The sequence below is a fragment of the Corynebacterium uberis genome (assembly GCF_020616335.1).
GTDB lineage: Bacteria > Actinomycetota > Actinomycetes > Mycobacteriales > Mycobacteriaceae > Corynebacterium > Corynebacterium uberis.
Window position 1 is genome coordinate 2,241,992 of record NZ_CP085051.1, and the last position, 56,869, is coordinate 2,298,860.

General features: G+C 65.5%; 53 protein-coding genes (2 of these 53 cut by a window edge). 20 read left to right on the forward strand and 33 right to left on the reverse strand.

Going from position 1 to position 56,869, the window contains the following annotated elements:
* Nucleotides 1-268, reverse strand: partial view of a LytR C-terminal domain-containing protein gene (locus LH390_RS10245; protein WP_227288219.1) — the 5' portion only. 614 nt of this gene lie to the left of the window's left edge; the window shows 268 of its 882 coding nt (coding positions 1-268); its start codon is at nt 266-268; its stop codon lies off the left edge, out of view.
* A 17-nt stretch (nt 269-285) separates the two neighbouring features.
* Nucleotides 286-531, reverse strand: coding sequence for a DUF3263 domain-containing protein (locus LH390_RS10250; protein WP_227281419.1), 246 nt, complete (start codon nt 529-531; stop codon nt 286-288).
* Nucleotides 532-547: 16 nt separating this feature from the next.
* Between LH390_RS10250 and LH390_RS10255 the strand changes: the two genes are divergently transcribed.
* The 4 genes from LH390_RS10255 to cls are packed head-to-tail and all read left to right on the forward strand — an operon-like array spanning nt 548 to nt 4,615.
* Nucleotides 548-1,210, forward strand: coding sequence for a peptide deformylase (locus LH390_RS10255; RefSeq protein ID WP_399524820.1), 663 nt, complete (start codon nt 548-550; stop codon nt 1,208-1,210).
* 7 nt (nt 1,211-1,217) lie between these two features.
* Nucleotides 1,218-2,267 (forward strand): N-acetylglutamate synthase, CG3035 family, encoded by a 1,050-nt coding sequence (locus tag LH390_RS10260; protein WP_227281418.1) that lies wholly within the window; start codon nt 1,218-1,220, stop codon nt 2,265-2,267.
* A gap of 19 nt (nt 2,268-2,286) precedes the next feature.
* Complete coding sequence (locus LH390_RS10265; protein ID WP_227281417.1) at nt 2,287-3,111, forward strand: exodeoxyribonuclease III; 825 nt, start codon at nt 2,287-2,289, stop codon at nt 3,109-3,111.
* A 4-nt stretch (nt 3,112-3,115) separates the two neighbouring features.
* Complete coding sequence (gene cls, locus LH390_RS10270) at nt 3,116-4,615, forward strand: cardiolipin synthase (protein ID WP_227281416.1); 1,500 nt, start codon at nt 3,116-3,118, stop codon at nt 4,613-4,615.
* On the opposite strand, the gene LH390_RS10275 is transcribed toward cls, so the two are convergent.
* Nucleotides 4,587-5,798 carry a multidrug effflux MFS transporter gene (locus tag LH390_RS10275; protein WP_227281415.1) on the reverse strand — a complete coding sequence of 404 codons (1,212 nt, stop codon included), beginning with the start codon at nt 5,796-5,798 and terminating at the stop codon, nt 4,587-4,589. The two genes, cls and LH390_RS10275, sit on opposite strands and share 29 nt — an antisense overlap.
* A gap of 301 nt (nt 5,799-6,099) precedes the next feature.
* Between LH390_RS10275 and LH390_RS10280 the strand changes: the two genes are divergently transcribed.
* Complete coding sequence (locus LH390_RS10280) at nt 6,100-7,392, forward strand: Na/Pi symporter (protein ID WP_227281414.1); 1,293 nt, start codon at nt 6,100-6,102, stop codon at nt 7,390-7,392.
* Here LH390_RS10280 and LH390_RS10285 read toward each other — a convergent pair.
* From LH390_RS10285 to LH390_RS10295, 3 genes are all read right to left on the reverse strand, one after another.
* Nucleotides 7,389-8,198 carry a hypothetical protein gene (locus LH390_RS10285; protein ID WP_227281413.1) on the reverse strand — a complete coding sequence of 270 codons (810 nt, stop codon included), beginning with the start codon at nt 8,196-8,198 and terminating at the stop codon, nt 7,389-7,391. The genes LH390_RS10280 and LH390_RS10285 overlap by 4 nt on opposite strands.
* Nucleotides 8,195-9,130: an ATP-binding cassette domain-containing protein gene (locus LH390_RS10290; RefSeq protein ID WP_227281412.1), complete on the reverse strand. Its 936-nt coding sequence runs from the start codon at nt 9,128-9,130 to the stop codon at nt 8,195-8,197. Before LH390_RS10290 ends, LH390_RS10285 begins: the two co-directional genes overlap by 4 nt.
* Nucleotides 9,131-9,203: 73 nt before the next feature.
* A complete protein-coding gene (locus LH390_RS10295) occupies nt 9,204-9,710 on the reverse strand; it encodes an NUDIX domain-containing protein (protein WP_227281411.1) in 507 nt (168 codons plus the stop codon).
* A gap of 159 nt (nt 9,711-9,869) precedes the next feature.
* Between LH390_RS10295 and LH390_RS10300 the strand changes: the two genes are divergently transcribed.
* Genes LH390_RS10300 through LH390_RS10310 form a run of 3 tightly spaced genes read left to right on the forward strand, consistent with a single transcriptional unit; the run spans nt 9,870 to nt 14,990 of the window.
* Nucleotides 9,870-11,423, forward strand: coding sequence for a hypothetical protein (locus tag LH390_RS10300; RefSeq protein WP_227281410.1), 1,554 nt, complete (start codon nt 9,870-9,872; stop codon nt 11,421-11,423).
* Complete coding sequence (locus LH390_RS10305) at nt 11,423-12,607, forward strand: glutamate ABC transporter substrate-binding protein (RefSeq protein ID WP_227281409.1); 1,185 nt, start codon at nt 11,423-11,425, stop codon at nt 12,605-12,607. The genes LH390_RS10300 and LH390_RS10305 overlap by 1 nt, the downstream gene beginning before the upstream one ends.
* On the forward strand, nt 12,597-14,990 hold the full coding sequence (locus tag LH390_RS10310) for a serine/threonine protein kinase (protein ID WP_227281408.1): 2,394 nt from the start codon (nt 12,597-12,599) through the stop codon (nt 14,988-14,990). The genes LH390_RS10305 and LH390_RS10310 overlap by 11 nt, the downstream gene beginning before the upstream one ends.
* Here the strand turns inward: LH390_RS10310 and LH390_RS10315 are convergent.
* Nucleotides 14,987-15,133 carry a hypothetical protein gene (locus LH390_RS10315; RefSeq protein WP_227281407.1) on the reverse strand — a complete coding sequence of 49 codons (147 nt, stop codon included), beginning with the start codon at nt 15,131-15,133 and terminating at the stop codon, nt 14,987-14,989. The two genes, LH390_RS10310 and LH390_RS10315, sit on opposite strands and share 4 nt — an antisense overlap.
* A gap of 158 nt (nt 15,134-15,291) precedes the next feature.
* Here LH390_RS10315 and LH390_RS10320 point away from each other — a divergent pair, with 158 nt between their 5' ends.
* From LH390_RS10320 to LH390_RS10330, 3 genes are read left to right on the forward strand one after another with little or no spacing between them, the layout of a single operon-like run.
* The gene (locus LH390_RS10320) at nt 15,292-15,915 is read left to right on the forward strand and encodes an MptD family putative ECF transporter S component (RefSeq protein WP_227281406.1); all 624 of its coding nucleotides are present in this window, start codon (nt 15,292-15,294) and stop codon (nt 15,913-15,915) included.
* Nucleotides 15,912-16,637 (forward strand): energy-coupling factor transporter transmembrane component T, encoded by a 726-nt coding sequence (locus tag LH390_RS10325; RefSeq protein ID WP_227281405.1) that lies wholly within the window; start codon nt 15,912-15,914, stop codon nt 16,635-16,637. The genes LH390_RS10320 and LH390_RS10325 overlap by 4 nt, the downstream gene beginning before the upstream one ends.
* Nucleotides 16,624-18,039 (forward strand): ABC transporter ATP-binding protein, encoded by a 1,416-nt coding sequence (locus LH390_RS10330; RefSeq protein WP_227281404.1) that lies wholly within the window; start codon nt 16,624-16,626, stop codon nt 18,037-18,039. The genes LH390_RS10325 and LH390_RS10330 overlap by 14 nt, the downstream gene beginning before the upstream one ends.
* On the opposite strand, the gene LH390_RS10335 is transcribed toward LH390_RS10330, so the two are convergent.
* From LH390_RS10335 to pta, 5 genes are all read right to left on the reverse strand, one after another.
* Nucleotides 17,966-18,985: a S41 family peptidase gene (locus LH390_RS10335; protein WP_227281403.1), complete on the reverse strand. Its 1,020-nt coding sequence runs from the start codon at nt 18,983-18,985 to the stop codon at nt 17,966-17,968. The two genes, LH390_RS10330 and LH390_RS10335, sit on opposite strands and share 74 nt — an antisense overlap.
* A gap of 105 nt (nt 18,986-19,090) precedes the next feature.
* Nucleotides 19,091-19,735: an ABC transporter ATP-binding protein gene (locus LH390_RS10340; RefSeq protein WP_227281402.1), complete on the reverse strand. Its 645-nt coding sequence runs from the start codon at nt 19,733-19,735 to the stop codon at nt 19,091-19,093.
* Nucleotides 19,732-21,702, reverse strand: a complete 1,971-nt coding sequence (locus LH390_RS10345) for a hypothetical protein (protein WP_227281401.1) — start codon at nt 21,700-21,702, stop codon at nt 19,732-19,734. The genes LH390_RS10340 and LH390_RS10345 overlap by 4 nt, the downstream gene beginning before the upstream one ends.
* A 129-nt stretch (nt 21,703-21,831) precedes the next feature.
* Nucleotides 21,832-23,028, reverse strand: coding sequence for an acetate kinase (locus tag LH390_RS10350; protein WP_227281400.1), 1,197 nt, complete (start codon nt 23,026-23,028; stop codon nt 21,832-21,834).
* A complete protein-coding gene (pta, locus tag LH390_RS10355; RefSeq protein ID WP_227324298.1) occupies nt 23,029-24,402 on the reverse strand; it encodes a phosphate acetyltransferase in 1,374 nt (457 codons plus the stop codon).
* Between the two features lie 336 nt (nt 24,403-24,738).
* On the opposite strand from pta, the gene LH390_RS10360 reads away from it, so the two are divergent.
* Nucleotides 24,739-26,121: an FAD-dependent oxidoreductase gene (locus tag LH390_RS10360; RefSeq protein WP_227281398.1), complete on the forward strand. Its 1,383-nt coding sequence runs from the start codon at nt 24,739-24,741 to the stop codon at nt 26,119-26,121.
* A 12-nt stretch (nt 26,122-26,133) separates the two neighbouring features.
* Here LH390_RS10360 and LH390_RS10365 read toward each other — a convergent pair whose 3' ends face one another.
* Nucleotides 26,134-28,059 (reverse strand): fructose-specific PTS transporter subunit EIIC, encoded by a 1,926-nt coding sequence (locus LH390_RS10365; protein WP_227281397.1) that lies wholly within the window; start codon nt 28,057-28,059, stop codon nt 26,134-26,136.
* Between the two features lie 58 nt (nt 28,060-28,117).
* Here LH390_RS10365 and LH390_RS10370 point away from each other — a divergent pair, with 58 nt between their 5' ends.
* Nucleotides 28,118-28,579, forward strand: coding sequence for a GNAT family N-acetyltransferase (locus tag LH390_RS10370; protein WP_227281396.1), 462 nt, complete (start codon nt 28,118-28,120; stop codon nt 28,577-28,579).
* Here the strand turns inward: LH390_RS10370 and purT are convergent.
* From purT to LH390_RS10400, 6 genes are all read right to left on the reverse strand, one after another.
* The gene (purT, locus tag LH390_RS10375; RefSeq protein ID WP_227281395.1) at nt 28,576-29,787 is read right to left on the reverse strand and encodes a formate-dependent phosphoribosylglycinamide formyltransferase; all 1,212 of its coding nucleotides are present in this window, start codon (nt 29,785-29,787) and stop codon (nt 28,576-28,578) included. The genes LH390_RS10370 and purT overlap by 4 nt on opposite strands.
* Nucleotides 29,788-29,822: 35 nt before the next feature.
* Nucleotides 29,823-30,719: a GDSL-type esterase/lipase family protein gene (locus LH390_RS10380; RefSeq protein ID WP_227281394.1), complete on the reverse strand. Its 897-nt coding sequence runs from the start codon at nt 30,717-30,719 to the stop codon at nt 29,823-29,825.
* Between the two features lie 572 nt (nt 30,720-31,291).
* Nucleotides 31,292-32,170 (reverse strand): SGNH/GDSL hydrolase family protein, encoded by an 879-nt coding sequence (locus LH390_RS10385; RefSeq protein ID WP_227281393.1) that lies wholly within the window; start codon nt 32,168-32,170, stop codon nt 31,292-31,294.
* Nucleotides 32,171-32,325: 155 nt separating this feature from the next.
* Entirely contained in the window at nt 32,326-33,918 is a 1,593-nt protein-coding gene (locus tag LH390_RS10390) for an alpha/beta fold hydrolase (RefSeq protein ID WP_227281392.1), read from the reverse strand.
* 51 nt (nt 33,919-33,969) lie between these two features.
* Complete coding sequence (locus LH390_RS10395) at nt 33,970-34,500, reverse strand: GNAT family N-acetyltransferase (RefSeq protein ID WP_227281391.1); 531 nt, start codon at nt 34,498-34,500, stop codon at nt 33,970-33,972.
* Entirely contained in the window at nt 34,475-35,773 is a 1,299-nt protein-coding gene (locus LH390_RS10400; RefSeq protein WP_227281390.1) for an adenylosuccinate synthase, read from the reverse strand. Before LH390_RS10400 ends, LH390_RS10395 begins: the two co-directional genes overlap by 26 nt.
* A 470-nt stretch (nt 35,774-36,243) precedes the next feature.
* Between LH390_RS10400 and LH390_RS10405 the strand changes: the two genes are divergently transcribed.
* Nucleotides 36,244-37,110, forward strand: coding sequence for a hypothetical protein (locus LH390_RS10405; RefSeq protein ID WP_227281389.1), 867 nt, complete (start codon nt 36,244-36,246; stop codon nt 37,108-37,110).
* Nucleotides 37,111-37,277: 167 nt separating this feature from the next.
* Here LH390_RS10405 and LH390_RS10410 read toward each other — a convergent pair whose 3' ends face one another.
* Nucleotides 37,278-37,622, reverse strand: a complete 345-nt coding sequence (locus tag LH390_RS10410) for a hypothetical protein (protein WP_227281388.1) — start codon at nt 37,620-37,622, stop codon at nt 37,278-37,280.
* A gap of 163 nt (nt 37,623-37,785) precedes the next feature.
* On the opposite strand from LH390_RS10410, the gene LH390_RS10415 reads away from it, so the two are divergent.
* Nucleotides 37,786-38,118, forward strand: coding sequence for a hypothetical protein (locus LH390_RS10415; RefSeq protein WP_227281387.1), 333 nt, complete (start codon nt 37,786-37,788; stop codon nt 38,116-38,118).
* Nucleotides 38,119-38,131: 13 nt separating this feature from the next.
* Here the strand turns inward: LH390_RS10415 and LH390_RS10420 are convergent, their stop codons facing one another.
* Both LH390_RS10420 and fbaA read right to left on the reverse strand, forming a co-directional pair.
* A complete protein-coding gene (locus LH390_RS10420; RefSeq protein ID WP_227281386.1) occupies nt 38,132-39,319 on the reverse strand; it encodes an FUSC family protein in 1,188 nt (395 codons plus the stop codon).
* A 45-nt stretch (nt 39,320-39,364) separates the two neighbouring features.
* On the reverse strand, nt 39,365-40,399 hold the full coding sequence (gene fbaA / locus LH390_RS10425) for a class II fructose-bisphosphate aldolase (RefSeq protein ID WP_227281385.1): 1,035 nt from the start codon (nt 40,397-40,399) through the stop codon (nt 39,365-39,367).
* Nucleotides 40,400-40,683: 284 nt separating this feature from the next.
* Here fbaA and LH390_RS10430 point away from each other — a divergent pair, with 284 nt between their 5' ends.
* Both LH390_RS10430 and LH390_RS10435 read left to right on the forward strand, forming a co-directional pair.
* On the forward strand, nt 40,684-41,343 hold the full coding sequence (locus tag LH390_RS10430) for a DedA family protein (RefSeq protein ID WP_227281384.1): 660 nt from the start codon (nt 40,684-40,686) through the stop codon (nt 41,341-41,343).
* Nucleotides 41,344-41,470: 127 nt separating this feature from the next.
* Nucleotides 41,471-42,346: a GDSL-type esterase/lipase family protein gene (locus LH390_RS10435; protein WP_227281383.1), complete on the forward strand. Its 876-nt coding sequence runs from the start codon at nt 41,471-41,473 to the stop codon at nt 42,344-42,346.
* Here LH390_RS10435 and LH390_RS10440 read toward each other — a convergent pair.
* The gene (locus LH390_RS10440) at nt 42,343-43,419 is read right to left on the reverse strand and encodes a Fic family protein (RefSeq protein WP_227281382.1); all 1,077 of its coding nucleotides are present in this window, start codon (nt 43,417-43,419) and stop codon (nt 42,343-42,345) included. The two genes, LH390_RS10435 and LH390_RS10440, sit on opposite strands and share 4 nt — an antisense overlap.
* A 239-nt stretch (nt 43,420-43,658) precedes the next feature.
* A complete protein-coding gene (locus tag LH390_RS10445) occupies nt 43,659-44,849 on the reverse strand; it encodes a glycoside hydrolase family 76 protein (protein WP_227281381.1) in 1,191 nt (396 codons plus the stop codon).
* Nucleotides 44,850-44,926: 77 nt separating this feature from the next.
* On the opposite strand from LH390_RS10445, the gene LH390_RS10450 reads away from it, so the two are divergent.
* Nucleotides 44,927-45,991: an NAD(P)-binding domain-containing protein gene (locus tag LH390_RS10450; protein ID WP_227281380.1), complete on the forward strand. Its 1,065-nt coding sequence runs from the start codon at nt 44,927-44,929 to the stop codon at nt 45,989-45,991.
* Here the strand turns inward: LH390_RS10450 and LH390_RS10455 are convergent.
* The 7 genes from LH390_RS10455 to LH390_RS10485 form a co-directional block, all read right to left on the reverse strand.
* Nucleotides 45,975-46,685 carry a TrmH family RNA methyltransferase gene (locus tag LH390_RS10455; RefSeq protein WP_227281379.1) on the reverse strand — a complete coding sequence of 237 codons (711 nt, stop codon included), beginning with the start codon at nt 46,683-46,685 and terminating at the stop codon, nt 45,975-45,977. The genes LH390_RS10450 and LH390_RS10455 overlap by 17 nt on opposite strands.
* Nucleotides 46,630-47,184, reverse strand: coding sequence for an orotate phosphoribosyltransferase (gene pyrE, locus LH390_RS10460; protein ID WP_227281378.1), 555 nt, complete (start codon nt 47,182-47,184; stop codon nt 46,630-46,632). Before pyrE ends, LH390_RS10455 begins: the two co-directional genes overlap by 56 nt.
* An 11-nt stretch (nt 47,185-47,195) precedes the next feature.
* Nucleotides 47,196-48,455, reverse strand: a complete 1,260-nt coding sequence (locus tag LH390_RS10465) for a type III secretion system chaperone family protein (RefSeq protein ID WP_227326819.1) — start codon at nt 48,453-48,455, stop codon at nt 47,196-47,198.
* A 45-nt stretch (nt 48,456-48,500) separates the two neighbouring features.
* Entirely contained in the window at nt 48,501-49,331 is an 831-nt protein-coding gene (locus LH390_RS10470) for a sulfurtransferase (protein ID WP_227281376.1), read from the reverse strand.
* Between the two features lie 71 nt (nt 49,332-49,402).
* Nucleotides 49,403-49,867 carry a hypothetical protein gene (locus LH390_RS10475; protein ID WP_227281375.1) on the reverse strand — a complete coding sequence of 155 codons (465 nt, stop codon included), beginning with the start codon at nt 49,865-49,867 and terminating at the stop codon, nt 49,403-49,405.
* Nucleotides 49,868-50,029: 162 nt separating this feature from the next.
* The gene (gene clpB / locus LH390_RS10480) at nt 50,030-52,591 is read right to left on the reverse strand and encodes an ATP-dependent chaperone ClpB (RefSeq protein ID WP_227281374.1); all 2,562 of its coding nucleotides are present in this window, start codon (nt 52,589-52,591) and stop codon (nt 50,030-50,032) included.
* A gap of 132 nt (nt 52,592-52,723) precedes the next feature.
* The gene (locus tag LH390_RS10485; protein WP_227281373.1) at nt 52,724-53,356 is read right to left on the reverse strand and encodes an NAD(P)-dependent oxidoreductase; all 633 of its coding nucleotides are present in this window, start codon (nt 53,354-53,356) and stop codon (nt 52,724-52,726) included.
* Nucleotides 53,357-53,458: 102 nt separating this feature from the next.
* Between LH390_RS10485 and LH390_RS10490 the strand changes: the two genes are divergently transcribed.
* On the forward strand, nt 53,459-53,803 hold the full coding sequence (locus LH390_RS10490; protein WP_227281372.1) for a winged helix-turn-helix transcriptional regulator: 345 nt from the start codon (nt 53,459-53,461) through the stop codon (nt 53,801-53,803).
* Here LH390_RS10490 and LH390_RS10495 read toward each other — a convergent pair.
* Nucleotides 53,775-55,133: a sodium/glutamate symporter gene (locus tag LH390_RS10495; RefSeq protein ID WP_227281371.1), complete on the reverse strand. Its 1,359-nt coding sequence runs from the start codon at nt 55,131-55,133 to the stop codon at nt 53,775-53,777. The two genes, LH390_RS10490 and LH390_RS10495, sit on opposite strands and share 29 nt — an antisense overlap.
* Before the next feature lie 185 nt (nt 55,134-55,318).
* Here LH390_RS10495 and LH390_RS10500 point away from each other — a divergent pair, with 185 nt between their 5' ends.
* Nucleotides 55,319-56,458 (forward strand): hypothetical protein, encoded by a 1,140-nt coding sequence (locus LH390_RS10500; RefSeq protein WP_227281370.1) that lies wholly within the window; start codon nt 55,319-55,321, stop codon nt 56,456-56,458.
* 16 nt (nt 56,459-56,474) lie between these two features.
* On the opposite strand, the gene LH390_RS10505 is transcribed toward LH390_RS10500, so the two are convergent.
* A protein-coding gene (locus LH390_RS10505; protein ID WP_227281369.1) for a nitrilase-related carbon-nitrogen hydrolase crosses the window boundary here: on the reverse strand, nt 56,475-56,869 show its 3' portion. Its footprint extends 391 nt past the window's final position; only the last 395 of its 786 coding nucleotides appear in the window; the start codon falls outside the window, past its right edge — the gene reads right to left on this strand; the stop codon is at nt 56,475-56,477.

Sequence of the window (56,869 nt, forward strand, 5' to 3'; positions counted from 1 at the left end):
CGAGCTCGGCGGCGGCGTCCTCGTCATAGTCGGCGTCGGCGTAGTCAGAGGCAGCGTAGGCCGAGGCGGATCCGGCGGCTCCGGCGTAGCCGGCGTCCTCGTAGCCCTCCTGCGCGTAGCTGTCATCCGCGTAGTCGTCGTAGTCGTCGTAGCCTTCATAACCCTCGTAGGCAGGCTCGTCGCTGTAGTGGTGATCATCGGAGTAATCATCGCGGCCACCGTCACGGTGGCGGCGGGAACGGCCGTAGTTTTCGTTCACATCAGACACAGCGTTCACTCTAATGGTTAATCGGCGCGTGGGTCTTCATTTCTTTCTCGGGCGCGGCGATCCCTGATGCGTGCGAGCCTGCTCATGAGCAACGGGTGCGCGGCGTGGGCCTCGGGGGCGTCGATAAGCACATTGAGGCGCTGATAGTAGCGCACGGGGCTGACCCCGAGCTGGGCGCGGATGGCTTCCTCGCGGGCGCCGAGGGCACGCGGGGCGCGCTCAGCGAAGTCCAGTAGCCGGGCGTCGAAGTCGGTGAGGGTCATGCCTAAACTGTATGGCATGACTGTGCGCCCCATCGTCATCTATGGCGACCCCGTCCTCCACCAGCCCACGGCGCTCGTGGAGGAACCCTTCGACCGCTACCGCGAGCTCATCGATGACATGTTTGAGACCATGGAAATCGCCCACGGGGTGGGACTAGCCGCCAACCAGGTCGGCGTGGGCCTGCGGCTTTTTGTGTACAACTGCCCCGACGATGACGGCCACTGGCACTGCGGATACTTTATTAACCCCACCCTGGAGACCTCAGAGATTCCGGTGACCATGCCCGTCGACGACGGCTCGGAAGACGAAGGCTGCCTGTCCCTGCCCGGCGAGGGCTTCCCCACCGGACGGGCCTCCTGGGCAAAGGTCACCGGCTACGACCTCGACGGCAACCACATGGCCGCGGAAGGCACCGGCTTTTTCGCCCGCTGCCTCCAACACGAGGTAGGCCACCTCGACGGCTTCGTCTACACCGACACCCTCATCGGGCGGTTCAAGCGCGCCGCAAAGAAGGCGATTAAGGCCAACGGCTGGCCCGGCAACCCCGGAAACACCTGGCTGCCCGGCAAGGAAGACGATCCCTTCGGCCACGACTCCTCCGGCTCGCCCGACCGCATCCTCACCGCCGACACCTCCCTGGCCAAGGGAGACGCCTCCCCGCAGCGCATCGAACCCTAAACGTCCCGTGGCCCGATTCTTCCGCTCCCAGCGCCCCCACATCGGCGACCGCATTGTGGTGCGCCGCCGCCTGCCCGGCACCGACGGCGAAACCAGCGACGTCATCGGGCATGTGCTCAGCCTCGACCCGCTGACGGTGCGCCCCCAGCGCGTCGGCGGGCTGCCCTCCCGCGCCCCCGCGCTGACCATCCCCGACGAGCTCATTGCCATCGTGCGCATCATGTCCCCGCGCACCGTGCGCAACTCCCAAATCCGCGCCATCGAATCCGCCACCGCCGCCGCGTTCCCCGGCCTGGAGCACCGCTGGAGCGCGGACGGACAATGGCTCCTGCGCCTCGGCGACGGCATCACCGAACGCTCCAACTCCGCCACCCCACTCGGGCGCACCGCAGGACTTGAGCCCGTGCCGCTAGAAGAAATCACCGACTTCTACCACTCCCACGACATGCCGGTGACCCTGCACATCCCCGAGCGCATAGCCAAGGGCGCAGAAACCCTGGTCCAGGGCCCCGGCTGGCTACTCGGCCCGGAGATCCTGGTCATGGCCCGCGACCTGGACAACCTGCCCCACCCCACGGCCAGCCTGACCGGGCCCGCCGCCGAGCTGACCCTGCGGATCGACGACCAACCCGACGACGACTGGCTGGCCCTCTACCACTTCCGCGGCCAAGCCTTACCCGCCGATGCGCTCGACCTGCTGCGCCGCACCATCGACGGCACCATGGGCTTCGCCCGGCTTATCGACGCCGCCGGGGCCACCGTAGCCATCACCCGCGCCACCATCACCGCCGCCCCCGACGGCGCGCACTGGCTGGGCTACTCCGCCGTGGAAGTCGCCCCCGCCTGGCGCCGCCACGGCCTGGCCACCCGGCTCGGCGCCGAAGTCCTGGCCTGGGGTGCCGCCCACGGCGCCCAGGGCGCCTACCTCCAGGCCATCTCCACCAACACCGCCGGCATTGGGCTCTACCACAAGCTCGGGTTCCTTGAACACCACCGGCACCGCTACGCCACCGAGGACTTCTCCCGCGCCCCGCGCCCCGGCGGGTCGCCCACGTGAAAGCGCTATTGTCTTAGGCATGCGCATTGCCACCTGGAACGTCAACTCCGCGCGCACGCGGGCTGACCGCATCGCCGCATTCCTGCACCGCCACGACGTCGACGTCGCCGCCCTGCAGGAAACCAAGTGCACCGACGCCCAATTCCCCGCCGAGCTGTTTGAAGACGCAGGCTACAGCGTCGCCCACACCGGGTTGAACCAATGGAACGGCGTGGCCATCCTGTCCCGGGTGGGCCTGGAGGACGTGGAGACCAGCTTTCCCGGCCAGCCCGGCTTTGCCAAAGACCCGCACAAGCCCCAAAACATTGAGGCCCGGGCGCTGGGCGCCACCTGCGGCGGGGTGCGCGTCTGGAGCTTGTATGTGCCCAACGGCCGGGAGATCGCCGACCCCCACTATGACTACAAGCTGCGTTGGCTGTGGGCCCTGCGCGATGCCGTGACCGCCCAGCTGGATGCTGACCCCGGCATGGCCCTGGCGCTCATGGGCGACTTCAACATCGCCCCGTGCGATGAGGACGTCTGGGACATGGACTACTTCCAGGGGCGCACCCACATCACCGAGCCGGAACGCGCCGCCTTCCAAGGGCTCCTCGAATCCGGCCTCACCGAGGTCACCCGGGCACGCACCCTGGATACCCGCTACACCTACTGGGACTACACCCAAGGCAGGTTCGGAAAAAACGAAGGCATGCGCATCGATTTCCAGCTGGCTTCCGATGCCCTGGCCCGTACCGTCACCGGTGCCTTCATCGACGTAGAAGAACGCGCCGGAAAGGGCGCCTCCGATCACGCGCCCGTGGTGGTGGACTACCACTTAAGCGCCGACTTTGACAGCGTGCGTTAACACCGTGTTTCCGTTCCCCACCTTCAACTTTGCCACCCTAGATACCTGGCAGGCGCTCGGACTAGTCCTGGACTACTCCATCAAGGCGGTGGCCATCGGCTACGTGCCGGAGGGCCGGCGCCCCAGCTCGTCCACGGCGTGGCTGCTGGCCATCCTGCTGCTCCCCGTGGTCGGCCTACCCCTGTTCTTGCTCATGGGCAGCCCCTACATCAACCGGCGGCGCCACCGCATCCAGCAAGAAGCCAACGTCATGATCGAAGACGTCCAGGCCGACACCCCCGACTACCCCGACGACGCCCACCTAAGCCCCGAGATCACCTCCATGGTGGCGCTCAACCGGCGGCTGACGAACCTGCCCGCGGTCGCCGCCACCAACCGGGGGCTGCTGGCCGACTATGACAACACCATCGCGCGCATGGCCGCCGCGATCGACACCGCTCGCGAGACCGTCCACGTGCAGATCTACATCATGGCCTGGGACGACACCACCGACGTGTTCTTCCGCTCGCTGGAGCGCGCCGTGGCCCGCGGGGTGACCGTGCGGCTCATGTTCGACCACATCGGCTCCCTGAAATACCCCAAGTACCGCACGCTCGGCCGCCGCCTGACCAGCATCGGGGTGGACTGGCACCTCATGCTGCCCCTCCAGCCCTGGCGCGGGCGCTTCCGCCGCCCGGACCTGCGCAACCACCGCAAGCTCCTCATCATCGACGGCAAAGTCGGGTTCGTGGGCTCCCAAAACATGATCGACCGCAGCTATCTCATGCGCGCCAACAAGAAAGCCGGGCGCCAGTGGATAGACATCATGGTCGAGCTCGAAGGGCCCATCGTCGACTCGCTAGAAACCATCTTTGCCGTGGACTGGTACACCGAATCGGGCGAACCACTAGCCCTGGGCAACGCCGCCCCACCCGGCGAAGCGGTCTCCGACGAAAGCGGCGCCACCAACGTCGTCCAGGTAGTGCCCTCCGGGCCCGGCTACACCACCGAGCCCAACCTGCGGATGTTTACCTCCATCGTCCACCACGCCAAGCACCGGCTCATCCTGTGCAGCCCCTACTTCATCCCGGACGAATCCCTCCTCGAGGCCGTCACCACCGCCTGCTACCGGGGCGTGCAGGTTGACCTACTCGTCTCCGAAAAGGCCGACCAGTTCACCGTCCACCACGCCCAATCCAGCTACTACCAAACATTGCTGGAAGCCGGGATGCGCATCTACCAATTCCCCGAACCCTACGTGCTGCACACCAAGTTCCTGCTGGCCGACCCGGACGGCGACCCGGTGGCCGTGCTCGGCTCCTCCAACATGGACATGCGCAGCTTCGGGCTCAACTATGAGGTCTCCCTGATGATCACCCGCGGCAACCTCATCACCCAACTGGCCGACCTCACCGAGGCCTACACCGCCGTGGCCAAGGAACTGACCCTGGCCCAGTGGAAACGCCGCGGCATCGGCCGCCGCTACGTGGACAACGTTATGCGGCTGACCTCGGCGCTTCAGTAGCGCCCGCACCCGCACGCCCCGCCCACCACAGGCCGAGCGCGCACGCCACCATCGAGGCCACCATGCCCACCGCCATGGTCACCGCCGGGGAGGAACCCACAGCCATGAACGGCCCGACCACGCCCGCCAGCCCGAACTGGGCAAAGCCCATCACCGCCGAGGCCGAGCCCGCATTCTTGCGCACCGCCCCCGTGCCCAACGCCGTGGCATTACCCAACACGATGCTCAGCGCGCTGATGCCAAAGAACAGCAGCGGCAACAGCACCCACGGAGACGTCGTGACGAGCGCGGCGAGGAGCAGGGCGGCGTCGATAAGCAGCATGAACAGCACCGTAACCCCCGTGATCCGGTGCGGATCCGCGCGATCGATGAGCTTGGTGTTGACCATATTTCCCAGCACCAAACCCACCGCGTTGACCGCAAAAGCCAGGGAATACGACTGCGCAGACCACCCCATCTGCCCCTGCAGCACGAAAGGCGAGGCGCTGATGTAACAGAACATCGCCACAAAAGCGAAGGTAAACGCCACGGTGTAGCCCTGGAATTGCCGGTTGCGGCACACCGCCGCAAAGCCGCGCAGGACCGCCGACGCCGTCGCCGGGGAACGCCGCTGCGGCGGCAACGACTCCGGCACCCACACCACAGAGACCACCAACTGCACCACGCAGATCGCCGTCAAAATCCACATCAGACCCCGCCACCCCAGCGGGTCCGCCAGCACGCCGCCCACCACCGGCGCGGCCACCGGGGCGATCCCCTGAATGGTCATCACCAGCGCAAACGCCTTGGCCGCGGCCTTGCCACTGGCTATGTCCGGAACCACCGCGCGCGCCAACACAATGCACGCACCCGACCCCAAACCGGCCGCCGCACGCGCACCAATGACCACCGCAACATTCGGCGCCACCGCCGCGGCCACCGAACCCACCGCCGCCAACAGCGCCCCCGCCAACAGGAACGGCTTGCGGCCCAAAGCATCAGACACCGGGCCCACCAGCAGCTGGCCCACCGCCATGCCCACCATGAAGGTAGACAGCGTGAGCTGCCCCGCCGCCGGGGAGGTTGCCAAATCCGCCACCATGGCGGGCAGCGCGGGCAAATACATGTCCGTGGCAAAAGGCGCCGACGCAGACAACAGCGCCAACGCAAGGAGCAGAGACAAAGCTAAACGATCCGACTTCATGGAGAAGTCACCGGCCTTTCTTCACGCCGCGCCGGCTCAGACGCCCGAGACCAGACGCCCGTAACACCCGCGGCGGTGAGGTTGATGGTAAAGCACGCTTGGGAACCCTCAACGTCACTGCCTCATGCGGTCACTGCGCCCGGGGTTAAGACGGCCACCCATGGCATTGTAATGACCTTTCACCCGCAGGGGGACAACGAGTACCCCGCCGCGGTGGATGGCTGATAAATTTCAGGATGGTAAACGGCAGGCAAATTGCCGTGCCTTCCCAATACTCATCAATCCATCGGAGGCGTGGCGCGTGACACTAGGGGGCCCGGCCAGCGGCTCGGCATCGCCCATGGGGCGGCGCCCGGCCTGGACCGACGCACACCTGGGCCGCTTTTCCCCGCTGGGCACCCAGCACTTTATGAACCCCAAGGTCATCGCCGCCGCCGACGATGAGGTCTCCTACAGCTGGGCGGGCAAGGCGGTGCGCTGGGTCGGGGTGGCCGGATGCATCGCCGCGCTGCTCGTCGGCCTCTACCTGGTTGTCGATGGCCTCGGCGGCCTGGGCTCCGGCTACGCCTCGCGCATCTTCGCCGCCGCCTCCCACCCCATCACCGGCCTGCTGCTGGGAATCCTGGCCACCGCCGCGCTGCAATCCTCAACCACCACCACGGCGGTGACCATCGCCGCGGTCGGCTCCGGGGTCCTCAACGTGGCGGTCGCCGTGCCCATCATCCTCGGCGCCAACGTGGGCACCACCGTCACCGCCATGATGGCCGCGTTTAGCTACACCGGCGACCGCGGCGCGTTTCGCCGCGCCCAATCCACCGCGTCCCTCCACGCCTGGTTCAACGTGGGGCTGGTGGGCATTGCCCTGCCCCTGGAGCTGGTGGCACACCCCCTAGAAAAGCTCAGCGGCGCCATCACCAGCGCACTGTCGCTTGCCGACGCCCCCGGCCCCCACATCGACTCCTCCCACACCATCGCCGGGATCCTCGACCCCGTCATCGCCACCCTCGGCACCCGCGGCCTCGCCGGCGCACTGCTGCCCAGCCCCCGTGCCGCCGCCGTGGCCTGCGCACTCGCCGGCATCGCCTGCGGCCTGGCCGCACTGCGCGCCATGCGGCTGCTGCTGCGCGACCTCTTCCGCGCCACCACGGCCACCGCCCTAGAACGCATCTTTGGGGCCTCCCCGGCAGCCGGGCTGATCACCGGCGCGCTCGGCACCGCGCTTATCCAATCCTCCACCGTGACCATCACCTCGCTGCTGCCCTTCGCCGCCTCCCACACGCTGCGCCGGCGAGAATGCCTGGCCGTGATCCTCGGCGCCAACGTGGGCACCACCTTTACCGCGCTGATCATGCCGCTAGCGCTGCCCGGCACCCTGGGCAACGTGGCCGCCCAGGTGGCCCTGGTGCACGTGCTACTCAACGTCCTGGGCGCCGCCCTGGTCGTGGCACTGCCCCCCGTGCGCCGCGGGCTCATCGCCCTGGCCAAACTGACAGCCCGGACCTGCGACCGCGGCTACGGGGCAGCACTCGGTTCCCTCATCGGGTGCTACTTCCTGCTGCCCGCCGCAGGCCTCCTAGTCGCGGGACTCAGCTAGGCATCCCGGCGCCGCAGCACCACCATTCCCAGCACAAAAATGGCCACCGCCCAGACGGCAAAATAGGCGCCGTGAAGCCACAGCGGCCACGTCGAGGTATCGGTCCAGCTCAGCGTGGCCGCCGCATCCTGCGCGTCTGCCATGCCTTGGGTGCCCGTCAGGAACGAACTCAAGTGATGGAAAGGCGAATACTCCGCAATCCGCGGCCCCACCCGCGGCACCAGGCGCACCACATTTTCAATGGCCAGCGGCCACAGCAGCGCCAACGCCACCGCACCGGCCGTGTTGCGCAACAGCCACGCCAACCCCTGACCCATGATGACCAACAAGACCGTGCTCACGGGAAACGCCCACAAGAAGCGCACCGCATCCGGGCCCGACAACGAATACGTGGTGATGTTGTCCCCCGTGGCAAGCAGCCCCACGGACAGCACCACAACAACGGCGATCTCCGTGAGAATCACCGCAAAGAGCGCCACGGTGAGCAGCTTGCCCACCGCCACCGTCACCCGGCGCGGCAACGCCAGGAAGGTAGGCGACTGGGTGGAATAGCGATACTCCCCGGTCACGGTGATCACCGAATGAACCAGCAGGACATACACGCCGATCATCGCCAGCGGTATCACCATGTCTATCGGCGAGATCACCATGGGGTGTTCCGCGGAGGCAAAGCTGGTCATCGCGAGCATCGCGGCACCGCTCATGCCAATGCCAATCAACAAATACAGCGCAGAGAGCCAATACACGGCCGGCGTGGAGCGCAGCTTGATGGCCTCCGCGCTCATCGCATGGAACACGTTTTTCACTTCGCGGACTCCTCCTCGCCAGTGGCGTGATACTCCACCGCATGACCAGTGGTTTGCATGAACACATCCTCCAACGAGGCCTGCTGCACCGCCAGCTCCGTCAACGGAATCGCATTGTCATAGGCCACCATGCCCACCTCATCAGTGGTGGTGTTATCCGCCACCAACACGGGCCGACCCTGCGCGTCAGTAGTAGCGGTGACGGAAATGCCCGCGGTGGTGAGGGCGGCGTCGAGAAGCTCCATCGCCGCACTGCGCACCACCACCTTCGCCTCAGAATGCGCGGACACGAACTCCGCGGTCGTGGTATCGGCGATGAGCGCCCCGCGGCCAATGACCACCAGGCGCTCCGCCGTCTGCGCCATCTCCGAGAGCAGGTGCGAGCTGACCAGTACCGCCCGGCCCTCGCTAGCAAGCCGGCGCAGCAACAACCGCACCCAGCGAATACCCTCCGGATCCAGACCATTAACCGGCTCATCGAGCACCAACGCCGCAGGATCCCCCAGCAGCGCCGCCGCCAAACCCAACCGCTGGCGCATGCCCAAGGAAAAGCCCCCGACACGCTTGGAGGCCACATCCTCCAAACCGACCAGACCTAAAACCTCATCAACCCGCGACCGCGAAATGCCACCGGCTGCAGCAATCCAGCGCAAATGCGAACGGGCGCTACGCCGCGGATGCAACGCAGAAGCATCCAACAGCGCGCCCACCTCCCGCAACGGCTGCTCAAGGCGACGGTACGGCTTGCCATTAATCGTCGCGGTGCCCGCCGAAGGATTGTCCAACCCCACGATCATCCGCATAGTGGTGGACTTGCCGGCCCCATTCGGGCCCAGGAAGCCGGTGACCACCCCCGGTTGAACGTCAAAGGTCAACTCATCAACGGCACGCACCGACCCATACGTCTTGGACAGTGCCTGAACTTCAATCACGCCCACCAGAGTGCCATAACTTTGCCATCCCTGACCGCACATGCACACGCCACTACCCCCGCCGCCCGCCGTGCTACACCAAAGCACGCACCCGCCGCTCCACCCGATCCAAAGAACGGGCGAAGGCCGGCAACAAGTCCAACTGGCGCACCCGATCCAAAGGAACCCACCGCAACTCCAGGGACTCCTCATTGGCCCGGGTGGGCAACTCCCCGCCGCCCACCGTCGTGGCCAGCACCGTGGTATACGTCCACTGCCCCGCCAGATGCGGGCGCGCCGGATCCGCGGCAAAAGGACCGGCAGTGACTAGCTCATCGCGCACCCGCACCGCGGCGCAATCAATCGCCGTCTCCTCGCGCGCCTCCCGCAACGCCGCCTGCGCGGCGCTTTCCTGCGAATCCCGCGCACCCCCGGGCAACGCCCACGTACCACCCGACGCCGTCCACAGGGCCCGATGCTGCATGAGCACCCGCGGCGTTGGGCCTGCGGCAGCGATAAGGAACAACCCCGCAGCGCCGAACCTGCCCCACAGCTGACTCTCCCCCGGGCCTGCCGCCCAACCATTACCATCGCCGCGCATACCCCCGATTATGCCCCCGACATTGCCCAGGCGCCTCCCCACAGGTTCCCCCCAAGCCCCTCGAGACACCTTTATGCACCCACGGGCCCACACTCCGCTCGCCCCGAACGGGTGCCCAGCATAGTGGTCACCTGAGTGTTCGGCGGTTACCCTTGAGGAATGAGCGGCGAGGAACACCCCAGCGACTCCGGCACCCCGGCCGTGGTCTACCGCCGCAAGCGGCTGGGAAAACCCAGAAACCCCGTCTCCCGGGGCGCCCGGCGCATCCGCCTCGACGCCTCCGAGATCCCCGGCGACACCACCGACGAATGGCTCGACGCCACCACCGATAACCCCGCCACCGCGCGGCGCGGCCCGCGGGCCTGGCTGCACGACACCTACGCCGCACCCGCTGCGCGCATGCGCCGCGCGTGGAGCTTCGTGGCCACCACCCCCGGAAAGATGGTCGCCCTGGTAGTCATCCTGGCCGCCGCCATCTTTGCCGCCGGCTACTCCATGTCCGTCTCCTCTGCGGACCGCCAAGACAACCTGACCACGCTGCTGCGCACCGCCGAGCCCACCAGCTCCGCCGCCCACAACCTCTACGCCTCCCTGTCCCTGGCAGACACCATCGCCACCACCAACACGGTGCAACACGGCCTGCACAATGACACCGCCAACACCGCCGCCTATTGGCGGGCCCTCGACCGGGCTTCAGCCGCGGCCTCCCAGATCTCCGCCGGGCTGCCGCCCGAAGACCGCACCTCCGCCGAGCTGATTGCCGCCATTCAACGCCAACTGCCCGTCTACTCCGGACTGGTCGAGGCCGCCAGGGCGAATAATCGCCAGTCCAATCCCGTCAACGTGTCCTACACGGCACAGGCCTCCGAGCTCATGCGCGGGGAAATCCTCACCGCCGCAGCCGCCCTCTTTGACCGCACCACCGGGGAAGTCTCCCGCCAACAGCACCAACTCACCCGGCCCCAATGGGTGCCCCTGTCTGGGCTGGTGGCCGCCGTGATTTTCCTGGCCTTGGCCCAGTGGTGGCTGTGGAAGATCACGCGCCGCCGACTCAACCGCGGTTTCCTGGCCGCCACGGCGCTCATGCTGGTGGCCATCGTGTGGGTCAGCGCCTCCAACTTTGTTACCTGGCAGGCCGGCACGCAGGGCTTTGAGCAGGCCTCCACCCCCTGGCAGGCGCTCACGGCCTCGCGGATCACCGCCCAGCAGGCCCGCACCTCGGAGACTTTGGCCACGGTGCGCCGCCAAACCATTGAAAACACTAACTCCAACTTTGACCAGACCACCCTGGCGCTCGCGGGGGCGCTCGACGCCTACGAGTCCGCCGATGACGCGGCGGCGCAGGCTGGCCGACCCCGCAACGAGCATTCGCGGGCCGCGGTCGCCCAGGCCCGCACCGCGCTGGAGGATTGGCGCGACGCCCACGACGCATTGGTGGACGCGCTGGGCACGGGTAACTTCACGGTGGCGTTGGCGCTGACCACGGAGGACTCCTACGGCTCCCCGGCGCGCCCCACCACTGTCGCCGCCTTCGACTCCCTAGATGATGCCCTGTCCACGCTCATTGCGGATTCGCGCCAGACCATGCGCACCTTTGTGGCCCAGGGGCTCGCGGCGACGGCGCTGGTCTCCTGGGCGGTGTTGGTGGCCTCCGTGCTGGCGGTGGCGTCAGTGATACTGGGTATTCGGCGGCGTTTACAGGAGTATCTGTGATGAAATTGAAAGCTGCGAAGGCACGAAAGGCACTGCCCGTGCGCAGTGCGATCCCGCGGGGTGGCGTGCTCCACGGCGCTGCCCTGCGGCGGCTCGCGCTGCTGGGCACGGGAACCTGCCTGGCGCTGAGCGGGTGTGGCCCGGTACCGCATTCGCTGGTGCCCACGCGCAGCGGCGTGGAGGTCAGCGCCCCCGAGTGGGCCGCGGGCGTGGCCGATTCTGGCGACCCGGAGTTCGGCCCGCCGCTTCCTGCCGGGGCCGTGGTGGAGGCCGCGGGGGCGAAGCCTGCGGCGGAGGTGGATACGCGGCAGGTGGAGGGCTCGTTGCGCCCGGACTCTGCCACTCCCGCCCAGCGGGTCCCGGAGGTGATTGCCCGGGGGCATGTGATCGTAGGGGTTGATCAGTCGTTGAATTTGATCAGCTACCGGGATGCGGTTAGCGGGCAGTTGCGGGGCTGGGAGGTGGACCTGGCCCGCGAGATTGCCAGGGATATTTTTGGTGATCCGGACAAGGTGGAGTTCCGTTTTGTGCAGTCTGCTAGCCAGTTGTCTGCGGTGCGCGATGGGGATGTGGATATGGTGATTCGCACCATGACGATTACCCGGCAGCGCCAGCAGGAGGTGGCGTTTTCTACGCCCTACCTGACCACGGATACGCGGATGCTGGTGGCGCGGGGTTCGGGGTTGGAGCGGCCGGCTGATTTGGCGGGCCGTACCGCCTGCGTGGCGGAGCAGTCTACGGGTTTGCAGACGTTGCGCCGCCAATCGCCCGGCGCGCGGATTATTAAGACCCGCAGTTGGGCGGATTGTTTGGTGGCGTTGCAGCAGCACCACGCGGAGGCGATTATTGCCGATGACCCGATGCTGTCCGGCATCGCCGCCCAGGACCAGTTCACGCAGATTGTGGGGCCAAGCCTGTCGGTGGAGTCCTATGGGGTGGCCATGACGCGCCCGGAAGATGGGGGGAATCCGGGGTTGATTCGCCAGGTCAATGCCACGTTGGAGCGGATCCGGGCGGATGGCACCTGGTGGCGGTTGTTTAAGCAGTGGTTCTCTGGTTACTTGTCCACCCCTGGCCCGCCGCCGGCGCATTATCGGGCGGAGGGTGACGCGGCTGCGGAGGATGCTGCTGCTGATACTGCGAGCCGGCACGATGGCCCTCAGGAGGCGCCCCATGAGCGATAGTACGTCCCATTCCCCGGCGCAAGCTGACACCGAGGGGGTGGCCACCAGCCCTCCCACTGAGGCGGTGGTTGCCAGCCCCGGCACGGAGGCCGTGCCCTTTGACCCGTTTGCTGATGATGAGTCCACCGATTCCGCTCCGGTGGCTGAGGAGCTTGGCGATATCGCCGCCCTCATCGAGGACATGGGCTCCTTGCGTGACGACGCCGCCGCGCGTCGCCGCCTCGACGCCGCCGAGCGGGCCCACAGGGAGGCGCTGAGCACCTTCCGCAGCCGGCGCACGTCCCGGCGCCATGACCGCATGGTCGCCGACGGCATGGTCTCCCTGCCTTTCGTTGAGCTCACCCCGCCGGAGGAGGCGCTGCGCGATCCCGACGAGGCCGCCGGCCCGAATACTTCCCCGCCGGACCTGCACCCGGGCGACATCGTTGCGGAGCAATATGAGGTGCTGGGCACTATCGCCCACGGCGGCATGGGCTGGATCTACCTGGCAGAAGACCGCAACGTCTCCGAGCGCCTGGTGGTGCTCAAGGGCATGCAGGCACAGGCCAAGGAGCATGACGCGGTGGCGGCGGCCGCCGAGCGCGAGTTCTTGGCGGACATCACCCACCCGGGGATAGTCAAGATTTTCAACTTCATCGATGACCCGCGCGTGCCCGGCGGGTTCATTGTCATGGAGTACGTGGGCGGGCCGTCGCTACGCCAGCGCATGCGCCACTCCCCCGGCGGGCACCTGCCTATCGACGTCGCCATCGCCTACATCCTCGAGGTCCTTCCCGCGCTGGAGTACCTGCACTCCCGCGGGGTGGTGTACAACGACCTCAAGCCGGAGAACATCATCGCCACCGAGGATCAGGTCAAGCTCATTGACCTTGGCGCGGTCTCCGGGGTGGGCGCCTACGGCTACATTTACGGCACCAAGGGCTACCAGGCGCCGGACGTGCTCACCGCGGGGCCGTCCGTGGCCAGTGATGTCTACACCATCGGGCGCACCCTGGCTGCCTTGACCATTGACATGCCCGCCACCGATGGCGTGCTCGACCCGGGTATCCCCTCGCCCAGCGACCAGCCGCTGCTGCGCCGCTACTTAAGCTTCTACCGGCTGCTCATCCGGGCCACCAACCCGGACCCGGCGCACCGCTTCCCGGATTTGGGCTCCCTGCGCAGCCAGCTCTACGGGGTGCTGCGCGAGGTGCTGGCACTGCGCGACGGGCGCCAGTTCCCCGCCCAGCATTCGCGCTTTTCCCCGCAGCGTTCCACGTTTGGCACCAAGCACCTGGTCTACCGCACTGATCAGCTTATCGACGGCATCGAGCGCACCGTCCGCATCACCCCCGGGGAGGTTGTCTCCGCGCTGCCCGTTCCGCTGGTTGACCGCACCGACGTCGGCGCGGCGATGCTCTCCGGTTTCTCCTACACCGAACCCGAAGAGGCCCTGGAAACCCTCCACCAGGCCATGAGTACCCCGGAGTATGAGCACTCCGCCGAAATCCCCTTGGGCGTGGTGCGCGCCATGCTTGACCTGGGGTTTACCGGCCGGGCGCGGGCATGGTTGGAATCCTTAAGCGACCGGCTTGGCGATGACTGGCGCTACCAGTGGTACCTGGCAGTCACCCACCTGCTGCTGGAAAACTACCCCACCGCGCAAAAGCACTTCTACCGCGTGCTGAGCATCCTGCCCGGAGAATCCGCACCCAAGCTGGCGCTCGCGGCCGTCGATGAGCTCATCCTCCAGCAACTCGGCTACGCAGACACCTCCCTGCTGCCCCCCGAACAAGCCCGCCGCGTCGTCGAGCCCTCTGGAACCATCGGCTCCCTGGACTCCTCCTTCCTGGAGCGTATCGACGCCGACTGGTCCGACCTCACCCAAGACCCCCTGCTCCTGCGCTTCCACGCCCTGCGCATCTACGCCCTGGTGTGGGCCACCAACCCCACCACCGTGTCCTCTGCCTTTGGGCTGGCCCGCCAGCTCATGGCCGAAAACCAGCTGGAGTTGGCCTGCCGCGCCCTCGACCGCGTCCCCCAAGCCTCCCGCCACTCCCGCATGGCGCAGCTGACCACCATCGTCCAACTCATCTCCGGACCGCCTACAGAATCCCGCATCCGCCGCGCCGCCCGCCGACTCGAAGAGATCCCCACCAACGAGCCCCGCTTCCTGCAGATCAAAACAGCCGTCCTCTCCGCGGGACTGAACTTCCTGCGCAACGCCGACGTGGAGGCCGCCGCCTCCCCGAACTTCCTCTTCGAATACCCCTTCACCCAGCGCGGCCTGCGCCTGGGGCTGTCCAACGCGCTGCGCCGCCAGGCCCGCAACACCCCGTTTTCCCGGCACCGCTATGACCTGGTTGACATGGCCAACCAGGTCCGGCCAGTGACCTGGTTTTAGCGACGCGTGGCCACGGCGCCAAGAGCAATCACCGCCGCGGCAAGGGGCAGCGCCCACCACCACCCCGAGCCGACCATCACCTGGGGGAAAACCAGCGGGTTTCCCCGCTGCGCGGCGAGGAAGCCCGTGATGTTGCCCACCACGCACCCGCACCTCTCCAGGGCCGTAACGGGCACCATCCCTACCCCACCCCTGCGACTGTCTGCCACGTCACAGCCCATTGACTAGCCCCAGTAGCAAGAGAAGGTTAGGCTCATGTTTATCATTACCTAATCCACTTCAGATACCTGGGGAGACCACCATGCCTGGCACAACCAGCGCGCCCACCACACCCAAACCCTTCGCGTTTACTACCCGCGAGCTGATCAACGTCGGAGTGTTCTCGGCGCTGTACTTTGTCATCATCTTCGGGCTCGGCATGATCGGGTTCGTCGCCCCGGTGGCCATGTTCTTCGGGTGGGGTATTGCCATCATCGTTGACGGCATCGTCATGGCGCTCTACGTCTCCCGCACGCCGCGCTTCGGCGCGGTGACCCTCCTGGGGCTCATCGTCGGGCTGCTCATGGTGGTCACGGGCCACTGGTGGGCCACAGCACTACTGGCGGTGGCGTTGGGCCTGATCAGCGATGCGATCATCTACCGGGGCGGGTCCGCCGAACACACGATGCGCCGCTTCCCGCTGGGCTATGCGGTGATGACCGTGTGGTTCATTGCCCCGCTGTTGCCCATCCTGATCAACGCCGACGCCTACTTTGCGGACATGGCCGGCCAGATGAGTGCCGAATACGTCGAGGACATGCGGGCGCTCTTCCAGCCGTGGGTGCTGGGCGTGTGGACGATCTGCCTGGTCATCCTGGGGCTTATTGGTGGTGTGGTGGGCGTGCGCGTGGGGGCTCGGCACTTCCGCCGCGCGGGCCTGGCATGAGCACTGCCCTGGCGCTCGCACAGGCTGGACGGCCCGCCCCGCTGCGCGTGGATCCCCGCGTGGCGCTGCTGACCCTCGTGGTCCTCAACGCGTTGGCGATGGGGCGCTCCGCACTCTGGTTGGTCCTTGTCTGCGCGCTGCTCGTCGCGGCGTTGTTGGCAGCATCATGCCGGTGGCGGGCGGCGGGAACTACCGCGGCACTGGCCTTGGGCTTTTATGGCGTGGCGGTGGGCCTGCCCCGGCTGATAGACGGCGCCTGGGTGGCGCTCGTGGGGGCGGCGGCCTACTGGCTGTGCCGTTTTACTGTCACGGTGGGCGTGGCGTGGTGGCTGATGGTCACGGTTCGGCCCGGCCAGTTGGTGGCGGCGTTGCAGTCCTGGCACGCGCCCCGGTGGTTGGTCATTCCGTTAGCGGTCATCGTGCGCATGGTGCCGGTGATCGTGGAGTCTTCCCACGCGGTGGCGGACGCGATGGTGCTGCGGGGATTGCGCCCTACCCCCGTGGGGGTGGTGGCGCATCCGGTGCGCAGTGCGGAGATCACCATGATCCCCCTGCTCTCCACGATCGTGCGCACCACGGATGAGTTGGCGGCGTCGGCAATGCTGCGGGGATTGGGCGGGCCGTGGCGGGCGACGTCGCTCAGCGTCCTGCGGTTGCGCTGGGTGGACGCAGCCCTGGCCGCGGTGCTGGTGGGATTGGTGGTGTGCCGTGTCTGTTGTTGAGGTATCGGATGTGAGCTTTAGCTACGCGCATTCTTCCACCGGGATCGAGGGGGTGAGCCTCCATGTGGATCCCGGCGAGGTTGTGCTGCTGTGCGGAGCGTCCGGCTCCGGCAAAACCACCGCGCTGCGCACCCTGAACGCCCTGGTGCCGCAGTTCCACGAGGGCACGCTTTCCGGCACCGTGCAAGTAACCGGTCAGGAAGTCAGCGTGCTGCCGTTGCGCGATGCCGGGACGCTGGCAGCGACGGTGTTCCAGAATCCGCGCACGCAGTTCTTTGCCAGCACCGTAGCGGAGGAAATCGCCCTGTTTGGGGAAAACCACGGCCTCGACCCCGCGGAGATCCGCCGCCGCGTGGATGCCGCCGCCGCGCAGGTCGGCGTATCGGATCTGCTCGACCGTGAGCTCGCGAGCCTCTCCGGCGGGCAGGCGCAAGCGGTAGCCTGCGCCAGTGCCATCGCCGCCGCCACTCCGGTGGTGCTTCTCGACGAACCCAGCTCCAACCTCTCCACACAATCCATCGATGTGCTCGCCCACACGATCGCCCAGCTCAAAGCTGCGGGAAAGGCTGTGGTCATCGCCGAGCATCGCCTCTTCTTCCTGCGCGGGCTGGTGGACCGGGCCTACCACTTCTCCCAGGGGCGTATCGACGCCGCGCTCAGCGGCACCGAGCTTTTCACCTTAAGCGACGCCGACCGCGCCGAGCTGGGGCTGCGCACACTCCAGGCACCACACCGACCCGCGCCCGCACCCTGGGCCGCGGGACGCACCGGGGTGATAGTAGAAAACCTCCGCGTTAGCTTCGGCGGCACACAGGTGCTCGACATCCCACGCATGGAATTCCCGCGCGGCGCAGTCACGGCGCTGACCGGCCCCAACGGCGCGGGCAAGTCAACCCTGGCGCGCGTCCTGTGCGGCCTGCAACGCCCCGCACGCGGCGCACGCATCACCGTGCCCGCCACCCGCGCCCTGGTCATGCAGGACACCTCCCGCCAGCTCTTCGCAGAAACGGTCGCCGAGGAAGTCACCCTGGGCCTGCCGCGCAGCGTCCAAGAGCGTATCGACGTCCCCGCCATCCTCGCCGAGCTCGACCTCACCGCCTACGCCGACGCCCACCCCCAGGCCCTGTCCGGAGGACAACGCCAACGGCTGGTCATTGCTAACGCCCTGGCCCAGGACGCCGAGCTGGTGATCCTCGATGAGCCCACCTCCGGGGTAGGCCGCGAGCACCTGCTGGTGGTGGCAGACCTTCTGCGCCGCCTGGCCGCACGCGGCGCCGTGGTCATAGTGATCACCCACGACGACGAACTCATCGAAGCGTGCGCGGACCTTAACCTTGAGCTCCTCCCCTGCACCCCCGGTGGGACAACCACTGCTGGGCGGCCTGCTCCGGGTGATCAGTGACCTCGTCAGGCTCCACCGGTTCTCCCTGGTAGACCCTTCCTGTGCGGTCGCGCTCGAAGGAAGTGGTCACGGCGAACTCGGCGCCATCGGGGAGCCGGTAGGCCATGTTCGCGGTGGTATAGCCGGCCGTCGGCTGGCCAAAGGTTCGCGCATCCAGGCCCTTAAACGCCAGCATGGTCGCCTCCCCGGAGCTGGCCGTCTGCCCATCAACCAGCACCGCCACCGGGACGTGGGCCTTGCCCTGTGCCGTTGTGGTCGTTGGGGTGCCACCGCCGCGCACCCCATTGCCGCTGATGGTCACGGGCGTGGAATGCAGGCTGCGCCCAATCCACTCCAAAGCGGTTCCGTCAGGCAGCAGTGGAGACAACCCTGCAAGCATGGGCCCCATGTCGCCACCCCCATTGCCCCGCAGGTCAACAACGGCACCGCACACCGCGTCCGCGGCGCCAGGAGATACTGGCAAGGCCGCTACCAAGCCCTGCGCCAGCGTGTCTGCGTACGCCTGCCCGTCCGCATTCCAGCTAATCGACGGCACCTTTGCTGTCACCACCGCACCCCGCCGGACCACCGTCGGGGCAGGGTTGTCCTTCTCGGTGCTGCTGCGCACGTCCTCCGGTGGGGTGAAAAAGGAATGCTTGCCCCCGGCGGCGTCGAGAAGCGAATCCAGATCCCCATAGAGTTCCGCCGGCGCTTTCGCATGGCGAGCATGCTCCATGAGACGCCCATAGGCCTCATCAAACTCCGCCGACTCGCCGTGAATACCCTGGTACTGCGCCGGGAAAGCCACAGCCTGCGCGTACCGCTTCGGGGTGACATGACCCAGGAACACCGGATGGCCCAGGATCAACGTGCCGTAGGTGGTGCCGAAGGCGTAGACCACGCCCGCGGTGGCGCACCCCAGCACCGCGAGCACCGCAACAACGATGAGGCAGATTCTTTTCAACACGCCCCACACACTACCGACGCACCCCCGCCTGCGGCCTCCACCCCAGGGATGATTTTCCCACGTCAGCGCCCCTAAGGGTAAACCCCGAAGCGTGTGCGGGGGCGGTCAGCGGGTACTGCTTGGAGCACTGGTTTCCCCCAGTGTGAGCTGTGCATCACACCGCTGCACAATCTCCCGGTCGTGCGTGGCAATCACCACGCACGCACCTTCGCGGGCCATCGCCCACAAATGATCTAACACCATCTGAGCGTTGGCCGGATCCAGCGCGCCCGTCGGCTCATCCGCCAGTACTACCTGCGGCTTACGGACAAGAAGACGCGCCACCGCGACCCGCTGCTGCTGCCCACCTGAAAGCTGATGAACTACGTCCCTCCCGCGGCCCTCCAAACCGACTTGCTTCAGCAGGTCATCGTAAAACGACCGAGGCCGTGCGCCACGCGCAGCCAACCGCAGGTTGTTGTACACCGACTCATTGTCCACCAGGGCATAGTCCTGGAACAGGTAGCCAATGTAATGCGCGCGGGCTTTGCGCCGAAGCCGCTCCGAGGCCCGGCCCAGCTCTACCCCGTCAATGCTCAAGGTTCCAGAATCGGGCCTATCCAAACAACCAAGGCAGTTCAACAATGTTGATTTTCCGGCACCGGATGGCCCGGTGAGTGCAGTCACACTACCTGCGGGAAAATCCACACTCATGTCCGACCAAAAGGTTCGGCCAGCGATCTTCTTTGAAGAGTTGTGAAGAATAATCATGGTTGCGTCACCGTCCGAGGGGTAATCATGCGCGGCAAGACCGCCATTCCTATACACACAGCCAACAGGTTCACAGCACAGATGATTACGAGGGACAGCGGTGTCAGCGCAAGTTCGCCGAATAGATCTGGATCAACGAACTGATTTTTAGCCAGTTGGCTCAACCGCCATTGCCGCCACAATATCCAACCACCGCTTGTCAACACCATAGCCACCACGATGGGAAGGAATAGTGCCAACCGGGACCTGAGACTGTGTCCCAATAGATACTGCACGACGAGCCGTTGGTGGAACGCCACCATCACCGTGACAACTCCTGCGAGCAGAACCCCGACATACACCAGCACCGCAAGTACCGCCGAGAGGCCATCTGAGATGAGCTGTTGTCTCAGTCTAAGACCTTCCGCATGCCAGCGCTCATACGCGCTCCTGCGCTCCGCGACTAGGCCGCGCAGCTGGGGGTCAGACATAAATTTTTCAACATCGCGGTCCTGTGAGAACAGGATTTCTTGCTGGGTCAGCGCAGCGAGATTGTCCCCCGGCCCGCGTTGCACAGACTCTCCATCTGGGATAACCAACACCAGTCCCGGCTTTTGTACCAATGAAGATCCCAACGCCCCGCCAGACATGCCATAGGTAAATAGCTCGGTGCTCAGGTCCGGAAGAGTTCGGCAGCCTTGCTGGTCTATGTAGTGGGAAATCTCCTGGAAATTATGCACGTCAGCACGCCCAATAAGCACACAGTCATCCGGCCGAAGATGCATGTCCTGGCCATGTATCAAGGCAGTCCTCGCCGCAGAGTAATTCACCGTATAGGCAGTTTGGGAGTTAACCGCGGATCCGGAATCTAGATCGTTGTATGATTTCCGCATCGTCATCACACCGCCCGTGCGTGCCAGGGAGGCAAGAGTGGAGTTTAACGCATGGTCGATACTGTCATAGTGAGCTTCAGTTGTTGCCCCGGTCACCTGAATCATCACTGGCTGGGCACGGCCCTCCCACAGAGGTTCTTCCACCTCTCTTCTGTGCACATCCTGGTACAGCACGCCCGCAAAACTCACGACGGAAAACGCTGAGATGGCAGTAACAGAAAATATCAGTAGCAAACAAGCGATCACAGGAGCGATTGTCAGTTTGCCCTTCAACGCAGAAACCAGCGGCGTGTAGCTCAAAGCACCTAATCCCAGAAGCCACGCTAGAACCGCAACGGCGAGGAAGCACCACAGGTACGCAAACCAGAAGGAAAGATAGTCACTCCACAAGGTGCGATCTAAAAGCGAGCAGATGGCAACGATGCTCAATCCCACACTGACCGCAATCGCTGTCAGCACATGCCTCCATTGGAGAAGGACGGTTCTGAGACCTGCCCCCACCAGACTACGGCCATGCAGCCGTTGGATAGCCTGCTCACGGGATTGTAGGAGCGCACCTGCGAAGGAAAGGAATGCAACCAACGACAGACAGGCAACTATCCCCTTGATCCAGCGGGCGAAACTGAAGGTGAAGTAGTCATCGTCAAGATCGCGGGTTTCATACCCCAGCTCGTTCGCCAGGTTTCGGATCTCCTTTCCCATGGCAGGAGAGGAGCTCCAGAAGGTATTGCCCTGCCCATCGCCTTCAAGTTGGTCCAGGGGCTTAACCGCGACAGGTGGGGCCATGGGAGGACTCGGGTAGCCATTTTCTAACCACTCTTGACCGACACCACCACGGGATACATAGGTGGTGTAGTGGTCCCCCTCATAGCGCAAAGCCTGGATGAGTTCGTCTTTAGTCTCGGAAAGGTGCTCCAGTTCTTGAAGCAGATCTGGGGCCGTCCCCTCGCGCAGGGCTACGACCTGCACCGGCGCGCGCATGTGCGCCACCCCATCCGAATGCAGGCCAATCTCAATGAAGAAGCTCAAAGAAGAGTTGAGCAATACGATGGCCCATATCAGCAATACCGTAAAAGTACGCGGCTTCGACTTCATCAGTACGCCTACCTTTAGTCATCAGCAGTTGATGCACGAAGCCTGCTGATTCCCACCTACCAAAGCATCAGCTGCCACACCCATAGGAAACCCCCTTTCGGGGGCACGTTCACTTCCGCTTCCGCGGAGCTACTTCACAAACCCGACCGCGTAGCGGGCAATCGCCAACTCCTCATTGGTGGGCACCACGAACACGCGGATGGCGGAGTCGTCGGTGGAGATCTCCCGGGGGCCGTCGTTAGGCAGCTTGTTGCGCTCCGGGTCGATCTTAATGCCGTAGGACTCCAGGCCGGCCAGGGCATCGGCACGCACGTCCTGGTCGTTTTCGCCCACTCCAGCGGTGAACGTAATGGCGTTCACCCGGCCCAGCGCGATCATGTAGGAGCCGATGAAGCGGCGCAGCTGGTGGATATAGATGTTGTAGGCCAGCCAGGCATCCTGGTCCTCGGCGTCGATCATCTCGCGCAGCGCGCGGAAGTCATTGACACCGGACAGACCCTTAACACCGGAGCGCTTGTTCAGCAGCTCATCGATCTCATCAATGCTCATGCCCGCATTGCGGTGCAGGTGGAAGACAATGCCGGGGTCGATGTCACCAGAGCGCGTGCCCATGGCCAGGCCGGCCAGCGGGGTCAGGCCCATCGAGGTGTCCACGGCCATGCCGCCGCGGATGGCGGCGGCCGAAGCACCGTTGCCCAGGTGCAAGGTGATCTGGTTGACCGCACCGGCGGGCATGTCCAGCAGCTCAGGAACCTGCTGGGAGACGTACTCGTGGGAGGTGCCGTGGAAGCCGTAGCGGCGGATGCCGTTTTCTAGCGCCACATCCTTATTCACCGCATACAGGGCGGCTGCCGGGGGCAGGGTGTGGAAGAAACCAGTGTCAAAGACGGCCACGTGCGGGATGTCCGGGAACATCTCGCGCGCCACCTCGATGCCGTCGATGTTGGCGGGGTTGTGCAGCGGGGCCAGGGGGATGAGGTCGCGGATCATGCCCAGGATCTCATCGGTGATCAGCTCCGGGGCGGAGAACAGGATGCCGCCGTGGACCACACGGTGGCCAACAGCTATGACCTCAACCTGCTTGGGGCCGCAGCCGTGTTCCTCCATGAGGTCAAAGGCCATCTTCAACCCGGCGGAGTGGTCCGGGATTTCGCCGTGGGTGGTGAACTTTTCCCCGCCGGTCTTTAAGGTAATGGCGCCTTCCGGCTCGCCGACCTGCTCGACCAGCCCGGAGACAAACGGGTCTTCGGTGGCGTCTGCGTGGGGGTCAACCAGCTGGAACTTGATGGATGAAGACCCGGAGTTTAAAACGAGAGCGTAGGACATTTACTTGTTTCCTCCTGCCTGGATGGCGGTGATGGCGACGGTGTTGACAATGTCCGGCACGGTCGCGCCGCGCGAGAGATCATTGATCGGCTTGTTCAGGCCCTGCAGGATGGGGCCAACGGCCAGGGCGTCGCCGGTGCGCTGGGCGATCTTGTAGCCGATGTTTCCGGACTGCAGGTCCGGGAAGATGAACACGGTGGCCTGGCCTGCCACTGCGGACTCCGGCGCCTTCTTGGCCGCCACGGAGGGCTCCACGGAGGCGTCGAATTGCAGCGGGCCGTCCACGGCCAGCTCGCCGTCGAGGGAGCGGGCGTGTTCCACAGCGGCGGCGACGGCCTCCACGTCCGGGCCCGCACCGGAGGTGCCGGTGGAGTAGGACAGCAGAGAGACCTTGGGGTCAATGCCAAACTGGGCGGCAGTCTTGGCGGAAACCACGGCGATCTCGCCGAGCTGTTCGGGGGTGGGGTTGGGGTTGACGGCGCAATCGCCAAACGCCCACAGCCGGCCCTGCATGACCATGAGGAAGATCGAGGACACCACGGAGGCGCCGGGAGCGGTCTTGATGATCTGGAAGGACGGCTTGATCGTGTGGGCGGTGGTGTGCGCCGCGCCGGAGACCATGCCATCAGCCAGGCCCTTGTGCACCATCATGGTGGCAAAGTAGGAGATGTCCTTCATGGTCTCGCGCGCCTGCTCCAGGGTGACACCCTTCTTCTTGCGCAGCTCCGCGAACTCGGCGGCGAAGTCCTCCACGTAGTCATTGTGCTGCGGGTCGAGCAGCTGCGCGTCCGCCAGATCGAGGTTCAGCTCGCCGGCGCGCGCGCGGATCGCCTCCGGGTCCCCCAGGATCGTCAGCTTAACGACGCCCCCTTCCAGCAGCTGGTGCGCCGCCTGCAGGATGCGATCATCATCGCCTTCCGGAAGCACGATGTGCGAGCCCGTCGTGGCGGCCTGTTTGAGCAGCCACGCCTCAAAGGCCTCGGGCCCCATGACCGGCTGGGCCGCTTCTTCGGCGGCCGCGCGTAGGGCGTCAGCGGTGAGTTCGTCGGCGGTGAGCTGGGCGGCGACCACCGCCTTGCGGGAGGCGGCGTGCTCGGCGGCAAGCTCGGCGGCGGGGCCGGGGGCGTCGATAAGCAACACCAGTGGGCTGCCGAGCGCGGCGGCAACGCGGGCATCAAAGTCCACCTCACCGGTGCCCAGCAGCAGCGCGGGGCCCGCGGCGAGCAGGTCGGCGTCCAGCAGCCGGGCGACGGAGAGCTCCTGAGCTTGCAGATCAATGACCGTCCAACCCAGCTGTTCGGCCAGCGCCGTCGCGTTCACCCCCTCGAAGTTCCGGTTGACCAGGGACAGCAAGCAGGAGTGCGGCTGCGTCATTAAAAGCCTTTCATGGGGTAACTCAAGAGACGTATCGCTGCCAGCAAGGCTGCGGGGCGGCGGCAGTGGCGCGCGCAGCGCCCGAAATTCTTTGCCCCTTGTCAAGGGCGTATGTGGCCTGCCCCACGGCGGCGGCGCGTGTGTGACCGCGAACCATCCTACTAGCCATATCCCGCACCGTGAAATGCTCGCACCCTTTCCCCAGGCAGGGCGACCTCAGTACTATGGACACGGCTGAAGCCGGCGGGCAGGTCGACGCCGAAACGCACCGGCCCCGCCCCCGCCACCACACCGCCCCGTGAATCGGACGACTACACAAAAGGAATGATCACCACGATGTCAGAGCAGTCCAGAGCCTTGCGCGTCGCCGTTGTTGGCGCCGGCCCCGCCGGAATCTACGCCTCCGACCTGCTGGTTAAGGCAGATCAGGACGTCGCCGTGGATCTCTACGAGCGCATGCCCGCCCCCTTTGGGCTCATCCGCTACGGCGTCGCCCCGGACCACCCCCGCATCAAGGGCATTGTCACCTCCCTGCACCGCGTGCTGGACAAGCCGGAAATCCGCCTGCTGGGCAACATCGACGTCGGAAACGACGTCACCATCGAAGAGCTGGCCGACTACTACGACGCCATCGTGTTCTCCACCGGCGCCACCGGCGACCGCGACCTGCCCATTCCCGGCTCTGACCTGCCCGAATCCTACGGCGCCGGGCAGTTCGTGGGCTTCTACGACGGCAACCCGGACTTCACCCGCGACTGGAACCTCGCCGCCGAATCCGTCGCCGTGGTCGGCGTGGGCAACGTGGGCCTAGACATCGCCCGCATCCTGGCCAAGACCGGCGACGAACTGCACGTCACCGAAATCCCCGACAACGTCTACGAAGGCCTGTCCGGCAACGCCGCCAAGGAAGTCCACATCTTTGGCCGCCGCGGCCCCGCCCAGGCCAAGTTCACCCCCATGGAGCTCAAAGAGCTGGACCACTCCCCGACCATCGAGGTCATCGTGGACCCCGAGGACATCGACTACGACGCCGCCTCCGAAGAAGCCCGGCGCGCCTCCAAGTCCCAAGACCTGGTCTGCCAAACGCTCGAACAGTACGCCATGCGCGAACCTAAGGGCGCTCCCCACAAGCTTTTCATTCACTTTTTTGAGTCCCCCGTGGAAATTCTGGGTGAGAATGGTCACGTTGTGGGCTTCAAGACCGAACGCACCGAACTCGACGGCAACGGCGGGGTGCGCGGCACCGGAAAGTTCACCACCTGGCCCGTCCAGGCCGTCTACCGCGCTGTGGGCTACCGCTCCGACGCCGTGACCGGCGTGCCCTTCGACGCCAACAAGGCCGTCATCCCCAACGACGGCGGCCACGTCCTTTCCGCCCCCGACGGCGAGATCATCCCCGGCCTCTACACCACCGGCTGGATCAAGCGCGGCCCGGTGGGCCTGATTGGCAACACCAAGTCCGACGCCAAGGAAACCACCGAGATGCTGCTGGCAGACTTCGCCGCCGGCAAGCTCGACGCCCCGGAGGCCGACAAGGACAACCGCGAAGCCGTGGTCGAGTTCCTCAAGTCCAAGGGCATCGCCGTGACCACCTGGGACGGCTGGCACCGCCTCGACGCCGCCGAGCGCGCCCTCGGGGAGGCCGAAGGCCGCGAGCGCAAGAAGATCGTCGAGTGGGACGAGATGGTCTCCCACGCCGGCGCCGAGTACGAAATCTAGCGCTCCTGGGGCTTAAGCCTGCTGGGCCTGTGCCGGCTCCGGCTCCAGCACCGCGCGCAGGCGCTCCACCACCTCGTCCGCGTGCTGCGCGGCCAGCACGTCCTCACGCAGTGACGTACGCGTGAGCGCCTTGGCCAGCCGCGCCAGCACCGCCAGGTGCTGCTTGCCCGCGTCCGCGGGCACAACAATGAGGAACACCACCCGCACCGCGGCGCCATCCGGGGCGTCCCACTCCACACCCGGCTCCTTGAGGCGGGCCACCGCCAGCGTCGCCGCCGTGACACCGGCCGTGCGCGCGTGCGGGATGGCCACGCCATCGCCCACAGCGGTCGACGACAACTGCTCCCGCCGGGCCACCGCCACGCCCACATCCCGGGCATCGCCGATACGGCCCTCGGCAGCGGCGGCCTCAATCAGCGCCGCAACCACGGACTCTTGGGAGGTGGCGGGGGCGTCGAGAAGCACCACCTGCGGACTGAGCACCGGCACCTGCGCCTGCTCCTGCGGTGCGGCGGCCGCGTGCCGACGCCGCGAGATCCCCGCCCCCACCAGCACCAACACGGTAGTCACGGCAACACCGCAGCCCATCGCGGCAAAGAAGCCAACCACATTGTCCACCGCGCCAAGCACCGCCACGATGGGCCCGCCATGCATGACGTGATCGGTCGCGCCCCACACCCCCGCCAGGGCACCTGCCACCGCACCGCCGATGACGTTCGCCGGGATGACCTGCAAGGGGCGCGACGCCGCCAGCGGAATCGCCCCCTCCGTGATGCCAAAGAACCCCATGAGCAGCGCCGCCACGCCCGAGTCGCGCTCGGCCTTATTGAACCAGCCGCGGCGCAGCAGCGTGGCCAGGCCCACCGCCAGCGGCGGCACCGCAATCGCCGCGGCCACCATGCCCATCGGGTGCGGGTTGCCCGCCGCAATCAGCCCGCCGCCGAAGAGGAACGCCGTCTTATTAAACGGCCCGCCCATGTCAAAGGCGATCATGGCGCCCAGCACGGCGCCCACGATGACCACCGAGCCCTCGTCCATGCCCTGCAACGCGGTAGTCAAACCCTCAAACAGGCTGGCCAGCGGGTGGCCGATGACATAGATGAACGCCAGACCCACCACCAGCGTGGTGATGATCGGGATGACAATGATCGGCCAAATCGGCGCCACAAACTTACCCACCGGGATCTTGCGGATCCCCAGCGCCACCACGCCCGAAAGCATGCCCGTAATAATGCCGCCGATAAATCCCGCGCCCGCCTGCGAACCATACAGCGAGCCCGTCACCGCAATCATGCCGGTGATAAACCCGGGCGCCAGGCCCGGGCGATCCGCAATACCCGCCGCAATATAGGCGGACAGCACGGGAACCATCAGCCCAAAGGCCAACACCCCGATCTGCTCGATGGAATGCCAGAAGCTACCCTCCGGGATGACCAGACCGGCCTCCGTGGGCTGGCCGCCCACCGACAGCGCCACCGCCAGCAGCAAACCGCCGGTGACCACGAAGGGAATCATGTGGGACACGCCGTTCATCAAGCCGCGGTAGGCCAGCTGGCCCACGTGCATGCCCGGAGCGCTCGACTGCGCGGCCTGGTCCGCTGTACCAGCACCCGCCTGCTGCACCGGCGCCTCCAGCGTGCGGCGCAGCAACCCGCCCGGGTCCTTGATCGCCGCATCAACCGGGACGGACAACACCCGCAGGCCCGCAAAACGAGCCTTATCAATCACCGTGTCTGCCGCGATGAGCACCGCATCCGCGGCCTCCAGCTCTGCATCCGTGAACGTTCCCTCCACGCCGATGGAACCGTGCGTTTCTACCCGCACCTCCACCCCGGCGCCCGCGGCGGCCTGCTGAAGCTTCTCCGCCGCCATGTACGTGTGCGCGATACCGGTGGGGCAGGCGGTAATCGCCAGCACCAATGGTTGCTTAAGTGTCATGGTTGTTAACTTAGCTAACCCCACGATCCCTGCGGGGCAGTGACTACACTTGGGGGACATGTCCGTGACGTACACCGCAGCCCCACTCGCGGAACTCAGCCCCATCGACGTACACAACCTGTACAAGCTACGGGTGGATGTCTACGTTGCCGAACAAGCCACCCCCTACGCCGAAATCGACGACACCGACGCCCACCCAGACACCCTCCACCTGCGCAGCCTCAACTCAGACGGCCGCCTCATCGGCTGCGCCCGGCTCTTCCCCACCCCCGGGCGCGATGACGACATCCACTTCGGCCGCCTGGTCATCGCCGCCGACGCCCGCCACGCCGGCCTCGGCTCAGACATGGTGCGCTACGCCCTCGAGGTCGTGCGCGAACGCTTCCCCGGCCGCGGCGTCACCCTGGAAGCCATGGCCACCCTCCAGGACTTCTACCGCGCCCTCGGCTTCCACGTCAGCGGCGAGGAATACCTGGACACCGGAGTGGCCCACATCCCCATGACCCGCCGCGAAGTCTAAAAACCCTCGGCTGGCTCCACCCGCACCGCCGCAGCCGCAGCCTTCGCCCGCTCCAACGCGGTAGCCACCGTGTCCGCCGTCGCCGTCGCCTCCGCTAATCGACGCCCCACCCGCACCCGCTGGCGCCCAAAGACCTCCACGTTGGCCTCCGGCACCGCTAAAGCCTTCTCCAGGCCCCGGTACACCACGGACTGCGCCTCCACGGGAGAAAAAATGCCGGCGGACGCACCCGGGGAGACCAACGTGACGTCGATAGGCAAACCCAACACCGCCCGGGCATGCAGGTCAAACTGCGAATAGCGCTGCGTGCACAACGTAACCAGGCCCGTATCGTGCGGACGGGCCAACACCTCAGAAAAATAGACGTCCTCGCCCGCGACGAACATCTTCACACTAAACACCCCGCGGCCCCCCAACGCATTAGACACCCGGGCCGCCACCGAACGGGCGTTATCCAACGCCGCCGGATTCATCTTCAACGGCTGCCACGACTCCGCATACTCCCCATTCCGGAACGCATGCCCAATCGGCTCACAGAACCACGTGGCCAGCCGACCCGTCTCCGGATCCACCGAACGCACCGCCAAGATGGTGACATCAAAATCAAAATCCACCATCTTCTCCACCACCACCCGACGCGACTGGCCCGACAACTCCTCCCACGCCGGACGCACCTCCTCCGGACGGCGAATCACCCGATGCGCACGCGCCCCCGGCGACTCCGCATCAGCCTTAGCCACGCAGGGAAAACCAATAGAGCCCACGGCAACCTCAAACTCCATGAGCTCAGAGACAAAACGATAACTAGCCGTAGGCAAGCCCAGCTCCTCCGAAGCCAGCCTGCGCACCCCCTCCCGATTAGTACTCAACGCCGCAGCCTTAGCACTAGGAACCACCATCGCCGTGCGCGTGGCCTCCGCCGCCTCCAACACATCCACGGCCACCAAATTGACCTCCGGGATGATGTAATGCGGCCGCACCCGCCCGATTAACTCCGTCACCGCCTCCGGATCAGACACGTCCATCACGTGCGCCACATGCGCCACCTGCTGCGCGGGAGCGTGGCGCACCCTGTCAACCGCATGGACCTCAACCCCGAGGCGCTGAAAGGACAGTGCCAATTCCTTGCTCAGCGCCCCGGAGCCAAGCAGCATCACGCGCGTGGCGCTGGCAGTCAGGGGTGTTCCAATAGTCTCCGCGTATGGCATGCCCCCCATGATAGGTCAGGGGGCGGACCCAAAAACTAACCCAGGGCCTCTCCAATGATTCGCGCCATCTGCCGCTGCCCCTCATTCGAGGGGTGCATGGGCATGGTGTGCGCCGCGCTATCCACGTACCCCACCGTCCAGCGCTGGTTGGGGTCAGGGTTACAGGAAGAATGCCCACGCGACGCGGCATAAACATCCACAAAGCCCAGGCCGTTGGCGCCAGCAGCATGGCGCAGATTGTCACTGAGCTTCTGCTCCACCAGCGTGGCCCCGGGAACCGGCACCGCAACCTGCGCGGGATCATTGGCCACACACAACCTGTCCCGGTCCGTCATCTCCGGATAACCCACCACCGTGATGCGAGCACGAGGAGCGACCTCGCGGACCCGGTTAGCAAACCACGCCACCTCCGCGCGGAAAGCCGTGGCATTCACGCCACCAGGGATCGCAATCTCCGCGCCAGTGTCCACCCACTGGAGCGGATCCATGCCGCCGTACATGAGCATGACCTGCTCGGTACTGGGACCAAGGTCCCCATAGTTAATGGCCGACTCCACGTAGGAGTAAATGTCACCGAAGGGGATGCGCCCGGTCCCGTTGCAGGACCAGTCACCCAACGACTGGTGGCGGGAATCCGCCAGCAGCTTCGGCCAGTTTTCCTTATCCGTCGCGCAGCTGGACAGATAAGACACCTGGGCCGGCTCCAGCCAGCGAGGACCGCCCTTACCGGCGTGGGCGGTGAAGGAATCACCGAAGACCACCATCTGCTTGACCCCGTCCGACTTGCCGGTGTACTCATTCCACGGGCCCGGGAAAGGCGGCAGTGCCGCAGAAGCGGGTGTAGCCAGTCCGGCGCACACACCGGCGCTTGCCACCAGGGCGGCCGCAGCCGTGGCCAGGCGCCGGAACCGTGAGTGGGGGTGAGCTGTCATGACGGGTCCAAATCCAATCTCTGCCCGGGGGCAGATCCGTGGGGAAGTTCTGTGGTATCTATCGCCGTGGCTGCGCCCGCGTTACACGACGTGGCGTGGTAACGGGTGTGACAGACGCGACGAATGTGACCAATGGTGTAGATGTTTAAAGAGTGTAGCTGGAGTATCGCCGAAACGGGGCCGATTCGCACAGAAAAACCGCCCCTCCCGGCCAACACCGGGAAGAACGGTCCTCCAATGAGCACCTGCTACAGCCGGCTACAGGTGCCCACAGTTGCCTACAGGCTAGCCGCTGCCCTCAGTCATGATAGTGGCCATACCCAGCGCTGCGCAGGTGATCGCGCGGCTTCTCCCCAGGTTTTCTTGTGAGCCTTTGCCATGCGCTACCGGATTGCACCGCAGCTTTTTTGCGAATGCCCCCCATTGAGTTGCGCGCTAAGGTCCTGCGCGCCCCCGAACTCACCGCAAAACCGCAGAGTGGGGCTGTGCGAATAAACAAACCGCCCCTTCACGGCGATTCGGCCGTGAAGGGGCGGCGGCAAGGTAGCCAGACAGCGAGAGCTGGCTTCGGCCTAGCGCAGGCCCTCAGTGATGATGTTGGCCATGCCCCGCTGGCCGGCATCCGTCGGGTGATTAACCATGGTGTGCGGTGCCTGCAGGTCAACCAGGCCCACAGCCCACCGCTGCGCCGGATCCGGGTTGCACGTGCCGTGCCCCTTGGAGGCCTCATAGACATCCACAAAGTGGGCATTGTTCGCCTGGGCGGCGTTGCGCAGGTTGTCGCGCCACTTCTCCTGCACCAGGTTCGCGCCCGGGATGGTCATCGGCGTAGACACACCCGGGGCGTTGACCGGGCACCACTGCTCGTTGGACATGTACTCCAGGTAGCTGGTCAGCGTCACGCGGGCCTGCGGAGCAACCTCACGGATGCGGTCAATGATGGTCTTGATGTACTGGCGGAAGATGGTCACATTCTGCACCGACCCCGCAGCCTGGGCTTCCTGCGCGGCATCCGCCCACTGGAACGGATCAAGGCCGCCGTACATGAGCACGACCTCCTTGGTGTTCGGCCCCAGGTCGCCGTACTTGATGGCGGTCTCCAGGTACAGGGGTAGGTGGACGCTGGTGCCGTTACAGGTCCAATCGCCCAGCGTCTTGCCCAGATCCTGAGCAACCAGGTGAGACCAGTTGAGCTTATCGGCCGCGCAGTTGGTCACCCACGGCACCTGACCCGCGTCGCTGGGGCGAGCACCCTTGTGGGCGGAGAAGGAGTCACCGAAAGTGACCAGTTCCTTACCCCCCGGGGTGTTGGTAGCCATCCCCGGCATGTTCTGGAACTCCGGCAGCGGAACAATCGGCGCGGCCGTTGCCGGGGCGGAACCCAGGCCCATGCCCAGCGCGGCAACAGTGGCAACCACTGCGGCACGCAGGGCGTTGGTGTGCTTCTTCATGCTGTTTTTACTTCCAATCGTGACAAGGCGACTACGGCAGGGAAAACTCACTTGGAAGACCTATCGACCAATGTTTCCCAACCGTTACACTCGCTGAACTCTAATGCGCACATGCCGCCGCGACAAGTCCTTATCACGGCGGCGTCTTGGGGTGCTTAGCCCAGGTAGGCGGTGATCTCCGCGGCGAAGGCGTCCGGATCATTGAGCAGCACGCCGTGGCTCGAGCCCGGCAGCGTGTGCAGCTGTCCACCCATAGCGGCCTGCATGGCGTGGTTGCCCGGCCCGGTGGTAGCGGAATCCGCGTCATAGCCCAGCAGCAGCGGGGCGGTCTTCAGCGCCGCTCCAGAGGGCATAAGAATCGGCTTGGGCAGCGGCCAACCGGCGCAGTGCTGGCCAGAGGCGATCTGGTTCTCATTGAACACAATGGCATCCCCGCCGAAGTACTTGGTCTTTTCAAACTCCTTGACCAGGGACAGGTCCGGGGCCACCCGGTTCTCATTGCACACGATGGCCCGATCCAACACAGGCATAGCCTGCGCCACGCCCAGGGAGTCCTCGACAACCTGGGCGCGTTGCTCATCGCTCAAGCCTTCCATCAGCTTGGCGTTGATTTCTTCGACTGGGTTCTCCGGCAGCGCGTTATCGCGCAGCGCCGCGGCCACCTGGGGCCAGGAATGCTGGTTGTACAGGGCCGTGTTAATCACCAACGCCAGCCACTCCTGGGACTCCTGGCGATTCAGTAGTGCCGGGAACATGGCGATCTGGCGCACCTGGTCGAGGGTGGCCATCCCCTGCCAGCCTGCCCGAATGAGCAGGTTGATCTGGCCCAAGGCGGCCTCGCCCACACTGACCCCTTCCGGCAGATCGGCCTCTGTGGCCGGCGGCGGGGTCAACGGCGCGGCAAGCGTGCCGCCGTGCTCCAGCAGGCGGGCATGCCAGGAGCGGTACACCGCCAAGGGGGTGGTGCCCAGGTGGTACTCGCCGTCACGCTGCGCGATCCAGGCGAAGAGGTTGTTCAGCGTGTCCACGCGCACCTGCTTGCGGTCCGAGCCGAGCCGGAACCACAGGGAGGTCGGGTCCACAGAGGAGTCCAGGATCACTTTGTTCGTGGACTGCGGGAACATCGTGGCAAAGGTGGACATCAGGGTTGTGCCGTAGGACACGCCGTAGAGGTTGAGCTGATCCTCCCCCAGCGCCTTGCGTGCCTCCTCCAGGTCGCGTGCGGTGTTCTCCGTGGTGATGGTGCCCACATAGCCCGGTTCCATGGACTCACAGGCCCGGTAGAAGTCCCCGGGGCTCAGCAACTGCCCATTGAGCAGCCCGGATAGGGAGGCGCACTTCGGCGGCGTGGCCCATTGATGCCCGCGCGGCTGCACGGCCACCAGGTCATAGTGCTCACGCACCTGCGGGGGCACAGCGACAGTGCCGGGATAGTTAGCCGGGCCACTGAACATTCCCAGAGCCGGGCCGCCAGGCCCACCGGGATTACCCGCGATGACGCCGCGGCGCTCACCGGTGGCCGGGATGCGGCTCATGGTCACGGAGATGCGCTCACCGTCTGGCTGGGAATAGTCGCGCGGCACGGAGATCTCAGCACATTGAGCTGCCGGATCTGCGCCGGCGGCAACGGGGCACGGGCCCCAGTTCAACTGCGGGGCGGGTTCGGCGTGCGCGGCCGGGGCAAGAAGACCGGCGCTCAAACCGGCGCAGGCAAGGGTCGCGGCGAAGCGACGTAAGGGGCGGATCATGGGGTGTGGCACCTTCCAGCTGGGTATTTAGGCCATTAGTGCCACACAATATCACGAGAATTTACACAGGGTCTTGCGGTAAAACACAGATTGTGAAACCCGGTCCGGGTACACCCGCGGCGCCTCATCAACGAACATCCGCTGCGCGCCCATCTTTTCCATCGCCGCGCAGGATCGCGCATTATCGACGTCCGCGCGCAGCCACACCTCCCGAACCCCTGCGGCGGCGAGCTCGCGAAACAATCCCTGCTTGAGCACGGTATTTACTCCGCGCCCGCGCCACTGCGGGGCAACCCAGGTAAAACCCATGGTCACCCGCTGCGCAGCAGCATCCGCGTCATAGATAGACGAGCATGCCACCGCTTCCCCACCCCGCCACAACCCGAAGGTCTGGCGCTGCGGGTCTGCCGCGACAAACTCCGACAGGGGGAAGGGGCTGCGGGTGAAGTAATAGAAGGTCTCCTCCCGTGCGGCTGCGGGCACCGTCGCTTCGATGTCCGCGATGAGCGCGGGGGCGTCGATAAGCGCGAAACGGTACCCGCCTTCGGCGGTGAACCTAGCGGGAAGAGTCGGCCATGACATCGTGGAGCACAATCGTCTGATCGCGGCCCGGGCCCACACCAATGTAGGAGATGCGTGCCCCGGACAGCTCCTCCAGGCGGCGGACGTAGGCCTGCGCCTTTTCCGGCAGATCCTCGAAAGTCTTGGCCTGTGTGATGTCCTCATCCCAGGCGGGCATCGTCTCAAAGATCGGCTGGGCGTGGTGGAACTCGGACTGGGTCAGGGGCATCTCATCGCAGCGGGTGCCATCGACGTCATAGGCCACGCAGATGGGGATCTCCCCAATGCCGGTGAGCACGTCCAACTTGGTCAAGAACAGGTCCGTAAAGCCGTTGACGCGCGAGGCGTAGCGGGCAACCACCGAGTCATACCAGCCGCAACGGCGCTTGCGCCCCGTGTTCACACCGATCTCCCCGCCGGTGGTCTGCAGGAACTCGCCCCACTTATCAAACAGCTCCGTGGGGAACGGGCCCGCACCAACGCGCGTGGTGTACGCCTTGACAATGCCCAGCGAGGACGTAATCCTCGTCGGCCCCACCCCGGAACCCACGCACGCCCCGCCCGCGGTCGGATTCGACGACGTGACAAAGGGGTACGTGCCATGGTCCACGTCCAGCATGGTCGCCTGGCCGCCCTCCATGAGCAGATGCTTGCCCTCATCCAGGGCCTTGTTCAGCACATACTCGGCGTCAATGACCATGGGACGCAGCCGATCCGCATAGGACAGGAAGTACTGCACAATCTCCTCAGCGTCGATGGCGCGCCGGTTATACAGCTTGATCAGCGTCTGATTCTTCACATCCAGCGCCGAGGTGATCTTCTGGCGCAGGATCGACTCATCAAAAATGTCCTGCACCCGCAGGCCCACCCGCGACACCTTATCCGCGTACGTCGGGCCGATACCGCGGCCGGTGGTGCCGATGGCACGCTTGCCTAAGAACCGCTCCTGCACCCGGTCAAGCACCTGGTGATACGGCGCCACCAGGTGGGCGTTGGCGGAGATACGCAGGCGGGAGGCATCCGCGCCGCGGGCCTCCAAGCCATCAATCTCGTCGAACAGCGCCTCCAGGTTAATCACCACGCCGTTGCCCAGGATCGGGGTGGCGTTCTCACTGAGCACGCCCGCGGGCAGCAGCTTGAGCTCATACTTCTCGCCGCCCACAACCACCGTGTGCCCGGCGTTGTTGCCGCCATTGGGCTTAACCACGTAGTCCACCTGGCTGCCGAGGATGTCGGTGGCCTTCCCCTTGCCCTCATCGCCCCACTGAGCGCCGACGATCACAATTGCAGCCATGCTTGTGTGTACCTCTCTTTGTGCACTGCTCTTTTTCGCATCTTTTCGCACTGCGCGAACGCCGGTAATCCTACTACGGGTGCCCCCGGGGCCCTACCCGTGCGGCGCGGGGCGCGGGACACAGGCGGGAGCACGGGGCGCGGGCGGTGCCTGGATCCGCAGCCCGTCACCGCCGCTCCCGCTAATCTCACACAGTTGTGCCCACCGGCCCGATCCTTGTGAGATTAGACCCCCGCTAATCTCACAAGGTTTCGCCGTTTTGCGCATTTCGTGTGAGATTAGGGGCCCTCTAAATTAACAAACCGCAGGTCGGCCCGATTGGGGGCGTGGAGGGAATCTCACAATCGGATCGACCCTAATAGGGATATACTATGCCAGTCCATAGTAGTGCCTGTTGATTGTGCTGCGCCACACCACCGCCCACCCAGCCGGCCGCTCCAGCGGCTACGTCGCTTCCTAGGATGGCTGTTATGCGCGTGATCGTTCTGTGCTGCGGCACCCCGGCCCCTGCCCCGCTTGCCCATTCCTCGGCGCAGGTCCACCTCGTCGATGCCATCCCTACCCGCGCACAGCTGCGCATCGTCGACGATGCCGCCCACGATCTGCTGCCCGTCGATCCGACGCCAAGCCTGGCGGACATCCAAGCCCGCCCCGACGTCCCCCACTTAGGCACACCCGGCCCCGCGCCGCAGGCCCCATACCTTCCGGAGCCCCTGCGCATCATCGTCCACGGTTCCGACGCCGCCCTCAGCGCCGTTCTTACTCGCCTCATGCGTGCCGACGCCCTCTTCGCCGAGGTTGCCTTCGTCCCCACCCAACCGCACTCCACGGCCGCGGCCACCTGGGGCATCGACGGCACCTGGGCCCAAGCACTCACCGGACACGTTCACCCCATCCCCACCATCCGCACCGACAAGGGCCAGGTTGTCGCCGGAGCAGCCGAGCTGACCCACGCCGGCGACGAACAATTCCTTGGCGAGGTCATCGTCGACGACGCCACCTTGCTCCTGCGCACCGAAGACTCCGACTCACCCGGCCGCCCCCGCTACGGCACCTACGGGGCGCGCATCGTGCCAACTATCGACGCCCCCGGGCTCGCCGCCGCCGTCATCAACACCGCAGCGCAGCCCCCGGCACGCCGTCTCTGGCAGCCGGAAACCCCCGCCCACAACGTGGACGCAGCAAGCCTGCGCACCGGCCGCGCCGTCCAGTGCGGAGGCCGCGACATCATGGTCACCCTCGACGGCGTGCCCGCGCCCCGCCCCGTCACGCGCACAACTTTTTACCGGCACCTGCGCGACACTCAGGCGGTGCGGCCGGCTGCCTCCGACCACTAATGCACGGAGGCGGTTACTCGCACCCCGTAAGAAGGGATACGCATTTCCCCCATGCGGATCGGGCGTTCAGCCCTTAGCCCCAGCCGGATTAATCGCCAAACGACCATCTACTAAATTGCCTGATTAGCGCGGCCGACGCGTGTAGTTTTCCACACAGAACCAAGGCACTACGTGGCGCTTCCCCCGAATAGTACCACCTCTATCCCGTCAGGGTAAGTTCCATATATCAAGTACATAGACTCGCGCCGTTCTCCCTGCTCATTACGCCAGGTCACAGGAACGAGCACGGCACACTTTTCTCCGGATTGCACATTATTTTCCGCCCAGGAAATAACCTCTAACACATTTTCGGCACCAGTACAGCGGTATTTTCTTGTTGAGAATCTAAACTCGGGTTCATCAAGAACCTCCCGCTTCCAAAAGGTTACCAAATACTCCGGGGACCTTAGCTCGCCTGACACATCATCATCGGGCATGAGAGCACGTACATCGTCATCTTTTTTAATATGCATTCCGCTTCCTCACTGAACTATGACATAAATGCAGTCTATATTTGACTATATAGGTCTTCTTATCGATACAAGGCGACATAACTGCGGGGACGGGCGCTTGTGCTGTTGTACGGTGGACACAATTTCTAGCTGTAGCCACGGATCGCCTACAGAGGACAGCACCATGCACCTGCTTTTTACCTACCCCCGCTTCGAAGCCTACTGCTTAGTGCTGCAGTTCATCCTGGCGTATCTTGCCTACTTCGGTGTACACCAGCACGTGCTAGCGGCCTATATCCTTCTCTCAATCGTGGGGACCGTATCGTGCCTGGCGTACCGCGGCGTGCTCGCCATCCTCGGTGTACGGAGCATTCCGCTGGCCTCAGCACCCGGAGTCGCGGCGACCATCGTAGGCGCGCTGCTGTGGGTGAGCGTTGACAATGGCATCGGAACGGCCCTCGTCCTCCCCCTCGGAATAGGACTGCTGGTGGGCGGCGTCCTATGCACCCACGCTTGACCGCAACGGCCTGCTAGTCCTCACCCATATCCCACACCTCCGGCGGATACGCCGGGGTGGCAGAGGTGGGAGCCAGGACCGCCAGCGCAGATTCGCGCGACATGCCGCACACGCGCAGCAGGTCAACCAGCAGGGAACGCGACTGCGCCAGGATGGAGTAGGCGGACAGGACGCGGCCTTCGGCAACCTCCGGGACCATGCGCGCGCCGAGTTGGCGCAGCCGGTTGACCAGCTCGGGAATCTCGGCAGCCTCGCTGCCTTCCCGCCCCTTGGCGTAGAGCTCGGACATGGCCAGGGTGATGTCACTGAGCTCGTCGATAATGGCGATCTGTTCGTCGGAGACCCGGTCGCCGTCTTCGCCCATGACCATCGCCCGCCGGGCAAGCACCCGGGTGTTGCGGATGGAATTGTCCACCGGTGCCAAAAGCCGCTCCAGGGTGCGCACCTTGCGCCTGCTGCCCCACATCAGCGGGGAGATCGTTGCAGCCTCGCGCCCGCCGCGGGCGGCGGCAAGCATGGCATTGATGTCTCCTTGAGTACCGCGCACGGCGTGGAGTGCTTCCCGCAGGGTTTTCGCATCGCCGGCACGCAGGGCGTCGGAAACATCTTGCAGCACCGACGAGACGATCCCCAATATTTTGGATACCTCAAGCCTGCCCTGATTGAGCGGGTTGTTGGGCATCACCGCGATGACCAGCAGGCCCACCACCGACCCAATGATCGCGTCGATCATGCGGTCCGGTCCGGCCGCCCCGGTGGGGGATGCGCCGCCTGGGGGCATGATGGTGGCCAGCAGAATGGAGCCGATGGCTACCTGGTTGTTTACCAGGGGCGAGGAGGAGACAAAGGAGGCCACGAGCAGGGAGGCGCACACGGCCACGGTGATCTGCCAGGCCCCAGCTCCGAGCTCCGGGACGATGAGGTCTCCTAGCCCTACGCCCAGGACGCAGCCGAACGACATCTCCAGGGCCCGCTTCATGCGGTCTCCTCCGGACAGTCCCAGGATGATCACGGCGGAGATGGGGGCGAAGAAGGGCACGCGGTGGCCGAAGAGTTCTTGGGCGACCCACAAAGAAAGCCCGGCCGCGATGGCGGCCTGGGCGATGGGGAAGGCCCGCTTGCGCACGCGGCGGTAGCGGGCCTTGAGGGAGGAGTCGAGTCCGCGCAGGCGGACGAGGGTAGACATTTTCTCCATCGGCATGGGCTCTAGCTTAAACCGATGGAGCCGTGCTCCCGAACGGTTGTGTTACTTGCTCAAGGTGGTGCCCACGGAGTGCAGGTCGGTGCACGCCTCGATGATGCGCTCGGACATGCCCTGCTCGGCCTTCTTCATGTAGGAGCGGGGGTCGTAGGCCTTCTTGTTGCCCACTTCGCCGTCGATCTTGAGCACGCCGTTGTAGTTTTCGAACATGTGGGACACGATCGGCCGGGTGAACGCGTACTGGGTGTCGGTGTCCACGTTCATCTTGATGACGCCGTAGCGCAGCGCCTCTTCGATCTTTTCCTTCTCGGAGCCGGAGCCGCCGTGGAAGACAAAGTCGAAGGGGTTCTCATCCGCGCCCAGGCCCAGCTTCTTGCGGGCGACCTTCTGGCCTTCGTCGAGGACCTCGGGGCGCAGCTTGACGTTGCCCGGCTTGTACACGCCGTGAACGTTGCCAAAGGTGGCGGCCAGCAGGTAGCGGCCGTTTTCGCCGGTGCCCAGGGCGTCGATGGTCTTTTCAAAGTCCTCAGGCGAGGTGTAAAGGTTGGCGCCGGCCTTGGCCTGCACGCCGTCCTCTTCGCCGCCGACGACGCCGATTTCCACCTCGAGGATGATGTTGGCGGCCTTGGCCTTGGCCAGCAGCTCCTGGGCGATGACCAGGTTCTCATCGATCGGGATGGCGGAGCCGTCCCACATGTGGGACTGGAACAGCGGCAGCTCGCCGGCGTCGACGCGCTCCTGGGAGATCTTGATCAGGGGGCGGACGTACTCGTCGAGCACTTCCTTCTGGCAGTGGTCGGTGTGCAGTGCGACGTTGATGCCGTAGTGCTTGGCGGCCTCGTGGGCGAAGGCGGCCAGGGCGCAGGCGCCGGCGACCTTGTTGTTGACGGCCAGGCCGGATCCGAAGGCGGCACCGCCGGTGGAGAACTGGATGATGCCGTCGGACTCGGCCTCGGCAAAGCCCTTGAGAGCGGCGTTGATGGTCTCCGACGAGGTGCAGTTGATGGCCGGGTAGGCAAAGCCACCCTTCTTGGCGCGGTCGAGCATCTCGTTGTAGATCTCAGGGGTTGCGATGGGCATGAACACTCCTCCGTTTAGGGTGCCGGGGTTATCTTCGCTGTCACGCCCGTCTGGTGTGACGAGCGGGCTTGTCCCCGATTATGCCAAGTTCCGGCCGCATCCGCTGCCCGCGTGGCTCGTACACCCCCGCCACCGCCCCCACACAACCAGACATGTTCGGACATATTCGGGCGTTACGGTGCCGGAATAGCTCACCTGCACCCGCGCGGGCGTCGTTAAGTGAAATAAGTCACACTGCACGCCGAATTCCCTCAGCGGGGCCAAACGCCTAGTCTGGGGACACTATGAATGATGTTGTTACCACCCTGGCCCTCGGCCCGGACTGGATGGACCCGATGTACTTGCTCAGCGGATCGGGCCCGTTTGGATCCTTCATCCTTCCGGGCATTGCGGCCATCGTGTACATCGAATCCGGCCTCCTGTTCCCTCTGCTCCCCGGCGATTCGCTGCTGTTTACCGCCGGCATGCTCTCCGTCCAGCATGACCCGTTTGCCCACCTGTGGACGGTCATCCCCACCCTCATGCTCGCCGCGTTCCTCGGCGACCAGACCGGCTACTGGATCGGCCGCAAGTTCGGCGACGCCCTCTCGCGGCGCCCCGACGGCAAGATCTTCAAGCAGGAATACCTGCGCCAGTCCCACGAGTTCTTTGAAAAGCACGGCCCGATCACGGTGATCATCTGCCGCTTCGTGCCCATCGTGCGCACTTACGCGCCGCTGGTCACCGGCATGTCCCGGATGCATTACCGCACGTTCATCACCTTCTCTGCCATCGGCTCGACGCTGTGGGGCGGCGGCGTGACGCTGCTGGGCGCGTGGCTGGGTCACTATGACATCATTCGCAACAACATCGAGGCGATTTTCCTGCTCATCGTCTTCATCTCGATCCTGCCGGGCATCTACGGCGGCGCGCGCAGCCTCATCGCCGCGCGCCGCAACTCCTAAGCCCCACTTTCACTACAGTCCCATCTTTCACACCCGTCACACCCCCGGATGATTGCCTTTACCCACACACACGGGTAGCGTCATCCGGGTACTTTTATCTACACAACAGAAAGTGGGGTAGCTCGCTTTGCGACGCCGCGTTTCCCTCGCCACCACCCTCCTCGCGCTGAGCACCGCCACCGCCGCACTCACCGGATCGCTCGCCGGCACCGTCGCCAGCGCCGACGACGCCCACCGCGGCAGCATCGTCACCTTCGGCGACTCCTACTCCGCCAACCCCGACCAAGTGCACAACGAACTGCGCGGCATGGTCGGCCCCATCGGCGACTGGGCCCGCAACTACCCCACCAACGCCGCCGGCTGCCTGGCCGCCCCCAACAACATCCCCGGCAAGCTCGCCCAAAAGACCGGGCGCGCGCTCCACGACTGGTCGTGTGTGGCCGACACCTCCGGCTCCATGCTCCCGCGTCTCGACGCCGCCCTCGCCGCCGGACACATCTCCAACGACTCCACCGTCGTCTTCGCCCTGGGCATGAACGACTACGGCGGATTTGGGCTGCGCGACAACAAGGTCAACATCTTTGACCCCATCGCCGTCAACGGCGCCTACAAGCGCAACCTCCACGCCGCCGCAGACAAGATCCGCGCCGTGGCCCCCGGGGCCCAGATCATCATCTCCGGCGCCATCCCCACCACCGACCGCGACACCGCCATCTTCTGCGCCGTCAACGTGGTGCCCAACATGCCCGCCGGCGTGCCCGTGCCCTACCTGCGCGACGTGGAAAACTGGAACCGCGACAACCAGCGCCAGGCCGCCGCGGAAATCGGCGCCACCTACGTGGAGATGATCGACGGCGCCCGCGGCCACGAGACCTGCGGCCCGGACGCCCAGCGCTTTGTCGCCGGGTTCATTGACACCACCACCCCCAACTACACCATGTCCGCGCACCCCTCCGACCTGGGCTCGGAATACGCGGCAAACACGGTGGTTGCCCACTTCTAGGCGCTAGTGGCTAGCGGCCCCAGCCCCACCGCCTCCCGGCCAGCCGCACTGAGCCGGAAGCGGAGGGGCTTTTTTGTCACCTCGGTGACCAGGCCCTTTTCACGCAATTCTTCAGTGCACTTCCGTATTGTCGGTCTACTCTTATTCACCGCCCCGATAAGCTCCTGGATCCCTATCGCCTCAACATCTCTGAATAATTCAGCTTGCGCAAGAACAAGTAGAACAGTCTTTACATTCACGTCTTCAATACCCAAGTGTGCAATGCTATTTCTAGCCACATTTAACAGACGTAAGTATTCTTCAAGCTCCTTGATTACATCTCGACCACCGCGTTCGAGTATATTCAATAACTCACCAATAAAAGTTGTCACGTCGCCGCAATTGAGCGGATGCTCAACATTTCTAAATGCACGATAATAGTGGTCTTTACGCTGGGCTAACACAACAGACACCCGGGGCAAAATGAGCTGAGGCAATGACTCTGCCAGGGCAACACTAAGAAGGTATCGGCCAGTCCTACCATTTCCATCATAGAACGGATGTATGTATTCGAATATGAAATGGCCAGCCAATGCTCGTACAAGCGCCGGAATGTGGGGGTCGGCCGATTGCTCGAGCATAATATTTAGACCTTGAACGATTCGTGCTTCAGTCGGCGCACCCGTGTGAATGACCTTCATTCCGCTAGTTATGTAAACCTGTTTTGCGCGAAATAATTCCCCATCAGGTCGATCATCCTCCCCAATTTCGTCTGCCGCTACATCCTCATACGCCTGTCGAAGGTCTGCCAACGAAACAGGAGCTGCAGCATCTCCTCGACCAAGCTTCTGATAACGACGTACCGCCTCTGCGAACCTCCCTCGAGATTTCGTATCAGCAGTATCGAGTACTTGAGCAATTTCTCGACGGGTTGATTTCACAGCTTCAATTTCATTCGTTGCCTGTATCTCGTCAACGATAGTCTTACTGGCATACTTCCATCGTGCTACACCAGGTAACTCATGCCACAGGCGCTGCGCTTGCCATGCCCCCTTCAAGACCTGTTCGATGGAGGTAACGATCTCCGGAGTCATGAGGCAGAACATCTCTCCACCCGGAAGCTGGAGGTCCCACCGTATGGCCGCAGGGGACGAGCGCCGCAACGATTCCTCTTGCCGAGCATCCCGCTCGCCACGACTATGGAAGATCGATTTCAGCGTTGCGTACGTCATCTAGCCTGCATCTCCAAAATTTTCACATAGACTGCCGCCTGCATGGATCTATTTTAAAATATTGGCCAGTTTTTTAAAATAGCCCTCGCGCTACCGCCCCGTTAGAGGTCTAACTCCCGACTTACCCGCGCGGCGGCCTCGATGAGCATCCAGCCGGATAGCTGCACCGACAGGTCGCGCTCGTCCACCCGGATCATCCCGGAGCTATGCGCCAATGACCCGGCGCCCAGCCCGTAGTTGTGGGGCAGCCGGGCGTCGGCGGTCCAGTCGGTGCCAAAGATCGGCAGCCCGTCCACCTCCAGGCGGTGGGCCCACACGCTGTCCGCGGAGGCGATGACCAGCTTGGTGGCCAACTTCTTAGTGGCCTTGTTCGCGGGGCTATCCGCGGGCAGCCGTACGGCGACGTCGGCGAGGTAGCGCACCAGAATGCCCTTGAACAGTCCGCCGTCGCCCTGCCCTGTCTGCGCATCGATCACGCCGGCTGGGGTGGCCATGTGCCGCGCGACGGCCTCCACGATGGAGCGGATGGCCATGATGTAGGGCATGGAGTCATCGGCACGCTCCGCCTCGTCGACGGTGCCAATGGATTCATCGCTATCAAACCCGGCGCGCTGGCGCAGCCGCAGCGCAATTTCCAGGCACGCCCCCACCGTCACTCCCTGGCAGTAGGGGTGAATGTCGCGCACCAGCTCGGGGCCGTGCATGCGCATGCGCAGCCCGTCCATGATCAGCCCGTCATCATCGATGAGGGTGTCCAGGATCCAGTCGACGATGTGGATCGCCTGGTCCAGCCGGCCGGTGCGCGCCATCATGATCGCGGCGGGGCCGTTGGAGGGCACGTTATAAAACGTCTCCCCCACCCGCCACGGCAGCACGCCCGTCAGCCCGTCAATGCCGTTGACGATGTCCTGCTCGAGGCCCTCCAACTGCCGGGGCCGGTTCAGCTTGCGCAGCGCGCCCATCCGCCCGAGCGCCAGCGCCAACCAGGCCTTGTCATCGTAGTAGCGGTTGCGGGTCAATCGGCCGCCGTTGCGCACTCGAATGCCACGCACCGTGTTGGTGATGCGCACCCGCCGCGTTCCCGTCGAGCGCCGCCAGTACGCGTCGAGCAGGCAGTCCAGGTAGTGCGCCTGCCACCAATAGTGCCAGCGCACAAAGGAGGATTCCTTGGTGGTGGGCGGCCAGGCGGTCACCGCCAGGTTCGTCCGCGGGGTCCCCCACACGCGCGCAGCGTGGCGCTCATTAATGGCAGATTCTGAAAGATCCGCGCGGTGTGCCCATTTTTCCTGCACTACTTGCCTCCGAAGGATGGAACGCGTTGTGGCCGTCCACGTCAGTCTAGCCGCCCCCGTGTCCTAGACTGAGCCCCATGCGTGAGTGGTTTCCGGTGGTCATTATTGGGGCCGGTCAGGCTGGATTGTCCGCGGCTGGAGAGCTGGCGCGCTCCGGGTGGCTGCCCGGGCAGGATTTTGCGCTTCTCGACGCCGCCGACGGCCCCGGCGGTGCGTGGCGTCACCGTTGGGATTCCCTGACGTTGGCGCGCGCGCACCGGGTCGCGGACCTTCCCGGGTTCCCCCTGGGGCAACCCGACCCCACCACGCCGGCCTCCCGGGTCGTCGCAGACTATTACGGCGCCTACGAACACCGCCTGGACCTCGGCGTCATCCGGCCCGCCACGGTCACCACCGTCACCGGCGTTGACCCGCACACCCTGCTTGTGGAGTTCTCCCACGATGGCGTGCCGCAGCAGGTGCGTACCAGCCGGATTATCAACGCGACGGGCACGTGGACGCAGCCGTTCTGGCCGGCGTTTCCCGGCCGGGAGAGCTTTCGTGGCTGGCAGCTGCACACCGCGGACTACCGGAGCAAGGAGGACTTTCGCGGCAAACGCACCCTGGTCATCGGCGCCGGGGCCAGCGCGGTGCAGTTCCTGCTTGAGTTAGCCCCCGTCACCGACACACTGTGGGCGACGCGGCGTCCCCCGCGCTGGAGCAGCACGCCTTTTGACGACGCCTGGGGAAGGGACGTCGAAAAGCGGGTGCTTGCCCGCGAAGTTGCGGGACTGCCGCCGCGCTCCGTGGTGGCCACCACCGGGCTTGCCCTGACCCCCGAGGTGCGCGCGGGCCTGGAGGCCGGGATCCTCACCGCCCGCCCCATGCCCCTGCGGCTGCACCCGACGGGCGCGGAGTTTGCCGAGGGCTTCGAGCCGCTCGACGTGGTGTTTTGGAACACGGGCTTTCGCCCCGCGCTGCGCCACCTCGCCCCGCTGCGGCTGCGCGAGCCCGGCGGCGGGATCCGCATGCTCGACGAAGTCCGCGTGGCGCGCGACCCGCGGGTGCTCCTGGTGGGCTACGGATCGTCCTCCTCCACGGTGGGCGCGCGGCGGGCCGGACGCAAGGCTGCTCTCGCGGTGCGAGCTACCACGCAGCGCTAAGGTCAGCGTGCTGGCGCACCCAGGCGTGCATGGCAATACCCGCAGCCACCCCGGCATTGATGGACCGCGTCGAACCAAACTGCGCGATCGAACACGTCAGCTCCGCACCCGCCTGCGCCTCGGGCGTAACCCCCGGGCCCTCCTGTCCGAAAAGCAGCAGACACCGCCGCGGCAGCCGCGTGGTCTCTAGCGGCACGCAGCCCGGAGTGTTATCAATGGCCACCACGTGAAGATCCTCCGCGCGGGCAAACTCCATGAGCTCGGCCGTGCTGGCATGGTGGCGCAGCCGCTGGTAGCGGTCCGTGACCATGGCGCCACGCCGGTTCCACCGCCGCCGACCCACAATGTGGACGGTGTCCACCGCAAACGCGTTGGCGGTGCGCACCACGGTGCCAATGTTGGCATCGTTTTCAAAGTTCTCAATGGCGATGTGCAGCGGATGACGCCGCGTATCAATGTCCGCGATGATCGCCGCCCGGGTGAGATAACGGTAGGCGTCCACCACGTTGCGGCGATCACCAGCACCCAGCAGCTCCGGGTCATAGCGCGGATCCTGCGGAACCGGCACCCCCGGATGCTCCTCGGCCCACGGCCCCACCCCGTGGCGCCCCTCACCCCATTCGGTCGGGCCCGGTACCTCAGGCAAGCCCCAGGTCCTCCAGGCCGAGCAGGAAGCGATACTCCAGGCCCGCATCCGCAATCACATCCGCAGCACCCGTCGCCCGGTCCACCACGGTGGCCACACCCACCACCTGCGCGCCGGCCTCCCGCAGCGCCTCCACGGCGGTCAGCGGGGAGTTGCCGGTCGTGGTGGTGTCCTCCACCACGAGCACCTTCTTACCCACGATGTCCGGGCCCTCGATGCGGCGCTGCATGCCATGCTTCTTGGCCTCCTTGCGCACCACAAAGGAATCAATATCGCGCCCGTCCGCGTGCATGATCGCGGTGGCCACCGGGTCCGCGCCCAGGGTCAAGCCACCGACGGCGTCAAAATCCCAATCCGCGGTGGCCTGGCGCAGCAGCGCCCCAATCAGCCTGCTCGCCCGGTGGTGCAGGGTGGCGCGGCGCAGATCCACGTAGTAGTCCGCCTCCTTGCCGGAGGACAGGGTCACCCGGCCGTGGACCACGGCGAGCTGTTTGACCAAGCCGGCAAGTTCCTGGAGTTGAGTCTCATCGACGCTGGGAGTTGTCATGCCTGCTAATCCTAGTGCTCGGGCTCATCCTCAATCCGAAAGCCCAGGTCCAAACTGGAGTCCTCCAGCGGGTCATGGCCCAGCTTGTTGGTCAAGTCCTCAAAAATTGACGAGGGCTTCTGGTCCCGGCGCACAGCGCGGGTACCCTGCGCGTCATCGGAGCCGTCCTCCTCGCCGTGGCCGATGGGCTCGACCTCATCATCCCCCGGCGCACCGGCCACCGGCCCGCCATGCGCCTCATTGCGCGCCCGGCTCGGCAGCGGCACCGGCTTATCGGGGCGCCGCACGGGCGCACCCTCCTGCTTCCCAGCGCTCCCCTGCTCCGGCAGCGCACGCGACGCATCCAGCTGCGAGGTGTCCAGCGGCTTTTCGGTACCGGGCGTGGGGGGCAGGACGCGGGCGGCGTCGGCAAGCGCCCGCAGCGGAGCGATGGCGTCCTCCCAATCGGCGGCACGGCTACCCCGATCGAGCTGTGCGATCACCCACTCAGACTCCAGCCACACCGCGTCCACAGCCTGCGGCAGGCGGGCCAGGGCGTCGCGGACGCGCTCATCAAGGAACCGGTCCGCCGCCTGCGGATGCGTGGCATAGCAGTGAAAACCCACGCCCTCCAGGTCCACCGCCGCGTCGACGGCAACCAGGTCATCGCTGTCTTCCTGCCCGCCGAACTCCTGATCAAACTCCGTGCGGCGGATATCCACCACCACCTCGGAGGAAGAGGGGCGCGCCACGGCCACCACCGTGACCGCGGCCAGGTCCGCCACGTGAATACTCACCCCATCAACGCTGCCGGAGACAACCTCCCGCGCCGCAGCGCCCTCCGCCGCAGCACCCCGATACCACAGCTCAGACACGCTCGGATCCGTACGCGCGTAGCTCCACCCCTTGTCCTGGGCCCACGCGCGGCGCTCCCGGCGCGCCGAACCGGGCATGCCAAAGCGCGAGCGAGCGGCCGGGCGCGGGGTAGCCGGGGCCTCGGGCTCCGGGTCCTGTACCTCCGCGACCTCTTCAAAGCCGTCCTCAGACAACGCCCGGGCGGTCACATCGACGGGCTCCTCGCCGGAATCGAGCTCGGGTTCCGGATCGAGGCCCGGCTCGGTTCCCGGCTCAGGTTCCAGCTCGGCAGCGGGAGTATCCCAAGCATCCGCCTCGCCGATGGGGTCGGTCAGCTCCGCCTGCGCGTGGCGGCGCCGGCGGGCGTCAATCCACCACAACACCAGCGCGCCAAGGAGACAGAGTGCAGCAAGCGCAAACAGAAGCGTTTCAGTCACCCCACCCACTTTAACGGCAACCTCTTAACTTCCCAGCAGAAACGCTCAAAGGTGTCGTTGCACGGGGTTGAAAGGATCGGCGCACCACTGCGACCAGCCGCCCACAAAGTGCCGCGGCGCGGGCAGACCCGCGTACATCATCGCGGCGATGACCAGCGCAGAGTGCAACCCAGAACCGGAATAGACCACCACGTCTTCATCCTTGGTGATCCCGTGCTGGGCAAAAATCTCTGCTAACTCTTCCCGAGACTTCCACGTGTTGTCTTCCCGGCGCAATGCGCGCACCGGCACGTTGATGGCCCCGGGAATGTGGCCGGCTTTCAGGTCCAGCATTTCTCGGCGCCCCGCGTAACGATTCGGCTCGCGGGCATCCACCAACAACCCGGTCCAGCGTTTAACCTCGGCGATATCAATCACCGGCATCGCGCCCACCTGGGGGGTGAGGTCACTGGTAAAGCACGGGTTTCCGGGGCCGACCAGGGTGGGGTAGCCTCCGGCGACCCAGGCGCGCAGCCCGCCGTCCAGGATGCGCACTCGCTCCACCCCCGCCCAGCGCAGCACCCACCAGGTGCGCGCAGAAAACAGCCCCCGGCCCCCGTCATAGACCACCACCTCATGGTCGTGGCGCATGCCCCACTTTTCAAACCAGTGCGCAAGGCGCCGCGGGTCCGGCATGGGGTTGCGGCCCAGTTTCGAGGAGGGGATATCGGCTAGGGCGGAGGCGGGATCACAAAACACGGAGGTGGGGATGTGTTCGGCGCGGAAACGCGCGAAACCATTTTCTTCCACCGGACGCCATCGGCTTGCGATGACCGTCAACTTTCCCCCAGTTTGGATCCGCTCTGCTAGCTCTGCTGGCGAGATCAACACGTCCATAGCCGCCATACTATCGCCAGCAGGCCACACCCCGCAGAACGAGAAGTCCCCCCGCCCCCGAGTGCGGTGCGTTATAGGACCGCAGACAGCAGCGGGGCAACCGTGGTGACGATGGGCAGCAGGGCGGTCAGGATGCCCACGAACGCCTTGGTGTCCTCGGCGGAGGAGCCTTCCTTCTGCTCGCCCTTGCCGTTCTCGTCCTTCTTGTTGTCCTGATCCTTCGAGGAGGAGCCCTCAGAGTCCTTCTTGGAGGAACCCTCGGACTTGGCCGGGGCCTCGGTCTCGTCGGCAGCAGCCTCGGACTCGGCAGCCTCGGCGGTCTCGGCGGCGGCCTCAGACTCGGCGGCCTCGGAAGCAGGAGCCTCGGACTCGGCGGCCTCGGCGGTCTCAGCAGCCTCGGTGGCCTCAGCGGTGGCCACGACGTCCTTGTCCTGGGAGGAACCCTCAGCAGCGAAGGACGGGGCGGCGAAGACGCCGGAAACGAGGGCGGTGGTAGCGGCAACGGCGACCAGGGAGGTGCGAGATAGCTTCTTCATGTGGATCCTCAATTCATCCAAAATAGACCAATAGGTGCAACCTGTAGGCTGTAGTTGCTACGCAGACTATAAGCACACCCTTGGCCATCCGTCACATTTTCGCCACAACTTGGTACGAAGGGAGACACCCGCCGGCTACCCCCGCTCCCCCCGCCCCCGGGGTCAGCGCCGGGCGCTGACCTCCAGGCGCTCGCCGCCATCGGCGACGTCCACGGCCACGGAATCACCGTCCGTGATCGCCCCCGCGAGCAGCTCCCGGGCCAGCTGGTCGCCGATGGACTGCTGGATGAGGCGACGCAACGGCCGGGCGCCGTACGCCGGGTCATAGCCGCGATCGCCCAGCCAATCCCGGGCCGCATCGGACACGTGCAGGCTCAGGCGGCGCTGCGCCAGCCGGGCCGTGAGCTGGCCGATCTGGATGTCCACGATGTGGGTGAGCTGCTCATGGCTCAGGGCGTCGAACACCACGACGTCATCAAGCCGATTAATAAACTCCGGCTTGAACGCAGACTTCACCGCCGCCATGATCTGCTCGCGGCTGCCGCCGGCACCCAGGTTGGAGGTGAGGATCAAGATGGTGTTGCGGAAGTCCACGGTGCGGCCCTGACCGTCGGTCAGACGGCCGTCGTCCAGAACTTGCAGCAGGACGTCGAAGACATCCGGGTGGGCCTTTTCCACCTCGTCGAAGAGCACCACCGTGTACGGGCGGCGCCGCACGGCCTCGGTGAGCTGGCCGCCCGCGTCATAGCCCACGTATCCGGGGGGCGCACCGACCAGCCGGGCGACGGAGTGCTTCTCCCCGTACTCGGACATATCGATGCGCACCATCGCACGCTCATCGTCAAAGAGGAATTCCGCGAGCGCCTTGGCCAGCTCCGTCTTGCCCACGCCGGTGGGACCTAAGAAGAGGAAGGAGCCGGTGGGCCGGTTCGGGTCGGCGACCCCGGCGCGCGCCCGGCGCACCGCATCGGAGACCGCCGTGACGGCCTCGTGCTGCCCGACCACGCGCTTGCCCAGCTCAGCCTCCATGTTGAGCAGCTTTTCGGTCTCGCCCTGGAGCATCTTGCCTGCCGGGATGCCCGTCCACGCGGAGACGACCTCGGCGATGGTGTCCGGGGTGACCTCCTCGGAGAGCATGGCGGAACCTCCGCGATCGGCGGCGGCCGCCTCGGCGTCGGCAAGCTCCTTTTCCAGCTCCGGGATCCGGCCGTAGCGCAGCTCGGAGACCTTGGCGTAGTCACCGTCGCGCTCGGCTATCTCAGAGTCGTTGCGCAGGGCTTCCAGCTCGCCCTTGACCTCCTGGACGCGGTCGATGGCGTCCTTCTCATTGGCCCAGCGTGCCTTGAGCTCGCTAAGCTTCTCGCGCTCGTCGGCCAGATCGGCGCGCAGCTGCTCCAGGCGTTCCTTGCTGGCGGCGTCGGTTTCCTTTTCCAGGGCGATCTCCTCGATCTCCAGGCGGCGCACGATGCGCTCGGCCTCGTCGATCTCCTGGGGCGAGGAGTCGATCTCCATGCGCAGCCGGGAGGCGGCCTCATCGACCAAGTCGATGGCCTTATCCGGCAGGAAGCGGTTGGTGATGTAGCGGTCCGACAGCTCGGCCGCCGCCACCAGCGCGGAGTCCTGGATGCGCACCCCGTGGTGGACCTCGTAGCGCTCCTTGAGCCCACGCAGAATGCCCACGGCGTCCTCGACGCTGGGCTCCCCGACGTAGACCTGCTGGAAGCGCCGCTCCAGCGCCGCGTCCTTCTCGATGTACTTGCGGTACTCGTCCAGGGTGGTTGCGCCGACGAGCCGCAGCTCACCGCGTGCCAGCAGGGGCTTGATCATGTTCCCGGCGTCCATCGCGGACTCCCCGGTCGCCCCGGCGCCAACAATGGTGTGCAGCTCATCGATGAAGGTGATGATCTGGCCGTCGGCATTCTTAATCTCATCGAGGACAGCCTTGAGGCGTTCCTCAAACTCGCCGCGGTACTTCGCGCCGGCGACCAGGGAACCCAGGTCCAGGGAGATCAGCGTCTTGCCCTTCAACGACTCCGGGACGTCCCCGGCGACGATGCGCCGCGCCAGGCCCTCAACAATGGCAGTCTTGCCCACGCCGGGCTCGCCGATGAGCACCGGATTGTTCTTGGTCCGCCGGGACAGCACCTGCACCACGCGCCGGATCTCCGAGTCGCGCCCAATAACCGGGTCGATCTTGCCGTCGCGGGCCCGCGCCGTTAAGTCCGTGGAGTACTTCTCCAACGCCTGGAACTGGCCCTCCGGATCCTGGGTGGTCACCTTGTGCCCGCCGCGCACGGAGGGGAAGGCCGCGGTGATGGCCTCATAGGTCGCGCCCTTGCCCTTGAGTAGCTGGGCGGTGTCATCGCTGCCGCGGGCGATGCCGGCGAGCAGCACCTCGGTAGAGACGTACTCATCGCCCAGCTCCCCCGCCAGCTCCTGGGCGGCGGTCAGGGCGTTGAGCGCGTCCCGGTTGAAGTTCGGGTTGGCCATATTTTGCCCGCTCGCCGACGGATATCCGGCGACGAGCTCACGCGCGCCCGCGATCACGGCCTGCGGGTCCACGCCCGCGGCCTGCAGGACGGGCGCGGCCACGCCGTCCGCCTGCTCCAGGATGGCCTGCAGCAGGTGCGCCGGACGAATGTCCGGGTTGCCCGCCGCCGAAGCGGTGCTTAAGGCCGCCTGGAGGGCCTCCGAGGTTTTGGTTGTGGGGTTAAAAGAGTTCATGCGAGTGGCGCCTACCTTCCTACCTGCGCTTGGTGCGCTCAAGTTTATCTAGTCACTAGCTATAACGCACCAGGAGTTGAGTCTGTTCCACTCAGGTAAGAATTTTTTCGCTTATCGACGCCCCTCGTCCCCCTAGCTCCCCAACAGCGAGACGCGCGCACGCCGATGCGCCGCATCCCCCGTGCGCTCGGCCTCATCGACCAGGCCGCTGGCATAGTCCGCGTAAGAAATCACCGACTCCCCGGCCGCGTTGGTGGTGAACTCCTCGCCTGCCAGCTGGTAGTTGCCCGTGCGCGGGCCGTCCGCCCGGAAGTCCGCGGCCGGGCTGATAAACGTCCAGTCCACGTCGTCACGCTCCCGCAAGGCGGCCAGCTGCTTGATCTGGCCCTCGGCCGTGGCCAGGAACTCCGCCGGAAACTCCGGGGTCTGCGCCAGCATGCGCGTGTGCTCCGCATCAACGAAGAGGCTGCCCGCACCGCCGACGACGAGCAGGCGTGCCCCGGCGGCTGCGGCGGCGTCGGCAAGCACCTCCACGCTGGGCACATGCTGGGTCGGGTCATTCGGGAAGCTCAGCGCATCGACCACCACATCCGCGCCCTTTATGTCGGCGGCGCTGAGGTCAAAGGCGTCCTTGACCAGGGCGTGCTGGGCGGGGGTGTCCACCTCGCGGCGGGTTACGGCGGTGACCTCGTGGCCGCGATCCACCGCCTCGGCGACGATGCGGCTACCCGCCTGGCCTGCGGCTCCGACGACGATGATCTTCATAATTGTCCTCCTTGGGAATCGGTTGACTAGCTGACCCCCACGACCCTAGTATCCAAAGGAAACTAGTAACCAAATGGAAACCCCCTTACCCAACGGATAGCAATGCCCCTGAACAGCACCGATCATCCCCTACCCGCCTGCCCCGTCGAGGTCACGCTGCGCGCCATCGGCACCAGCTGGAAGATCCTCATCCTGCGCGAACTGCTCGGCGGGCACCAGCTGCGCTTCGGCGAGCTCAAAGAGCGCGTCACCGGGATCAGCCCCAAAATGCTCACCGCCAACCTCCGCGCCATGGAGGCCGACGGCCTGCTCACCCGCACCGCCCACCCCACCATCCCCCCGCGGGTGGACTACCAGCTCACCGAACTAGGCGAAAGCCTCGCACCGGTGCTCGACGCCATGAAGAAGTGGGGCTCGGCTATTCCTGCAACGGCTCATACTGCGTAGCCACGAGTTTCTTGCGGCCTGGCACCCACTTGAGCACCAGCGCCGCGCCAAGAATCACCACCGCAGCCACGGTGGTGACCAGCCCCAGGCCCAAGGTCCAGCCAGCGATCACGGCAATCGGCGCGATGATCGTCATGCCGATCTCGAAGGGGGCGAAGCCCACGTAGGCCACGCCATACTCGTTGAGCGTGCCGGACTTCAGCTTCGGATCCACGATCTTGAGCAGCGCGATACCCGTGGCCACCGCGGCCGTCGCCCAACCCCACCCGAAGATCGCGCGCTCGATCCACTGCTTGCCAAAGAACGTGGGCGCAACGAAGAACAGGAACACCACACAGTAGATGGTGCCCAGGATGAACATGATGACCAGCGGCACCCAGTAGCTGGCAATAGCCGCCGGCACGATCGACGCCGTACCAAAAGCAATGAGGTAGTCCGTGGCCGCACCCGAAATGGAATTGATGGTGTCCCGGTCAACATAATTCGGCTTGCCCAGCAGGTTGAGCAGCGTCTTGCCCAGGATGCCCATCACGAAAGCCACCGCGAACAGCGGCGGGGAGACCGAGGGGAAGATGCCCTTGAGCCACCCATTAAACAGGTAGGCCACCATGACCGTCAGCGTGAGGATGCCCGCATGCAGCGCAATCGGCTCGATGGCCGAGGGGTTGGTGGTCGCCTTACCAATCGACGGGCGGTTTTCCTCCTCGTCGATGTAGCCGGACAGGATCTCCCACGGCAGCTTCTTAGGCATCGAAGCCGTGCGCTCCGTACGAATCGCCCAGTTGGCAAAAATAATGCCGCCGACGATCGCCGCCAGCGTGCCCACCGTCGCCGAGGTAAAGCCCAGCGAGCTGGCCCCCACCGCGCCCGTCGCCTCCAGGGAGGAACCCACCGCAGCCGCCGTACCAAAGCCGCCGACGTAGCCCACCGGCAGCATCATGCCAAACCAGTCCTCCGTGCCCCAGATCGGCTTGAACAGGAAGACACCCAGCAGGATGAACAGGCCCCACTGGCCCAAGAACATGCCCGTGGAATAGGACCACATCGCCTTCGCGCCCGAGCGCACCGAGCGGTCAAACTGCATGGAATACGGCATCGCGGCAAAGACCACGGCGATGAGGATGGTGGTGTAGTCACCCATCCGGTCAGAAAAGCCCAGCAGGTTCAGGACGTGGGGGCCCAACAGCAGGCCCAGCAGCCCGGCCGTAATCGGGCTGGGCAGCAGCAGCGCCTGGAACAGCTTCACCCTTCTGCGCAAGACATTGCCGACCACCATAAGAAAAGAAATCCAGCCGACGTCGACCAGAAGCGAGAACGGGGTATATTCCACGGCACCTCCCTAAAGCAAGGTTTTTGCATTGACCAGTGACCGACTCATCCTATCCGATCGGATGCCCCCGGTGGAAGGGATTAGCGCCGCCAGAACAAAAAAGTCCAGACCTTCGCCTGCCCGAATTCCCCCATGTCGCCCCCAGCACTCCGTGCCCAACGCCAAGTAGACCTAGTATGGTAGTCATGCCTGCCGCCAGTCTCAATGACGTCGCGCGACTCATTCGCATGTATCCGGATACATTCCGAGATGCCACGCACAGTCGCTTCTACGTCGACCACCTGGAAGCCCGCAACGTTTTTCCGCTGCGCCTGTCCGATTCCCACCTGGACCTTGCGCCTGCTGTCGCATGGGTGCTGGAAAACAGCACCCCCGGTCAACTCGGCGAGGTCGCCCTCGACTTTGTCCGCTCCCTGGGCATGGACCACCGCCGCCACGGATTCCCCGCAGTGGCCTACGCCACCTTCGCCCACAACCTGCGCTTCGGACTGCGCGAAGTCCTGCGCACGGCGGGTGAACCTTATACGCTCGCGGCACAGGAGGCGGAAGAACTCATCGAAGGCGCCTGTGTGGAAATGGCGGCCGTCGCCGTGGAGGCAGACCAGGCAGGAATCCCCCCGGCCTACACCGGAGAGGTGATCTCCGTGACGCGCGTGGCGCGCCGCATCAGCACCGTCACCCTGGATACCGGCCTGGGAGTGCCCTTCCGCCCCGGCCAGTACCTGCGGACCACCACGGCCATGCTGCCCGGGCTGTGGATCCCCATGGCCCCCGCCAGCCCTCCCAACGACTTCGGCCAGATCGACTTCCACGTCTTCGCCGAGGAGGGCTCCGCCGCCCAACGCCTGAGCATGACGCAAGTGGGAGACCACTGGACCTTTAGCCAGCCCCACGGCGCCTTCGGCGTCGACGGCTCCCGCGACATCCTCATGATCGCCCACTCCACCGGCTGGGCGCCGCTGCGCTCCATCATGTTCGACCTGATGAACTCCGGGCAGCCGCCACGCGTCACGCTCTTCCTCGCCGCCGACTACCCCGGCGAACTCTACGAGCTAGCAAGCCTCATCGCCCTTGCCCGCGCCAGCTACTGGCTGACCGTCATCCCGTGCGCCACCCACCGCGTGGACGACTGGTGGGTCTCCCCCCTGGCGCCCACCCCCGACGTCTACATCGCCCAGGCCGACAACGCCGGCGAACTGGCCATGACCCGCGGCTATTGGCCCAACGATGACGTCCTCATCGCCGGGCCCGCAGCAGACGTCAACCGCAGCGCCGCGGCGCTGGAAGCCGCCGGCTGCCGGCGCATCCAAACCCAACCGTGGTAGCCCGCTGCTCGCCGCCTCACAGGATGGGGATCGCGCGGCGAGTTTGGGCGACGTCGATAAGCGAGACATCCGCGACGAGCAGTTCCTCCTCCTGACCAGCCTCCGCAAGCACCGCGCCGTCCGGCCCCACGATCATCGAATGGCCCACCCCCGTAGGATCGTCCTGCTCCCCATCGCCCGGCTGATCCGCCGCCGCCACAAACGCGCCGGTATCCAGGGCCCGCGCCTGCACCAACGTGCGCCACTGCCGCGTCTTGCCCGGCCCGCCGGACCAGGACGCAGGCACCGCAATCACCTGCGCACCCGCGCGCGCCAACCCCTGAAACAAATCCGGAAAGCGCAGGTCAAAGCAGGTTGCCACGCCCACGCGCGCGTCGCCTACCGGCACCAGCACAGCCCGCTGGCCCGCCT

Bases quoted from the DNA above. Each gene is read 5' to 3' on its own strand.
- LH390_RS10485 (WP_227281373.1), bottom strand. From the start codon at position 53,356: ATGAAGATCATCGTCGTCGGAGCCGCAGGCCAGGCGGGTAGCCGCATC.
- LH390_RS10470 (WP_227281376.1), bottom strand. From the start codon at position 49,331: ATGGACGTGTTGATCTCGCCAGCAGAGCTAGCAGAGCGGATCCAAACT.
- LH390_RS10350 (WP_227281400.1), bottom strand. From the start codon at position 23,028: ATGTCCTACGCTCTCGTTTTAAACTCCGGGTCTTCATCCATCAAGTTC.
- LH390_RS10380 (WP_227281394.1), bottom strand. From the start codon at position 30,719: ATGACAGCTCACCCCCACTCACGGTTCCGGCGCCTGGCCACGGCTGCG.
- LH390_RS10440 (WP_227281382.1), bottom strand. From the start codon at position 43,419: ATGACTCCGGAGATCGTTACCTCCATCGAACAGGTCTTGAAGGGGGCA.
- LH390_RS10325 (WP_227281405.1), top strand. From the start codon at position 15,912: ATGAGCACTGCCCTGGCGCTCGCACAGGCTGGACGGCCCGCCCCGCTG.
- LH390_RS10415 (WP_227281387.1), top strand. From the start codon at position 37,786: ATGCACCTGCTTTTTACCTACCCCCGCTTCGAAGCCTACTGCTTAGTG.
- LH390_RS10365 (WP_227281397.1), bottom strand. From the start codon at position 28,059: ATGACACTTAAGCAACCATTGGTGCTGGCGATTACCGCCTGCCCCACC.
- purT (WP_227281395.1), bottom strand. From the start codon at position 29,787: ATGCCATACGCGGAGACTATTGGAACACCCCTGACTGCCAGCGCCACG.
- LH390_RS10310 (WP_227281408.1), top strand. From the start codon at position 12,597: ATGAGCGATAGTACGTCCCATTCCCCGGCGCAAGCTGACACCGAGGGG.
- LH390_RS10360 (WP_227281398.1), top strand. From the start codon at position 24,739: ATGTCAGAGCAGTCCAGAGCCTTGCGCGTCGCCGTTGTTGGCGCCGGC.
- LH390_RS10410 (WP_227281388.1), bottom strand. From the start codon at position 37,622: ATGCATATTAAAAAAGATGACGATGTACGTGCTCTCATGCCCGATGAT.
- LH390_RS10430 (WP_227281384.1), top strand. From the start codon at position 40,684: ATGAATGATGTTGTTACCACCCTGGCCCTCGGCCCGGACTGGATGGAC.
- clpB (WP_227281374.1), bottom strand. From the start codon at position 52,591: ATGAACTCTTTTAACCCCACAACCAAAACCTCGGAGGCCCTCCAGGCG.
- LH390_RS10370 (WP_227281396.1), top strand. From the start codon at position 28,118: ATGTCCGTGACGTACACCGCAGCCCCACTCGCGGAACTCAGCCCCATC.
- LH390_RS10320 (WP_227281406.1), top strand. From the start codon at position 15,292: ATGCCTGGCACAACCAGCGCGCCCACCACACCCAAACCCTTCGCGTTT.
- LH390_RS10345 (WP_227281401.1), bottom strand. From the start codon at position 21,702: ATGAAGTCGAAGCCGCGTACTTTTACGGTATTGCTGATATGGGCCATC.
- pta (WP_227324298.1), bottom strand. From the start codon at position 24,402: ATGACGCAGCCGCACTCCTGCTTGCTGTCCCTGGTCAACCGGAACTTC.
- LH390_RS10475 (WP_227281375.1), bottom strand. From the start codon at position 49,867: ATGAAGAAGCTATCTCGCACCTCCCTGGTCGCCGTTGCCGCTACCACC.
- LH390_RS10420 (WP_227281386.1), bottom strand. From the start codon at position 39,319: ATGCCGATGGAGAAAATGTCTACCCTCGTCCGCCTGCGCGGACTCGAC.
- LH390_RS10300 (WP_227281410.1), top strand. From the start codon at position 9,870: ATGAGCGGCGAGGAACACCCCAGCGACTCCGGCACCCCGGCCGTGGTC.
- pyrE (WP_227281378.1), bottom strand. From the start codon at position 47,184: ATGACAACTCCCAGCGTCGATGAGACTCAACTCCAGGAACTTGCCGGC.
- LH390_RS10395 (WP_227281391.1), bottom strand. From the start codon at position 34,500: ATGTCATGGCCGACTCTTCCCGCTAGGTTCACCGCCGAAGGCGGGTAC.
- LH390_RS10275 (WP_227281415.1), bottom strand. From the start codon at position 5,798: ATGAAGTCGGATCGTTTAGCTTTGTCTCTGCTCCTTGCGTTGGCGCTG.
- fbaA (WP_227281385.1), bottom strand. From the start codon at position 40,399: ATGCCCATCGCAACCCCTGAGATCTACAACGAGATGCTCGACCGCGCC.
- LH390_RS10400 (WP_227281390.1), bottom strand. From the start codon at position 35,773: ATGGCTGCAATTGTGATCGTCGGCGCTCAGTGGGGCGATGAGGGCAAG.
- LH390_RS10295 (WP_227281411.1), bottom strand. From the start codon at position 9,710: ATGCGCGGCGATGGTAATGGTTGGGCGGCAGGCCCGGGGGAGAGTCAG.
- LH390_RS10385 (WP_227281393.1), bottom strand. From the start codon at position 32,170: ATGAAGAAGCACACCAACGCCCTGCGTGCCGCAGTGGTTGCCACTGTT.
- LH390_RS10455 (WP_227281379.1), bottom strand. From the start codon at position 46,685: ATGCGGGCCTGGAGTATCGCTTCCTGCTCGGCCTGGAGGACCTGGGGC.
- LH390_RS10255 (WP_399524820.1), top strand. From the start codon at position 548: ATGACTGTGCGCCCCATCGTCATCTATGGCGACCCCGTCCTCCACCAG.
- LH390_RS10390 (WP_227281392.1), bottom strand. From the start codon at position 33,918: ATGATCCGCCCCTTACGTCGCTTCGCCGCGACCCTTGCCTGCGCCGGT.
- LH390_RS10450 (WP_227281380.1), top strand. From the start codon at position 44,927: ATGCGTGAGTGGTTTCCGGTGGTCATTATTGGGGCCGGTCAGGCTGGA.
- LH390_RS10340 (WP_227281402.1), bottom strand. From the start codon at position 19,735: ATGATTATTCTTCACAACTCTTCAAAGAAGATCGCTGGCCGAACCTTT.
- LH390_RS10250 (WP_227281419.1), bottom strand. From the start codon at position 531: ATGACCCTCACCGACTTCGACGCCCGGCTACTGGACTTCGCTGAGCGC.
- LH390_RS10490 (WP_227281372.1), top strand. From the start codon at position 53,459: ATGCCCCTGAACAGCACCGATCATCCCCTACCCGCCTGCCCCGTCGAG.
- LH390_RS10265 (WP_227281417.1), top strand. From the start codon at position 2,287: ATGCGCATTGCCACCTGGAACGTCAACTCCGCGCGCACGCGGGCTGAC.
- LH390_RS10305 (WP_227281409.1), top strand. From the start codon at position 11,423: ATGAAATTGAAAGCTGCGAAGGCACGAAAGGCACTGCCCGTGCGCAGT.
- LH390_RS10500 (WP_227281370.1), top strand. From the start codon at position 55,319: ATGCCTGCCGCCAGTCTCAATGACGTCGCGCGACTCATTCGCATGTAT.
- LH390_RS10405 (WP_227281389.1), top strand. From the start codon at position 36,244: ATGCGCGTGATCGTTCTGTGCTGCGGCACCCCGGCCCCTGCCCCGCTT.